This is a genomic window from Ancylobacter dichloromethanicus (assembly GCF_018390645.1).
Classification (GTDB): Bacteria; Pseudomonadota; Alphaproteobacteria; order Rhizobiales; family Xanthobacteraceae; genus Ancylobacter; species Ancylobacter dichloromethanicus.
The window spans coordinates 935,599-988,957 of sequence record NZ_JAHBGC010000020.1; the positions used below are offsets into that span (position 1 = coordinate 935,599).

59 protein-coding genes, 1 tRNA gene and 1 pseudogene (2 of these 61 running past the window's edge) are annotated in these 53,359 nt (G+C 67.8%); 32 read left to right on the top strand and 29 right to left on the bottom strand.

Going from position 1 to position 53,359, the window contains the following annotated elements; genetic code table 11:
- Together KHC23_RS13280 and gatB are read right to left on the bottom strand one after the other, a co-directional pair.
- On the bottom strand, nt 1-126 hold the 5' end (the start) of the coding sequence (locus KHC23_RS13280; RefSeq protein WP_213373087.1) for a GNAT family N-acetyltransferase. It extends 372 nt beyond the left edge of the window; the window shows 126 of its 498 coding nt (coding positions 1-126); it begins with the start codon at nt 124-126; the stop codon falls past the left edge of the window.
- Entirely contained in the window at nt 123-1,616 is a 1,494-nt protein-coding gene (gene gatB / locus KHC23_RS13285; RefSeq protein ID WP_213373088.1) for an Asp-tRNA(Asn)/Glu-tRNA(Gln) amidotransferase subunit GatB, read from the bottom strand. Before gatB ends, KHC23_RS13280 begins: the two co-directional genes overlap by 4 nt.
- A gap of 353 nt (nt 1,617-1,969) precedes the next feature.
- Between gatB and KHC23_RS13290 the strand changes: the two genes are divergently transcribed.
- From KHC23_RS13290 to KHC23_RS13300, 3 genes are all read left to right on the top strand, one after another.
- Nucleotides 1,970-3,664 (top strand): L-lactate permease, encoded by a 1,695-nt coding sequence (locus KHC23_RS13290; protein WP_213373089.1) that lies wholly within the window; start codon nt 1,970-1,972, stop codon nt 3,662-3,664.
- Nucleotides 3,665-3,771: 107 nt separating this feature from the next.
- Entirely contained in the window at nt 3,772-4,032 is a 261-nt protein-coding gene (locus tag KHC23_RS13295; protein WP_213373090.1) for a DUF6455 family protein, read from the top strand.
- 97 nt (nt 4,033-4,129) lie between these two features.
- The gene (locus tag KHC23_RS13300) at nt 4,130-5,302 is read left to right on the top strand and encodes a glycosyltransferase family 2 protein (RefSeq protein WP_213373091.1); all 1,173 of its coding nucleotides are present in this window, start codon (nt 4,130-4,132) and stop codon (nt 5,300-5,302) included.
- Nucleotides 5,303-5,347: 45 nt separating this feature from the next.
- Here the strand turns inward: KHC23_RS13300 and KHC23_RS13305 are convergent, their stop codons facing one another.
- The 5 genes from KHC23_RS13305 to KHC23_RS13325 form a co-directional block, all read right to left on the bottom strand.
- On the bottom strand, nt 5,348-5,641 hold the full coding sequence (locus KHC23_RS13305) for a chorismate mutase (RefSeq protein ID WP_213373092.1): 294 nt from the start codon (nt 5,639-5,641) through the stop codon (nt 5,348-5,350).
- 4 nt (nt 5,642-5,645) lie between these two features.
- Nucleotides 5,646-7,139, bottom strand: a complete 1,494-nt coding sequence (gene gatA / locus KHC23_RS13310; RefSeq protein ID WP_213373093.1) for an Asp-tRNA(Asn)/Glu-tRNA(Gln) amidotransferase subunit GatA — start codon at nt 7,137-7,139, stop codon at nt 5,646-5,648.
- 5 nt (nt 7,140-7,144) lie between these two features.
- Complete coding sequence (gene gatC, locus KHC23_RS13315; protein ID WP_213373094.1) at nt 7,145-7,432, bottom strand: Asp-tRNA(Asn)/Glu-tRNA(Gln) amidotransferase subunit GatC; 288 nt, start codon at nt 7,430-7,432, stop codon at nt 7,145-7,147.
- A 118-nt stretch (nt 7,433-7,550) separates the two neighbouring features.
- The gene (locus KHC23_RS13320; protein WP_213373095.1) at nt 7,551-7,850 is read right to left on the bottom strand and encodes a hypothetical protein; all 300 of its coding nucleotides are present in this window, start codon (nt 7,848-7,850) and stop codon (nt 7,551-7,553) included.
- Between the two features lie 26 nt (nt 7,851-7,876).
- Nucleotides 7,877-8,203 carry a hypothetical protein gene (locus tag KHC23_RS13325; protein WP_213373096.1) on the bottom strand — a complete coding sequence of 109 codons (327 nt, stop codon included), beginning with the start codon at nt 8,201-8,203 and terminating at the stop codon, nt 7,877-7,879.
- A 225-nt stretch (nt 8,204-8,428) separates the two neighbouring features.
- Here KHC23_RS13325 and KHC23_RS13330 point away from each other — a divergent pair, with 225 nt between their 5' ends.
- Complete coding sequence (locus KHC23_RS13330) at nt 8,429-9,343, top strand: helix-turn-helix domain-containing protein (RefSeq protein WP_246544536.1); 915 nt, start codon at nt 8,429-8,431, stop codon at nt 9,341-9,343.
- A gap of 7 nt (nt 9,344-9,350) precedes the next feature.
- Here the strand turns inward: KHC23_RS13330 and KHC23_RS13335 are convergent, their stop codons facing one another.
- Complete coding sequence (locus KHC23_RS13335; protein ID WP_213373251.1) at nt 9,351-10,055, bottom strand: metal-dependent hydrolase; 705 nt, start codon at nt 10,053-10,055, stop codon at nt 9,351-9,353.
- A 133-nt stretch (nt 10,056-10,188) separates the two neighbouring features.
- On the opposite strand from KHC23_RS13335, the gene ruvX reads away from it, so the two are divergent.
- The 6 genes from ruvX to dprA all read left to right on the top strand — a co-directional run bounded on the left by ruvX (nt 10,189) and on the right by dprA (nt 15,764).
- On the top strand, nt 10,189-10,671 hold the full coding sequence (ruvX, locus tag KHC23_RS13340; RefSeq protein WP_213373097.1) for a Holliday junction resolvase RuvX: 483 nt from the start codon (nt 10,189-10,191) through the stop codon (nt 10,669-10,671).
- A 40-nt stretch (nt 10,672-10,711) separates the two neighbouring features.
- Complete coding sequence (locus KHC23_RS13345; RefSeq protein WP_213373098.1) at nt 10,712-11,641, top strand: AEC family transporter; 930 nt, start codon at nt 10,712-10,714, stop codon at nt 11,639-11,641.
- Nucleotides 11,642-11,711: 70 nt separating this feature from the next.
- A complete protein-coding gene (locus KHC23_RS13350) occupies nt 11,712-12,677 on the top strand; it encodes an aspartate carbamoyltransferase catalytic subunit (protein ID WP_213373099.1) in 966 nt (321 codons plus the stop codon).
- On the top strand, nt 12,670-13,965 hold the full coding sequence (locus tag KHC23_RS13355; protein ID WP_213373100.1) for a dihydroorotase: 1,296 nt from the start codon (nt 12,670-12,672) through the stop codon (nt 13,963-13,965). Before KHC23_RS13350 ends, KHC23_RS13355 begins: the two co-directional genes overlap by 8 nt.
- A gap of 77 nt (nt 13,966-14,042) precedes the next feature.
- Nucleotides 14,043-14,648, top strand: coding sequence for a glycerol-3-phosphate 1-O-acyltransferase PlsY (plsY, locus tag KHC23_RS13360; RefSeq protein WP_213373101.1), 606 nt, complete (start codon nt 14,043-14,045; stop codon nt 14,646-14,648).
- A 3-nt stretch (nt 14,649-14,651) separates the two neighbouring features.
- Complete coding sequence (gene dprA / locus KHC23_RS13365; RefSeq protein WP_213373102.1) at nt 14,652-15,764, top strand: DNA-processing protein DprA; 1,113 nt, start codon at nt 14,652-14,654, stop codon at nt 15,762-15,764.
- 5 nt (nt 15,765-15,769) lie between these two features.
- On the opposite strand, the gene KHC23_RS13370 is transcribed toward dprA, so the two are convergent.
- Complete coding sequence (locus KHC23_RS13370; RefSeq protein ID WP_213373103.1) at nt 15,770-15,958, bottom strand: hypothetical protein; 189 nt, start codon at nt 15,956-15,958, stop codon at nt 15,770-15,772.
- A 291-nt stretch (nt 15,959-16,249) separates the two neighbouring features.
- On the opposite strand from KHC23_RS13370, the gene topA reads away from it, so the two are divergent.
- Nucleotides 16,250-18,958, top strand: coding sequence for a type I DNA topoisomerase (gene topA / locus KHC23_RS13375; RefSeq protein ID WP_213373104.1), 2,709 nt, complete (start codon nt 16,250-16,252; stop codon nt 18,956-18,958).
- A 15-nt stretch (nt 18,959-18,973) separates the two neighbouring features.
- On the opposite strand, the gene KHC23_RS13380 is transcribed toward topA, so the two are convergent.
- A complete protein-coding gene (locus tag KHC23_RS13380; protein ID WP_213373105.1) occupies nt 18,974-20,452 on the bottom strand; it encodes an MDR family MFS transporter in 1,479 nt (492 codons plus the stop codon).
- 223 nt (nt 20,453-20,675) lie between these two features.
- On the opposite strand from KHC23_RS13380, the gene rnr reads away from it, so the two are divergent.
- From rnr to rpmG, 5 genes are all read left to right on the top strand, one after another.
- On the top strand, nt 20,676-22,961 hold the full coding sequence (rnr, locus tag KHC23_RS13385) for a ribonuclease R (RefSeq protein ID WP_271188633.1): 2,286 nt from the start codon (nt 20,676-20,678) through the stop codon (nt 22,959-22,961).
- A 16-nt stretch (nt 22,962-22,977) separates the two neighbouring features.
- Entirely contained in the window at nt 22,978-23,442 is a 465-nt protein-coding gene (locus tag KHC23_RS13390; protein WP_213373107.1) for a DUF983 domain-containing protein, read from the top strand.
- A gap of 11 nt (nt 23,443-23,453) precedes the next feature.
- Nucleotides 23,454-24,206 carry an NUDIX hydrolase gene (locus tag KHC23_RS13395; RefSeq protein ID WP_213373108.1) on the top strand — a complete coding sequence of 251 codons (753 nt, stop codon included), beginning with the start codon at nt 23,454-23,456 and terminating at the stop codon, nt 24,204-24,206.
- Between the two features lie 113 nt (nt 24,207-24,319).
- On the top strand, nt 24,320-25,480 hold the full coding sequence (locus KHC23_RS13400) for an MFS transporter (RefSeq protein ID WP_213373109.1): 1,161 nt from the start codon (nt 24,320-24,322) through the stop codon (nt 25,478-25,480).
- Between the two features lie 132 nt (nt 25,481-25,612).
- Nucleotides 25,613-25,780: a 50S ribosomal protein L33 gene (rpmG, locus tag KHC23_RS13405; protein ID WP_013166321.1), complete on the top strand. Its 168-nt coding sequence runs from the start codon at nt 25,613-25,615 to the stop codon at nt 25,778-25,780.
- A 330-nt stretch (nt 25,781-26,110) separates the two neighbouring features.
- Here the strand turns inward: rpmG and KHC23_RS13410 are convergent, their stop codons facing one another.
- The gene (locus KHC23_RS13410; RefSeq protein WP_213373110.1) at nt 26,111-26,482 is read right to left on the bottom strand and encodes a response regulator; all 372 of its coding nucleotides are present in this window, start codon (nt 26,480-26,482) and stop codon (nt 26,111-26,113) included.
- 107 nt (nt 26,483-26,589) lie between these two features.
- Between KHC23_RS13410 and KHC23_RS13415 the strand changes: the two genes are divergently transcribed.
- Nucleotides 26,590-26,892, top strand: a complete 303-nt coding sequence (locus KHC23_RS13415) for a DUF3572 domain-containing protein (protein ID WP_213373111.1) — start codon at nt 26,590-26,592, stop codon at nt 26,890-26,892.
- Between the two features lie 38 nt (nt 26,893-26,930).
- Nucleotides 26,931-28,307: a DNA polymerase IV gene (locus KHC23_RS13420; RefSeq protein ID WP_213373112.1), complete on the top strand. Its 1,377-nt coding sequence runs from the start codon at nt 26,931-26,933 to the stop codon at nt 28,305-28,307.
- On the opposite strand, the gene KHC23_RS13425 is transcribed toward KHC23_RS13420, so the two are convergent.
- Nucleotides 28,264-29,073, bottom strand: a complete 810-nt coding sequence (locus tag KHC23_RS13425; protein WP_213373113.1) for a cell envelope integrity EipB family protein — start codon at nt 29,071-29,073, stop codon at nt 28,264-28,266. The two genes, KHC23_RS13420 and KHC23_RS13425, sit on opposite strands and share 44 nt — an antisense overlap.
- A gap of 148 nt (nt 29,074-29,221) precedes the next feature.
- Between KHC23_RS13425 and KHC23_RS13430 the strand changes: the two genes are divergently transcribed.
- The 4 genes from KHC23_RS13430 (at nt 29,222) to KHC23_RS13445 (ending at nt 32,360) form a co-directional block, all read left to right on the top strand.
- A complete protein-coding gene (locus KHC23_RS13430; RefSeq protein ID WP_213373114.1) occupies nt 29,222-29,683 on the top strand; it encodes a RidA family protein in 462 nt (153 codons plus the stop codon).
- Between the two features lie 9 nt (nt 29,684-29,692).
- Nucleotides 29,693-30,460, top strand: a complete 768-nt coding sequence (locus KHC23_RS13435; RefSeq protein WP_213373115.1) for a glycerophosphodiester phosphodiesterase family protein — start codon at nt 29,693-29,695, stop codon at nt 30,458-30,460.
- Between the two features lie 127 nt (nt 30,461-30,587).
- Nucleotides 30,588-31,886 carry a GNAT family N-acetyltransferase gene (locus KHC23_RS13440; RefSeq protein WP_213373116.1) on the top strand — a complete coding sequence of 433 codons (1,299 nt, stop codon included), beginning with the start codon at nt 30,588-30,590 and terminating at the stop codon, nt 31,884-31,886.
- 48 nt (nt 31,887-31,934) lie between these two features.
- A complete protein-coding gene (locus KHC23_RS13445; RefSeq protein ID WP_213373117.1) occupies nt 31,935-32,360 on the top strand; it encodes an HIT family protein in 426 nt (141 codons plus the stop codon).
- Between the two features lie 20 nt (nt 32,361-32,380).
- Here KHC23_RS13445 and KHC23_RS13450 read toward each other — a convergent pair whose 3' ends face one another.
- From KHC23_RS13450 to KHC23_RS13470, 5 genes are all read right to left on the bottom strand, one after another.
- Complete coding sequence (locus KHC23_RS13450) at nt 32,381-32,734, bottom strand: AzlD domain-containing protein (protein WP_213373118.1); 354 nt, start codon at nt 32,732-32,734, stop codon at nt 32,381-32,383.
- Nucleotides 32,731-33,408: an AzlC family ABC transporter permease gene (locus tag KHC23_RS13455; protein WP_213373119.1), complete on the bottom strand. Its 678-nt coding sequence runs from the start codon at nt 33,406-33,408 to the stop codon at nt 32,731-32,733. The genes KHC23_RS13450 and KHC23_RS13455 overlap by 4 nt, the downstream gene beginning before the upstream one ends.
- 251 nt (nt 33,409-33,659) lie before the next feature.
- Nucleotides 33,660-36,098, bottom strand: coding sequence for an ATP-dependent Clp protease ATP-binding subunit ClpA (gene clpA / locus KHC23_RS13460; protein WP_213373120.1), 2,439 nt, complete (start codon nt 36,096-36,098; stop codon nt 33,660-33,662).
- A 31-nt stretch (nt 36,099-36,129) separates the two neighbouring features.
- Nucleotides 36,130-36,465 carry an ATP-dependent Clp protease adapter ClpS gene (clpS, locus tag KHC23_RS13465; RefSeq protein WP_246544598.1) on the bottom strand — a complete coding sequence of 112 codons (336 nt, stop codon included), beginning with the start codon at nt 36,463-36,465 and terminating at the stop codon, nt 36,130-36,132.
- Between the two features lie 366 nt (nt 36,466-36,831).
- The gene (locus tag KHC23_RS13470; RefSeq protein WP_213373122.1) at nt 36,832-37,170 is read right to left on the bottom strand and encodes a phasin family protein; all 339 of its coding nucleotides are present in this window, start codon (nt 37,168-37,170) and stop codon (nt 36,832-36,834) included.
- Between the two features lie 416 nt (nt 37,171-37,586).
- Here KHC23_RS13470 and KHC23_RS13475 point away from each other — a divergent pair, with 416 nt between their 5' ends.
- Nucleotides 37,587-39,257 carry a D-alanyl-D-alanine carboxypeptidase gene (locus tag KHC23_RS13475; RefSeq protein WP_246544537.1) on the top strand — a complete coding sequence of 557 codons (1,671 nt, stop codon included), beginning with the start codon at nt 37,587-37,589 and terminating at the stop codon, nt 39,255-39,257.
- Nucleotides 39,258-39,272: 15 nt separating this feature from the next.
- Here KHC23_RS13475 and KHC23_RS13480 read toward each other — a convergent pair whose 3' ends face one another.
- Together KHC23_RS13480 and KHC23_RS13485 are read right to left on the bottom strand one after the other, a co-directional pair.
- Entirely contained in the window at nt 39,273-39,971 is a 699-nt protein-coding gene (locus tag KHC23_RS13480; protein ID WP_213373123.1) for a DnaJ domain-containing protein, read from the bottom strand.
- Complete coding sequence (locus tag KHC23_RS13485) at nt 39,968-40,696, bottom strand: vWA domain-containing protein (protein WP_213373124.1); 729 nt, start codon at nt 40,694-40,696, stop codon at nt 39,968-39,970. Before KHC23_RS13485 ends, KHC23_RS13480 begins: the two co-directional genes overlap by 4 nt.
- A 152-nt stretch (nt 40,697-40,848) precedes the next feature.
- Between KHC23_RS13485 and panC the strand changes: the two genes are divergently transcribed.
- A complete protein-coding gene (gene panC, locus KHC23_RS13490; protein ID WP_213373125.1) occupies nt 40,849-41,709 on the top strand; it encodes a pantoate--beta-alanine ligase in 861 nt (286 codons plus the stop codon).
- Between the two features lie 12 nt (nt 41,710-41,721).
- On the opposite strand, the gene KHC23_RS13495 is transcribed toward panC, so the two are convergent.
- The 4 genes from KHC23_RS13495 to KHC23_RS24670 all read right to left on the bottom strand — a co-directional run bounded on the left by KHC23_RS13495 (nt 41,722) and on the right by KHC23_RS24670 (nt 43,430).
- Nucleotides 41,722-41,895, bottom strand: a complete 174-nt coding sequence (locus tag KHC23_RS13495) for a hypothetical protein (protein WP_213373126.1) — start codon at nt 41,893-41,895, stop codon at nt 41,722-41,724.
- Between the two features lie 66 nt (nt 41,896-41,961).
- The gene (locus KHC23_RS13500) at nt 41,962-42,396 is read right to left on the bottom strand and encodes a DUF1489 family protein (RefSeq protein ID WP_213373127.1); all 435 of its coding nucleotides are present in this window, start codon (nt 42,394-42,396) and stop codon (nt 41,962-41,964) included.
- A gap of 25 nt (nt 42,397-42,421) precedes the next feature.
- A complete protein-coding gene (locus tag KHC23_RS13505) occupies nt 42,422-43,093 on the bottom strand; it encodes a glutathione S-transferase family protein (protein ID WP_213373128.1) in 672 nt (223 codons plus the stop codon).
- Between the two features lie 211 nt (nt 43,094-43,304).
- Entirely contained in the window at nt 43,305-43,430 is a 126-nt protein-coding gene (locus KHC23_RS24670; protein ID WP_271188627.1) for a hypothetical protein, read from the bottom strand.
- A gap of 279 nt (nt 43,431-43,709) precedes the next feature.
- Between KHC23_RS24670 and KHC23_RS13510 the strand changes: the two genes are divergently transcribed.
- Together KHC23_RS13510 and KHC23_RS13515 are read left to right on the top strand one after the other, a co-directional pair.
- A complete protein-coding gene (locus KHC23_RS13510; protein WP_213373129.1) occupies nt 43,710-44,393 on the top strand; it encodes a DUF599 domain-containing protein in 684 nt (227 codons plus the stop codon).
- Entirely contained in the window at nt 44,383-44,661 is a 279-nt protein-coding gene (locus KHC23_RS13515; protein ID WP_213373130.1) for a DUF3253 domain-containing protein, read from the top strand. The genes KHC23_RS13510 and KHC23_RS13515 overlap by 11 nt, the downstream gene beginning before the upstream one ends.
- On the opposite strand, the gene KHC23_RS13520 is transcribed toward KHC23_RS13515, so the two are convergent.
- Complete coding sequence (locus KHC23_RS13520; protein WP_213373131.1) at nt 44,631-45,458, bottom strand: YdcF family protein; 828 nt, start codon at nt 45,456-45,458, stop codon at nt 44,631-44,633. The genes KHC23_RS13515 and KHC23_RS13520 overlap by 31 nt on opposite strands.
- A gap of 62 nt (nt 45,459-45,520) precedes the next feature.
- The gene (gene mgtE, locus KHC23_RS13525) at nt 45,521-46,915 is read right to left on the bottom strand and encodes a magnesium transporter (protein WP_213373132.1); all 1,395 of its coding nucleotides are present in this window, start codon (nt 46,913-46,915) and stop codon (nt 45,521-45,523) included.
- Between the two features lie 165 nt (nt 46,916-47,080).
- Here mgtE and KHC23_RS13530 point away from each other — a divergent pair, with 165 nt between their 5' ends.
- On the top strand, nt 47,081-47,374 hold the full coding sequence (locus tag KHC23_RS13530) for an acylphosphatase (RefSeq protein ID WP_213373133.1): 294 nt from the start codon (nt 47,081-47,083) through the stop codon (nt 47,372-47,374).
- Here the strand turns inward: KHC23_RS13530 and lipB are convergent.
- Complete coding sequence (lipB, locus tag KHC23_RS13535; RefSeq protein WP_213373134.1) at nt 47,371-48,126, bottom strand: lipoyl(octanoyl) transferase LipB; 756 nt, start codon at nt 48,124-48,126, stop codon at nt 47,371-47,373. The two genes, KHC23_RS13530 and lipB, sit on opposite strands and share 4 nt — an antisense overlap.
- Nucleotides 48,127-48,299: 173 nt before the next feature.
- On the opposite strand from lipB, the gene KHC23_RS13540 reads away from it, so the two are divergent.
- The 3 genes and pseudogenes from KHC23_RS13540 to KHC23_RS24885 all read left to right on the top strand — a co-directional run.
- Nucleotides 48,300-48,384 (top strand) — tRNA-Leu (locus tag KHC23_RS13540).
- A gap of 335 nt (nt 48,385-48,719) precedes the next feature.
- Nucleotides 48,720-48,869 carry a hypothetical protein gene (locus KHC23_RS24880; RefSeq protein ID WP_213373135.1) on the top strand — a complete coding sequence of 50 codons (150 nt, stop codon included), beginning with the start codon at nt 48,720-48,722 and terminating at the stop codon, nt 48,867-48,869.
- Between the two features lie 152 nt (nt 48,870-49,021).
- A pseudogene (locus KHC23_RS24885) lies at nt 49,022-49,747 on the top strand (hypothetical protein); the annotation flags it as partial.
- A gap of 5 nt (nt 49,748-49,752) precedes the next feature.
- On the opposite strand, the gene KHC23_RS13555 reads toward KHC23_RS24885, so the two are convergent.
- The 3 genes from KHC23_RS13555 to KHC23_RS13565 are packed head-to-tail and all read right to left on the bottom strand — an operon-like array spanning nt 49,753 to nt 52,313.
- Nucleotides 49,753-50,319 (bottom strand): sigma-70 family RNA polymerase sigma factor, encoded by a 567-nt coding sequence (locus KHC23_RS13555; RefSeq protein ID WP_246544539.1) that lies wholly within the window; start codon nt 50,317-50,319, stop codon nt 49,753-49,755.
- Between the two features lie 31 nt (nt 50,320-50,350).
- Nucleotides 50,351-51,808: a YncE family protein gene (locus KHC23_RS13560; protein ID WP_213373137.1), complete on the bottom strand. Its 1,458-nt coding sequence runs from the start codon at nt 51,806-51,808 to the stop codon at nt 50,351-50,353.
- 10 nt (nt 51,809-51,818) lie between these two features.
- Nucleotides 51,819-52,313 carry a DUF305 domain-containing protein gene (locus tag KHC23_RS13565; protein ID WP_213373138.1) on the bottom strand — a complete coding sequence of 165 codons (495 nt, stop codon included), beginning with the start codon at nt 52,311-52,313 and terminating at the stop codon, nt 51,819-51,821.
- Between the two features lie 226 nt (nt 52,314-52,539).
- On the opposite strand from KHC23_RS13565, the gene KHC23_RS13570 reads away from it, so the two are divergent.
- Both KHC23_RS13570 and KHC23_RS13575 read left to right on the top strand, forming a co-directional pair.
- A complete protein-coding gene (locus tag KHC23_RS13570; protein ID WP_213373139.1) occupies nt 52,540-52,965 on the top strand; it encodes a nuclear transport factor 2 family protein in 426 nt (141 codons plus the stop codon).
- A gap of 349 nt (nt 52,966-53,314) precedes the next feature.
- A protein-coding gene (locus KHC23_RS13575; RefSeq protein WP_213373254.1) for an alpha/beta fold hydrolase crosses the window boundary here: on the top strand, nt 53,315-53,359 show its 5' end (the start). The gene runs 720 nt beyond the window's last position; the window shows 45 of its 765 coding nt (coding positions 1-45); its start codon is at nt 53,315-53,317; its stop codon lies beyond the right edge, outside the window.

Here is a 53,359-nt window from a genome sequence, read left to right on the forward strand (position 1 = left end):
GCTGTCGCGCACGCCGAGCAGGGTCTCGCGGGCGAGGATGGAGACGATGGCCGGCAGGTCCGCGCGGGTCGCCGGCGCCACCACGATAGCCTCCGCCTCTGGCACCGCAGCGTGGGCGTCGCTCATAGGCCGAGCTTGCCCTTCAGCACGTCGTTCACCGCCTGCGGGTTGGCCTTGCCGCCGGTCTGCTTCATCACCTGGCCGACGAACCAGCCGAGCATGGTCGGCTTGGCCTGGACCTGCGCCACCTTGTCCGGGTTGGCGGCGATGATGGCGTCCACCGCCGCCTCGATGGCGCCGGTGTCGGTCACCTGCTTCATGCCGCGCGCCTCGACGATCGCGCGCGGGTCGCCGTCCTTCTCCTCGGCGATGATGATCGCCAGCACGTCCTTGGCGATCTTGCCGGAAATGGTGCCGTCGGCGATGAGGTCGACCAGCCCGGCGATCTGCACCGGGGTGATGTGGGTCTCAAAGACCGACAGGCCGGAGGCGTTGGCGAAGGCGGCGACGTCTCCCATCACCCAGTTGGCCACCGCCTTGGCGTCGCGCGCGCCGCCGCCATGGGCCACGGCCGCCTCGTAATAGTCCGCCGTCTCCTTCTCCGCGACCAGCACGTCGGCGTCATAGGCGGAGAGGCCATAGGCGGAAACGAACCGGGCCTTCTTCTCGTCCGGCAGTTCGGGCAGGTGCGCCTTCAGTTCCGTGACGAAAGCGTCGTCGAATTCCAGCGGCAGCAGGTCGGGGTCGGGGAAATAGCGGTAGTCATGCGCCTCTTCCTTGGAACGCATGGAGCGCGTCTCGCCGCGGCCGGGGTCGAACAGCCGGGTTTCCTGGTCGATCGTCCCGCCATCCTCGATGATGCCGATCTGGCGGCGCGCCTCGACCTCGATGGCCTGGCCGATGAAGCGGATCGAGTTGACGTTCTTGATCTCGCAGCGCGTGCCGAAATCCTCGCCCGGCTTGCGCACGGAAACGTTGACGTCGGCGCGCAGGCTGCCCTTCTCCATGTCGCCGTCGCAGGTGCCGAGATAGCGCAGGATGGTGCGCAGCTTGGTCACATACGCCTTCGCCTCCTCGGAGGAGCGCAGGTCCGGCTTGGAGACGATCTCCATCAGCGCCACGCCCGAGCGGTTGAGGTCGACCAGCGACAGCGCCGGGTGCTGGTCGTGGATCGACTTGCCGGCGTCCTGCTCCAGGTGCAGGCGCTCGATGCCGACCTCGATCGGCCCGTCCGCCGTGTCGACCAGCACGATGCCCTCGCCGACGATCGGGGTCTTGTACTGGCTGATCTGGTAGCCCTGCGGCAGGTCCGGGTAGAAGTAGTTCTTGCGGTCGAACACCGAGCGCTTGTTGATCTGCGCCTTCAGCCCGAGCCCGGTGCGGACCGCCTGCTTCACGCATTCCCCGTTGATCACCGGCAGCATGCCCGGCATCGCCGCGTCGACCAGCGAGACATGATCGTTGGGCTCGCCGCCGAATTCGGTCGAGGCGCCGGAGAACAGCTTGGAGTTGGAGGTCACCTGCGCGTGGATCTCCATGCCGATCACCACCTCCCAGTCGCCGGTGGCACCCTTGATCAGCTTCTTCGGGTCGGCGGGACGGGAGTGCATGTTCATCGATCGGACCTGTTCTGGCGCACGGCGGCACGAAAGCGCGGGAATGTCCGTTCCCTACTCCTCTCACGCCCGTTCTGACAACCGTATCCCGGCGACAATGCCCGCGCGAAACGGGCGTGGAGGCCGCGAGGCTGCGGTCGGGACGCCACACCCGGCGCCTTCCGGACCCCTCGACGTTTGGAGAGGAAGACAGGACAACCGTCCTAAGGTACTTCTGACCTCATCGTCATCATGGTTAGAATATATTACCAGACGACGCGCTCTCGGGAGGAGCGTCCACAACGGTCAATGTCGTCGGCTCCGCTCCAGGCTCCTGGCGGACAAGGCCGGCGGCGTAAGGAGGGAAGAGACGAATGTCGACGGGTCTGCTCGCATTGCTTGCCTTTCTGCCAATTCTGGCAGCCGGCGTATTGCTCATAGGTTTTCGTATTCCGGCGCGCATCGTGATGCCCATCACCTATGTGATGGCGGTCGTCATCGCGCTGGCCTTCTGGGGCGTCAGTGTCAATCGCGTCATGGCCTCGTCGCTCCAGGGCCTGTTGCAGACGGCCGGGCTGCTCTGGATCATCTTCGGTGCCATCCTGCTGCTGAATACGCTGAAGCATTCGGGCGCCATTTCCACCATCCGTGCCGGCTTCACCTCGATCAGCCCGGACCGGCGCGTCCAGGTCATCCTGATCGCCTGGCTGTTCGGCTCCTTCATCGAGGGCGCCTCCGGATTCGGCACCCCGGCCGCCGTCGCCGCCCCGCTGATGGTGGCCGTCGGGTTCCCGGCCATGGCCGCCGTCGTGTTCGGCATGATGATCCAGTCGACGCCGGTCTCCTTCGGCGCCGTCGGCACCCCGCTGATCGTCGGCGTGCAGACCGGCCTCGACCAGGCCGCGATCACCACGCAGCTCACCGAAGCCGGCTCGAGCTGGGCCACCTTCTTTCACCTCATCACCACCGAAGTCGCGGTCATCCACGCGATCTGCGGCACGCTGATGCCGCTCTTCCTCATCATGGTGATGACCCGGTTCTTCGGCCGCAACAAATCGTGGACCGAGGGCCTGTCGGCCGCCCCCTTCGCCATTCTCGGCGCCTTCGCCATGACGGTGCCCTATGTGCTGGCGGCGACCTTCCTCGGCGCGGAATTCCCCTCGCTGCTCGGCGGCCTCATCGGTCTCGCGGTGATGACGCTGGCGGCGCGCTTCCGCTTCCTGGTGCCGAAGCATGCCTGGGATTTCGCTCCCCCGTCCGAATGGCCGAAGGAGTGGTTCGGCAAGCTCGACATCACGCTCGACAGCCTCGCCAAGCGCACCATTCCGCTGGCGCTGGCCTGGACGCCCTATGTCCTGCTGGCGGTGCTTCTGGTCGTCACGCGCATGGTGCCGTCGATCGGCGGCGCGCTGAAGTCGGCCACGCTGGCGTTCAGCGGCATCCTCGGTGAACGGGGCATCAACGGCGACTTCCCGCTGCTGTTCTCGCCGGGCGGCCTGCTCGTCATCATCTGCCTGATCACGGTGGTGCTGCACCGCATGTCGTTCGCGGGCTTCGGCGCCGCCGTGCGCGAGAGCAGCGGCACGCTGATCGGCGCCGGCTTCGTGCTGATCTTCACCGTGCCGATGGTCCGGGTGATGATCAATTCCGGCGTCAATGCCAACGGCCTCGACAGCATGCCGGTGCTGGTCGCCGAATGGGTCTCCACCCAGGTCGGCGCGGTCTACCCGGTCTTCGCTCCGGCGATCGGCGCGCTGGGCGCGTTCCTCGCCGGCTCGAACACGGTCAGCAATCTCATGCTGAGCCAGTTCCAGTTCTCGGTGGCGCAGGGGCTGGGCATTTCCTCGGTGCTGATGGTGGCAGGCCAGTCGGTCGGCGCTGCCGCCGGCAACATGATCGCCATCCACAACGTCGTCGCGGCCTCGGCCACGGTCGGCCTGCTGGGGCGCGAGGGAGCGACACTGCGCATCACCATCCTGCCGACGATCTACTATCTGATCGTCGCCGGGACGCTGCTGCTGATCGGCTTCTACGTCATCGGCCTCAGCGACCCGCTGATGGGTCGCTAGACGGAACGCCGGGGCGGCCTCGCGCCGCTCCGGCCTGCCTTGCGCCAGATCAAGGCCGGCGCGGCAACGCGCCGGCAAGCTCTCCCCGACAGAAGGGGAGAACCGCCATGCAAGTCGACACGATTGACCAGCGTCTCGGGCTGTTTCGCGAGATGGCGGAACATGCCGGCGTCGACCTCGCCACGCTCGCCGCCGACCATCCGCAGGAGGTGCGGGCCGCCGCCCAGCGCTGCTTGGGCTGCCGCGAGGCGCCGCAGTGCCACCACCGGTTCGAAGCCCGCGACGCGACCTCGCCGGTACCGGATTTCTGTCGCAATGCCGGGCAGTTCGCCTTGTGGGCCGGTCTCCGCCGCGAACACAACCGGTGAGACCCGCCGGCTCCATTTATCTGTCGACCCTCAGTGTTAACGCCGCTACTTTCCGCCAGCCTCGTGGCGAGGCAGCCTGTTGCGACAAAGGGTCGAAATGCGAATCGCTGGCGTATCACTCGTTAAGGACGAGGCGGATATTATCGAGGCCTTCGTCCGCCATAATCTGCATTTCCTCGACAAGCTCTATGTCGTCGACGACGGTTCCAGCGACAACACGGCTGAAATCCTCGCACGCCTTGCCGCCGAATTTCCCACTGACGGCACGCCGGCCGTCGAAATCGTTCGCAGCGGGTGGACCGGCAGTTTCCATCAGGGCCAGCGCACCACTCAACTGATGCGCCACGCGCGTGAGCAAGAGCGCTGGGACATGATCGTCCCGCTGGATGCGGACGAGTTGATATGCACCTCCGATCGCGCCTCGCTGGAGCGGAGCCTCGCAGCCGCTCCGGCTGGCTTCGCCCTCGGGGTCGGCTGTCTCAACTACTACGCCATGCCACACGACGATGCCTCGATCGAGGACCCGGTGTCGCGCATCACCACGGCGGTCGAGTCGGCGCAGGGCCACATCTTCAAGTGCATCGCCAGTGCGGCCCTGACCGACGAGGCCGAATTCGCCTTTGACGAAGGCAACCACGCCTTGCTGATCGGCAAGACCCGCGTGCCCAGCGTCGCAATCAAGGACGTGCGCCTGGCGCATTTCGCCGTCCGCTCGCCGGATCAGATCGCGTCCAAGTGCCTGAAGCACTATGTGGGCTGGCGCAGCCGCCACGATTATCGTGACTATCTCGCGCAGCAGCCGATCGCCGGCGTGATGGCGCTGAAGTCCGAACCGCATTTTGCGCTGCTGCCGGGCTCCGAGGTGGTTCGTGTATATGTTCCCGACGAGGCCGTCCGGAACGGCGTCCACCGCCCGTTCACAGAGCGGCGCGGCACGCTGAAATGGCCGGAACTCGCCACGCAGAGGCCCTATAGCCAGCTCGTCGCCCTGCTCGATCGGCTGATCGAGCGCGCGGCCCTCAGTGACCAGCTTGCTCAGGCGGGAGCGAGCGATGATTCACCGGCGGCAAGTCTGCGGACGTTGATCGACGAGCGCAACGCGCTGGCAGCGGAGCTTTCCCGACTCCGCAACTCCACCGCGGAACTGACCGGGGCCTACCGGCGGCTCGTGGGCCTGCGTCTGCGTCTGTCCCTGCGAAAGCGGCGTATCGGCCTGCAAAAACTGCTGGGCCGGCTCACCCGCGGCGGCACGCGCCAGGGACTGGGCTGACCAGGGCCGGCGCCGATCAGACGGTTTCAATCCGATCGGATCGTATTAGCCCAGCCGCTCGTTCTCATAGGCGATCACCCAGCCGATCAGCTCGCGCCACAGCTTCTCCACCAGCTCCGGCGGCACGCCGTGGGTCTCGGCATGCGCGCTCACCTTGTCGATCACGTCCTCGACCCGCTCGGGCAGGAAGGCGGCGAGCCCCTCCACCTTCTTCACGGCGATGACGTGCTTGACCACTTCCAGACGGCGGGCGAGCAGTTCGACGATCTGGCTGTCGATGGCGTCGATCTCGGCCCGGAAGGGCGCGAGGGAGCGCTCATTCGCGGGCAGGCCCGGCATCGCCTCACTCCCACCAGCGGTCGGTGACCTCGAAGCGGCCGGCGGCCTCCTCGATCACCTGGCCGAGCGCGAACAGGCTTTCCTCGCCAAACGGACGGCCGATCAGCTGAAGGCCGAGCGGCAGCCCGTCCGAGGACAGTCCTGCCGGCACCGCGATGCCCGGCAGGCCAGCCATGTTCAGCGTCACCGTGAACACGTCCTGCAGATACATCTCCACCGGGTCGGCGCCCGACTTCTCGCCGATGCCGAACGCCGGCGAAGGCGTCGCGGGCGCCAGCACCGCGTCGATGCCCTCGGCGAAGACGGTCTCGAAGTCGCGCTTGATCAGCGTGCGCACTTGCTGCGCCTTGAGGTAGTAGGCGTCGTAATAGCCGGCCGAAAGCACATAGGTGCCGATCATGATGCGGCGGCGAACCTCGTCGCCGAAGCCGCTGGCCCGGGTCTTCTCATACATGTCGACGATGTCGCGGCCGGAAACCCGCTCGCCATAGCGCACGCCGTCATAGCGGGCGAGGTTGGAGGAGGCCTCCGCCAGCGCCACGATATAATAGGCCGGCAGCGCGTAGCGCGTATGCGGCAGGCTGATCTCGACGATCTCCGCCCCGGCCTCGCGCAGCATGTCGGCGCCCTTGTCCCACAGCGCGGTGATCTCCGCCGACATGCCGTCGACACGGTACTCCTTCGGGATGCCGATGCGCTTGCCCCGCACGGAGGCGCCGCAATGCTCCTCATAGTCGGGCACCGGCAGGTCGACGCTGGTGGAATCCTTCGGGTCGTGGCCGGCCATGGAGCGCAGCAGCAGCGCCGCGTCGTTCACCGAGCGGGCGATCGGCCCCGCCTGATCGAGAGAGGAGGCATAGGCGACGACGCCCCAGCGCGAGCAGCGGCCATAGGTCGGCTTGATGCCGACCGTCCCGGTGAAGGCCGCCGGCTGGCGGATCGAGCCGCCCGTATCGGTGCCGGCCGCCCCGGCGCAGATCTGCGCCGCCACCGCCGCCGCCGAGCCGCCGGACGAACCGCCGGGCACCAGAGGCTGGGACGAGCCGGCCCGGCGCCAGGGGTTCACCGCGGCGCCGAAGGCGCTCGATTCGGTGGATGAGCCCATGGCGAACTCATCCTGGTTCAGCTTGCCGAGCAGCACCGCGCCGTCCTTCCACAACCGGGAGGTGACGGTCGATTCGTAAGGCGGCACGAAGTTCTTGAGAATGTTCGAACAGGCGGTGGTGCGCACGCCCTCGGTGGCGAACATGTCCTTGATGCCGAGCGGGATGCCCTCCAGCGGGCCGGCCTCGCCGCTAGCGAAGCGCGCGTCGCTGGCCTTGGCCATCTCCAGCGCCTTTTCCGGCGTGGCCAGCACATAGGCGTTGAGATCGCCCGCGGCCTCGATCGCGGCGAGATAGGCCTGCGCCAGCTCGGTGGCGGTGAAATGGCCCTGGCTCAGCCCTTCACGGGCGGCCGTGATCGTCAGGCGGGTGAGGTCGCGGTGGGAGGGGCTCATGGCGCTCACTCCACCACTTTCGGGACAGCGAAGAAACCGTCCTCGGCCGCCGGCGCATTGGCGAGCACCCGCTCGGCATAGCCGCCGTCATTCACCACGTCCTCGCGCAGCGGCAGCTTCATCGGAATGACGCTGGTCATCGGCTCGACGCCGGTGGTGTCCACCTCGCCGAGTTGCTCCACGAAGGCGAGGATGGCGTTGAGCTCGCCCTGGAGGTGCGCCACCTCGTCCTCCGTCACGGCGATGCGCGCGAGATGCGCGACTCGCCGGACCGTCGCCTGATCGACCGACATCCGAATTCCCAATCCACTATAACCGATGCGCGCCGTATAGCAGGCACGCACCGCGCCCCGCAACGCGCGGCGCTACGCTCAACATGTCAGATGGGAGGCGAATGCCGGTCGAAGCTCATCAGGAGCGCGCCTGCTCCAGGCACTGGCCCGCCGCCTGCGCGTTGGAGCGCGCATTGCCGCGGTCGATCTGGCCGGACATCGCCAGCGACTTGGTGGTGTCGGTGACGATGGTGCGCAGGTCGCCACTGTCGCCCGCCGCCATCACGGCGGAATAGATCGCCTTGCCGTCGGCGGTGAGCGAAGCGGCGCAGGCGTCGCCCGCCGCCTGGTCGGCGCGGGCGGCGCCACCCGCCAGCAGAACGAGCGCGGCGCAGGTCGTGGACAGGGCGGCGGCGCGGACGATGGAACCAAGCATCATGATACTCTCCGTGATAGTGATGGTGATCAGCGCAGGCCGGCCCGGTTGACGCCGCCATTCACATTGACGCCAGGACCGGGCCGGGCCACCGCGCGTGCATTGGCATTGGCGCCGGCCGTGCAGCCCACGGGATAGCCGGGGCGGGTGCAGTGGACAGCCGCCCGCGCGGCGGGCGCGGCATAGGGGGTGGCACGAACGACACATCCCACCGGAAAGCCCGGTGAGGTGCAATAGATCACGGCCGCGTCCGCAGGGACGGCGGCGCCCATCGTGAGAGCGACCAGCAGCCCACCGCCGAAGGCGGCCGGCGCGAGGCGGCGCACTTGCGGAAACATGCGAGAACGAATGGTCATCATCTCTTCTCCCATTTGTCTTCCCCTGGAACCCTCGATTGATCGGGCGCAATCGCCCCATCAACAAGGAAGCACTCTGGATTCAATGATTTCGGGTATCTTCTCGACGCGAAGGTCGATCAAGCTTCGCGAAAACGCCCCCAAGGGATTCGGCGACACAATCGGGCGATTTGTAGCCGCCGGCAATGTCGATTATTGGTCGCAACGTTGGGTAAGAGGACAGTCATGTTTGCGCGGGATTCAGCCATCGACCCATCCGGTGGCGACGACAAGGCCCGTTTCGACGCATTGATGCCGGGCGAGGTACAGGAGCGCGCCCGGCTGCGGGCCCGGCCGGATTTTCACTGGGTGGCGCGGCAGGCGGCAATCAATCTCAGCGACGCCTATCGCGGCAATCTGCTGCTGACACGCTTGCTCAACGACCGTGGCCGCTTCGTTCTTGCCCTGCTGATCCTGGACCTGCATTTCGACCAGCCCGACGCCCCCGGCCTGACCACCGGCCGGCTGAAGGCCGAGGCGGTCGCACTGGACGTGTGCAGCCCGGGCCGGGTCGGGGCCATCCTTGCGGCGTTCCGGGTATTCGGCCTGATCGCGCCGGCACCGGATGCCGACGGGCGTCGCCGGCGGCTGGTCGTGACCGAGCGGCTGATGTCGATCCACCGCGAACGCTGGCGGACCATGCTCAACACCCTCGCCCTTGTCGTGCCGGAGGACGGCGAGCGCGGGCTGCGCCATCTCGACAATCCGGACTTCCTCGCCGCCTTCGTCCGCGCCCTGCTGAAGCCGCTGCGCGCCGGCTGGCGTCCCGCCTTCGACATTCCGGCCATCGGTCAATTCGCCGATCGGGACGGCGGCCTGCTGATCGCGCTCGCCTTGTTCGGTACCGGGCTGAACGGGCAGCCGCTGTCGATCTCGCAGCTGGCGCGCTCGTTCCGTATCTCCCGCTCGCATGTCGTCGGCATCGTGCAGGATGCCGCCGAGGCGGGTCTGGTGCGGCGGGTGGGGGAGCAGGGCACGCGCGGGCCGGGCGTGCTGCCGCAGCCCGCCCTGACGGAGGCGATGGAGCACTTCGTCGCCATGGCGCTGGTACGCCAGATGACGGCGGTGCGCGCCGGCCTCGCCGCCATCGACGCGCCCTGAGCCGCGCTCACCCCCGCGAGAACGTCACCGGCACGCCCTTCTCCGGCACCACCACCGTCGCCTCCTCGCCGACCAGGGCGACGAATCGATCGGCGCCCGGCTCCAGCAGGCCGAAGGTCGCGTAATGGGCGGGAATGATGGTGAGGCCGCCCAGATAGCGCGACACCGCCACCGCCGCGAGTTCCGGGCCCATGGTAAAGCGGTCGCCGATCGGCACGATCACCACGTCCGGCTTGTGCAGCTCGGCGATCAGGCCCATGTCGGAGAAGATGTCGGTGTCGCCCATGTGCCAGACCGTGGGCTCGCCCGGCGCCTTGACGATCAGGCCGTTGGCATTGCCGAGATAGACCGACCTGCCCTCGTCCATCATGCCGGAAGAATGGTCCGCCCGCACCATGCTGACGGCGAAGTCGTCGAGGTGGATGGTGCCGCCGGTGTTCATCATCTCGATCTTCGCCACCCCCTGCTGGGCCAGCCAGCCGGCGAGGTCGGCATTGGCCACCACGGTCGCCTCGTTGGTGCGCGCGATCGCCACCGTGTCGCCGACATGGTCGCCATGGCCATGGGTGAGCAGTACATGCGAGACCCCAGCGGTCGCCGCGCCGAAATCGCCGGCAAAGGCCGGGTTTCCGGTCAGGAAAGGATCGATCAGCACGGAAGTGTCCGCGAAATCGAGCCGAAACGCCGCATGGCCGAACCAGGTGATCTTCATCGCCATTCCTCTCTTGCGTTGCTGGAGCGCCTGGGAACATAGGGCGTCGCTCCGGCCACACAAGCAGGCCGCCGCGCGAGCACCCGTGCCGGCCATGGCGTCCGCCCGGCGGCCATGCTAGGCGAGCGCGGTCATGGTCGCTGCCATCCTCACCGTCACCGACGCCGCTCCGCTCCTGCCGCCCCGCGGCGGGCTGATCGGGCTCGACCTCGGTACAAAAACCATTGGCGTCGCCAGTTCCGACCCCGACCGGCGGCTCGCCGCCCCGGTGGAGACCATCGCCCGCAAGCAGTTCACCCCGGATGCGGGGCGTATCCTGGCGCTCGGCGCGGCGCGCGGCGCGGTCGGAATCGTGGTCGGCCTGCCGGTGAACATGGACGGCAGCGAGGGGCCGCGCGCCCAGTCCTCGCGCGCCTTCGCCCGCAACCTTGCCCGGCTGACCGAACTGCCGATCATTCTGTGGGACGAGCGCCTCTCCACCGCCGCCGTCGAGCGCGACATGATCGCCATGGACATGAGCCGCGCCCGCCGCGCCGAGGTGGTGGACCAGCAGGCCGCCGCCTTCATCCTGCAAGGCGCGCTCGACCGGCTGCGCTTCATCGCCGGCAGCGGTTGAGGCCGGGCGATGGAGCGGGTTTCGATGGAGCGGGTCTGAGATGTCCGCCGTGCTCGGCGCGCTGGTGCCGGTGTTCCTCATCATCGCCCTCGGCGCGGTGCTCAAGCGCGGGCTGCTGCCCGAGGCCTCGCACTGGGTCGCGCTGGAGCGGCTGACCTATTACATCCTGTTTCCCGCCTTGCTGGTGGTGAGCATCGCAGGGGCGGATCTCGGCGAGGTGGCGGTGGTCGAGGTGGCGACGGCGCTTCTTGGCGCCATCGGCCTCACGGGCGCTTTCCTCACCCTCGCGCGGGCCCCGATCTGCCGGGCCTTCGGCCTTGCCGGCCCGAGCTACACATCGGTGTTCCAGGGTGCGCTGCGCTGGAACACCTATATCGCTCTCGCCGTCTCCGGCTCGCTCGCCGGCCCGCGCGGTCTGGCGGTGGCCGCCGTCGGGCTGGCGGTGATGATTCCGGTGTTGAACACGCTCAGCGTCATCGTACTGGCGCGCCACGGCGAAAATGGCGGCAAAGGCAACCGCCTGCTGCTGCAGATACTGCGCAACCCGTTCATCTGGTCCTGCGCCGCCGGCGCGCTGATCAACGCCCTGCATCTACCGATCCCGCCGGTGCTGATGACCTTCGGCGACATTCTCGGCCGCTCGTCGCTGGCGCTCGGCCTGCTGGTGGTCGGCGCCGGGCTGCGGCTCGGTGACCTGCGCCGACCGCGCGCCGCCACATGGTTCGCCTGTATGGTCAAACTGGCCCTTCTGCCCGGCATCGCGGTGGCGATCGCCGTCGCGCTCGGCCTGCGCGACATCGACCTGCTCGTGGTCGCCGTCGGCGCTTCCGTCCCCTCCGCTCCGAACGGCTATGTGCTGGCGCGGCAGATGGGCGGCGACGCCCCGTTGCTGGCGGAAATTCTGACGATTCAAACACTTCTGGCCGCCGTCAGCATGCCGCTTATCATCGCCGCGGTGACGCTGCTGTGAGCGAAAAGCGGGACGGCACGCTAATCTGCTTGCGGCGCGGCCCCGCTGCCTCTATCCAGCCGACTTCGATATGACATCGAACCCGAACGCCACTTTCACCCTTCGACGCCGGCACCTGCTCGGCATTGAGGGCCTGTCGCCCGACGAAATCGTCGGCCTGCTCGACCTTGCCGAGGAGTTCGTGCTTCTCAATCGTCAGGTGGAGAAGAAGCGGGCGACGCTGCGCGGACGCACCCAGATCAATCTGTTCTTCGAAGCCTCGACGCGGACCCAGTCCTCGTTCGAAATCGCCGGCAAGCGATTGGGCGCCGATGTGATGAACATGTCGGTCAGCACCTCCTCGGTGAAGAAGGGCGAGACGCTCGTCGATACCGCGGCGACGCTGAACGCCATGCATCCGGATGTGCTGATCGTGCGCCACAGCGCCTCCGGGGCGGTGGAACTGCTGGCCCGCAAGGTCGATTGCGCGGTGGTCAATGCCGGCGACGGCGCCCATGAACACCCGACCCAGGCGCTGCTCGACGCGCTGACCATCCGCCGCAACAAGGGCCGCATCCAGGGACTGACCGTCGCCATCTGCGGCGACATCACTCATTCGCGGGTCGCCCGCTCCAATATCCTGCTGCTCCAGGCCCTTGGTGCCCAGGTGCGCGTCGTCGCCCCGCCCACCCTTTTGCCGAAGGGCATCGAGCGCTTCGGCGTGGCGGTCCATGGCGACATGCGCTCGGGCCTCGCCGATGTCGACATCGTGATGATGCTGCGGCTCCAGCGCGAGCGCATGAACGGCTCCTATGTGCCTTCGGTGAAAGAGTATTTCCACTTCTGGGGGCTGGACGAGGCCAAGCTGCGCTACGCCAGGCCGGACGCGCTGGTGATGCATCCCGGCCCGATGAATCGCGGCGTCGAGATCGATTCGGCAGTGGCCGACGGTGCCCAGTCACTGATCCGCGAACAGGTCGAGATGGGGGTCGCCGTCCGCATGGCGGTGCTCGACGCGCTCTCGCGAACCCTGCCGGGAAATCTGCCCAATGCATGAGCCCCGCCCCATCCTGCTCTCCAAGGCGCGCATCCTCGACCCCTCCCGCGACCTCGACACAAAAGGCGACATCCTGATCGCCGACGGGGTCATCAAGGACATCGCGCCGAATCTCACTGCCGGCCTGCCGCCGGAGACGGAGATCGTCGACTGCCGCCGTCTCGTCGCGATACCCGGTCTGGTCGACATGCGCGCCTTCATCGGCGAGCCCGGCGCCGAGCATCGCGAGACGCTGGCCTCAGCCAGCCAGGCGGCGGCGGCGGGCGGGGTCACCACCATCATCTGTCAGCCCGACACCGACCCGGTGATCGACGATCCCGCCATCGTCGATTTCATCCTGCGCCGAGCGCGCGACACCGCCATTGTCCATGTCCATCCCATGGCCGCCCTCACCAAGGGGCTGGAAGGCCGGGAGATGACCGAGATCGGCCTGCTCGGCGCGGCTGGCGCGGTCGCCTTCACCGACGGCACGCGCTCCATCGGCTCGGCGCAGGTGCTGCGTCGCGCGCTGACCTATGGCCGCGATTTCGGCGCGCTCATCGTCCACCATACTCAGGATGCGAGCCTCGCCGGCGAAGGCGTTATGAATGAAGGCGAACTCGCCTCCCGCCTCGGCCTCGCCGGCCTGTCCAAGGCGGCGGAAACCATCATTTTCGAGCGCGACGTGCGCCTCGCCGCCATCACCGGCGGGCGCTATCACGCGGCGTCGCTCACCTGCGCCGATTCTCTGGAGGTCCTGCGCCGGGCCAAGGATGCGGGAATCGACGTCACCGCCTCGGCTTCGATAAACCACCTGACGCTCAACGAGCGCGACGTGGTCGGCTACCGCACCTTCTTCAAGCTGACCCCGCCGCTGCGGGCCGAGGAAGACCGCATCGCGCTGGTGGAGGCGGTGGCCGAAGGGCTGATCGAGATCATCGTCTCCGACCACAACCCGCAAGACGTGGAAGTGAAGCGCCTGCCCTTCTCGGAGGCGGCGTTCGGCGCCGTCGGGCTGGAGACCATGCTCGCCGCCGGATTGCGCCTGGTCAGCGATGGCGCACTGGACCTGATGACGCTAGTCCGCGCCATGTCGACCCGCCCGGCCGAGCGGCTAGGGCTGCCAGGCGGCACGCTGCGGCCCGGCGCGCGGGCCGACATCGCCCTGATCGCGCTGGACGAGGCATGGATACTCGATCCGCTGACGCTGAAATCGCGCTGCCGCAACACACCCTTCGACGAGGCCCGCTTCGAGGGGCGCGTGGTGCGCACGCTGGTTGCCGGCCGCACGGTATATGAATACGTGTGAGCGGGGCGCCGCCTCGTCTCGCGCCTCCAATCCTCGCGCCTCTGTGCATTCCCCGGGAAGTCTGTAAGGTCGCAGGCATGATCTGGTCGCTACCCCCCTTGTTGAACCTTCTCGCACTGCTGCTGGGCTATGCCCTCGGCTCCATTCCCTTCGGCCTGATCATCACCCGCCTTGCAGGCACCCAGGACATTCGTAGCATCGGCTCCGGCAATATCGGCGCCACCAACGTGCTGCGCACCGGCCGCAAGGGCCTCGCCGCCGCGACCCTGCTCGGCGACGCGCTGAAGGGCACGTTCGCCGTGCTGCTGGCCGGCTGGCTGATCGCCCCGGAAGCGGCACTGGCGGCCGCGCTGGGCGCCTTTCTCGGCCATCTGTTCCCGGTCTGGCTCGGCTTCAAGGGCGGCAAGGGCGTGGCAACGTTCCTCGGCGTGACGCTGGCGCTGGCCTGGCCGGCCGCACTGGCCTTCGCCGTCGCCTGGCTCGCCGTCGCCTTCGTGTCCCGCTATTCCTCCCTCGCCGCGCTGGTGGCCAGCGTCGTCACCGTGCTGGCGGCCTTTTTCTGCGGCACCCCGCATACCGGAGCGCTGCTGGCCCTGCTCGCCGCCCTGCTCTGGTTCATGCACCGCGCCAATATCCGCCGCCTGCTCGCGGGCACGGAAGGCCGGATCGGCAAGAAGGGATAGCGCTTGAGCCGGCGCGGCGTTCATCTCGATCCGGGACAGCGCCGCGACTGGCTCCGCCTGATCCGCGCCGAGAATGTCGGCCCGCGCGCTTTCCGCAGCCTGATCAACCGGTTCGGCGGCGCGGCGGCGGCGCTGGAGGCACTGCCCGACCTCGCCCGACGGGGCGGCGGCCTGCTGGCCCCGCGCGTTCCCTCCATTGCCGAGGCCGAAGCCGAGATCGAGGCGCTGGCCCGCATGGGCGGGCGCTTCATCGCCCTCGGCGAGCCGGACTATCCCGCCCTGCTGAGGCAGATCGACGACGCTCCGCCGCTCCTCGCCCTGCGTGGAAACGCCGAGCTTCTGGCCCGTCCGACGGTCGCCATCGTCGGTGCCCGAAACGCCTCCGGCGCTGGCCTCACCATCACCGCTCGGCTCGGCCGCGGCCTCGGCGCCGCCGGCTGGGTGGTGGCCTCGGGGCTGGCGCGCGGCATCGACGCCGCCGCCCACGAGGCAAGCCTGCCCACCGGCACCGTCGCAGTGATCGCCGGCGGCCATGACCGGCCCTATCCACGCGAGAACGAGGCGCTGATGCAGCGCATCGCCCGCGAGGGGGCCATCCTCACCGAAATGTCGATGGGGTGGGAGCCGCGCGCCCGCGACTTCCCCCGTCGCAACCGGCTGGTCTCCGGCCTGTCGCTCGGCGTGGTCGTGGTCGAGGCGGCCGAACGTTCCGGCTCGCTGATCACCGCCCGCCTCGCCGGCGAACAGGGACGCGAGGTGCTGGCCGTCCCCGGCTCGCCGCTCGACCCGCGCGCGGGCGGTACCAACGCGCTGATCCGGCAAGGCGCGACGCTGGTGACCGGCACCGAAGATGTGCTCGAAGCCCTTGCCGCGCTGCGCGACCGGCCGCCGATCATCATCGAGGAGAACCCCGCCGAGGCGATGGAAGCGCCCGAGCCGAGCGACGACAGCCGCGCACGGCTGATTACGCTGCTCGGCCCCTCGCCGCTGCCGGTCGACGAACTGGTCGTGCTGTCGCGGGCAAGCGCCAGCGAGGTACAGATACTCCTGCTGGAACTCGAACTGGCCGGGCGGCTGGAGCGCCACCGCGACGGCAGCGTTTCGCTGCTCGTTTGAGCGCCTCAGCCGTGCTCGTGGGTCTCCGGCTGGGCCCGCGCCACCGAGTGCGCCTCGTCGCGGGCCATTTCCAGCAGGTAGCGCAGCACGTCGAGCCCGTTGTTCGCCGCCATGCCTGCCAGTTCGTCGGCAAGTGTGGCAATATAGTCGGCTGCGTCCTGCACAGGCGCACGCTCGCGGTCGGTCTCAGTCACGTCGGACGTCCGTTGCTGGAGGGTTCGCGCCAAAAGGGTAGCATAGGCGCATTGCCTGTCACGATCATCGCGTGCACATATTAAGGTTATGCGACCTTAGGATGTATTTCGATATCGACCGGCCCACCAAGGGTGCCCTTACCCGGCGGAGCATGGCGCAATAACGTGCCCCTGCCTGCACAATGGAGGCGATCCGCGGCACGCGTCCTGCTTGGCATTTGACACGCCGGGGCCGCTACCCCATTTTCCCGGCCTCTTCGGGCTGGACCCATCAACGGACGTAGCGAACTCATGCAGGTCGTCATCGTCGAATCGCCTGCGAAGGCGAAGACGATCAACAAATATCTCGGATCGGGCTATGAGGTTTACGCCTCGTACGGACATGTGCGCGACCTTCCGGCCAAGGACGGTTCGGTCGATCCCGAAGATGATTTCCGCATGCTGTGGGACGTCGATCCCAAGGCGCAGAAACGGCTGTCCGACATTGCCCGCGCGGTGAAGGGGGCGGACGGCCTGATCCTCGCCACCGACCCGGATCGCGAAGGCGAGGCGATTTCCTGGCACGTGCTCGAGGTGCTGAAGGAGAAACGCGCGCTCAAGGACCAGCCGGTCTCGCGCGTGGTGTTCAACGCCATCACCAAGCAGTCGGTGCTGGATGCGATGAAGCATCCGCGCATCATCGACGCGGCGCTGGTCGATGCCTATCTCGCCCGCCGGGCGCTGGACTACCTTGTCGGTTTCACGCTTTCGCCGGTGCTCTGGCGCAAGCTGCCGGGCGCCCGTTCGGCCGGGCGCGTGCAATCGGTCGCCCTGCGGCTGGTCTGCGACCGCGAGCGCGAGATCGAGACCTTCGTCCGGCGTGAGTACTGGTCGATCGCCGCCCAGCTGGCAACGCCCCGGCAGGAGACCTTCGAGGCCCGTCTGGTCGGCGCCGACGGCAAGAAGATCACGCGGCTGGACGTTGGCACCGAAGCCGAGGCGGCGGATTTCCGCGCCGCGCTGGAAAGGGCCGACTACACGGTACGCTCGGTCGAGGCCAAGCCGGCCCGCCGGCATCCCTACCCGCCCTTCACCACCTCCACACTGCAGCAGGAAGCGAGCCGCAAGCTCGGCTTCGCGCCGGCCATCACCATGCGCATCGCGCAGCGGCTCTATGAAGGCATCGACGTCGGCGGCGAGACGGTCGGCCTCATCACCTATATGCGTACCGACGGCGTCGACATGGCTCCGGAAGCCGTGGCCGGCGCGCGTTCGGTGATCGCCCACGAATATGGCGACCGCTACGTCCCCGCCGCGCCGCGCAAATACACCGCCAAGGCAAAGAACGCCCAGGAAGCCCATGAGGCGATCCGGCCCACGGAACTCTCGCGCCTGCCCAAGGACGTCATACGCCAGTTGGAACCCGACCAGGCCAAGCTCTACGAACTGATCTGGCTGCGCACCATCGCCAGCCAGATGGAATCGGCCGAGCTGGAGCGCACCACGGTCGACATCGACGCCACCGCCGCCGGGCGGGCGCTGGAACTGCGCGCCACCGGCACCGTCATCAAGTTCGACGGCTTCCTCACCCTCTATCGAGAGGGGAGCGACGACGACGAGGAGGACGAGGAGAGCCGTCGCCTGCCCGCCATGTCGTCGGGCGAGGCGCTCGCCAATAAGGGCATCAAGGCCGACCAGCATTTCACCGAGCCGCCGCCGCGCTATTCGGAGGCGTCGCTGGTGAAGCGCATGGAAGAGCTCGGCATCGGCCGTCCTTCGACCTATGCCTCGGTGCTCGCCGTGCTGCGCGACCGCGAATATGTGAAGCTCGACAAGCGCCGGCTGGTGCCGGAGGACAAGGGCCGGCTCGTCACCGCCTTCCTCGAGAGCTTCTTCGACCGCTACGTCGAATACGATTTCACGGCCGACCTCGAGGAGAAGCTCGACCGCATCTCCAATGGCGAGCTGCGGTGGAAGGACGTGCTGCGGGACTTCTGGCGCGACTTCATGGCCGCCGTGGGCGAGACCAAGGAGTTGCGAGTCTCCGACGTCATCTCCGCGCTCGACGGCATGCTGACCGCGCACATCTTCCCGCCCCGGGACGACGGCTCGGATCCACGCATCTGCCCGACCTGCGGCACCGGCCGGCTGTCGCTGAAGGTGGGCAAGTTCGGGGCGTTCATCGGCTGCTCGAACTATCCCGAATGCAAGTACACCCGCCCGCTGGCGGCGCAGGGTGGCGGCGACGAGAACGGCGCCGAGGCCAACGGCACCCGCGTTCTCGGCACCGATCCCGTCTCCGGGCTTGAGGTGACGATCCGGGCCGGCCGCTTCGGCACGTACCTGCAGCTCGGCGAGGCCAAGGACGGCGAGAAACCCAAGCGCTCCAGCCTGCCCAAGGGGCTCGCCCCCGCCGATGTCGATCTCGACACCGCGCTGGCGCTGCTCTCGCTGCCGCGCGAGATAGGAAAGCATCCCGACAGCGGCGACCCGATCCTCGCCGGCATCGGCCGCTTCGGCCCCTATGTCCAGCACGGCAAGACCTACGCCAATATCGAGCCCGGCGACGACATCCTGGCGATCGGCCTCAACCGCGCGGTGGCGCTGATCGCCGACAAGCAGAGCAAGGGGCCGGGACGGCGCGGTGCCGTCGGCGGGCGCGAACTCGGCGAGCACCCGACGCTGGGGGGACCCATCACGGTGCGTCCGGGCCGCTTCGGCGCTTATGTAAACCACGGCAAGGTCAACGCGACACTGCCCAAGAGCATCGAGCAGGACGCGGTGACGCTGGAACAGGCGGTCGAGCTGATCACCGCCAAGGCCGGCTCCATGCCGGCCAAGCCCGCGCGCCGGGCACCAGCCAAGGCGACGACCGAGAAGTCCACCGCCAGCAAGTCGGCGGCAAAGAAACCCGGCAAGACGGCGACGAAAACGGCGGCAGCCAAGCCAACCGCCGAGAAGCCAACCGCCAAAAAGCCCGCCGCTAAGAAGCCAGCGGCCAAGAAGGCGGCCGGCGCCTGAGCGCCGGTCCTGCCTCTATTCCGGCAGCGGCGCCGGCGCGTGGCCCGAGCGCAGCGGCCGCTCCTCCATGGCCAGCATCGCGATGAGCGAGGCGAACAGCGACGCCGCCGCCGCCACGAACACCCAGCGGAACGCGCCGGCGAGCGGCGCCACCTGCGCGCGGCCTTCCAGCAGCCGCTCCAGCAGTGCGCTGCCCTCGATGCCGGACAGTCCGATCACGATGGCGCCGAAGCCGGCTGTGAGCACGGCGGCGCCGAGCGAGCGGAACAGGTTCACCACGCCGGTCGCGGTGCCCATCTGCGGCAGCGGGACGGCGTTCTGGATCGCCACGGTGGAAACCGGCAGCACGGTGCCGAGTCCCATGCCAGCCACTCCCATCCCGGCGGCGACGGCATAGACCGGCAGCCCTAGAGGCCAGACCGCCAGGAGGCCCAGCGCGGCGATGCTGGCCAGCAGTCCGGCGATCGGCAGGCGCTTGTAATGGGTGAAATGACCCATCACCCGCCCTGCCCCCGTCGCCCCGACCACCACACCGGCCATCAGCGGGATCAGCGCCACCCCGGATTCCGAGGCCGTCAGCCCCATGACGCCTTCGAGATAAAGCGGCATCTGGATCGACAGGCCGACCAGCGTGCCCATGGCGAAGGCGGCGGAAGGAACGCCGGTGCGCACCACCTGGTTGGACAGCACCGCCAGCGGCACCAGCGGCTCGCTCGCCGTGGCGACACGGAAGGCGAACCCGATCCAGAGCAGCACGGCAAGGGCCAGCAGGCCGAAGATCGGCGCCGACAGCCAGGGAAAATAGGTGCCGCCCCAGCTCAGCGCCATCAACAGCGCCACCGTGCCCGCGCACATCAGCAGCGCGCCAAGAATGTCGAGCCGGTGCGGATGGTGATGCGCCGGCAGGCGCCTGAGCGCCCGCTCGCTCATCACCGCCGCGACGAGGCCGAGCGGCACGTTGATCCAGAAGATCAGCGACCAGTGCAGATGCTCGGCGAAGAAGCCGCCAAGGATCGGCCCGGCGATGCTGGAGGTAATGAAGACGATGGCGAAATAGCCCTGGTAGCGGCCACGCTCGCGTGGCGCTATCAGCAGGCCGATAATGGTCTGCGCCAGCGCGATAAGCCCGCCGCCGCCCAGCCCCTGCACCGCTCGCGCCACGATCAGCCACGGCATGCTCTGCGCCGTGGCGCACAGGACCGAGCCGGCGAGGAAGGTGCCGATCGCCACCAGCAGAACCGGCCGGGGTCCGTGAATATCCGCCAGCTTGCCGACCAGCGGGGTGATCGCTGTACCGGTGAGCAGATAGGCGGTCACCACCCAGGAGAGGTTTTCGAGGTCGCCGAAGCTGCCACCGATGGTCGGCAGCGCGGTGGCGATGATGGTCTGGTCGAGGGCGCTGAGAAACATCGCCACCATGACGCCGGTGACGATAACGCGAATCTCGACATGGGACAGAGGCGCGGTCGTCGCCTCCGAAGTGCGGGCATCCATGGGATAAAATCCAGATCGGCGTCTTCGAACCGCCGCGAAATGCCGGCAAATTCGACCTATTGGTCGGCAATTGCAAGAGATTGTGCGCTCCTTCCGCTTTGGAGGCGGCGCCGGCCGGTCGACGCGGGGCGCCGATGCGGATAGCGTCGAACAGCCCTCTCGGAAGCGGTGAATCGTGCGTAAACCAATAAAAGCGAAGGGGCGAAAGCCCGCCCACCCGGCCCTGCCCGCTGGCCTGACCAAGGGACTGCCGGGGCGTGAGGAATTGATGGCGTTCATCGCCGCTCATGGCGGTGATGTCGGCAAGCGGGAGATATCCCGCGCCTTCGGGCTCGATGGCGGCGACCGCATCGCCCTCAAGGCGCTGCTGCGCGAACTTGCCGACGAAGGGCTTCTGGGAACCAAGCGCCGCAAGCTGCACCTGCCGGGCGCCCTGCCCGCTGTCGTCCTGTCGGAAATCGTCGAACGCGACGAGGACGGCGAACTGATCGCCACGCCGGTTGACTGGGACACCGAGGAGAATGGCGAGCCACCGCGCATATTGGTCCGCCTCGCCCGCCGCGGCCGGCTTGCCGGACCGGCCCCCACGGTCGGCGACCGTGTGCTGCTGAAGACCGAAGAAATACCTGAGGCCGACGGCCATATCCGCCACAACGGCACGGTGCTGAAGCTGATCGAGAAGGCACGCGGCCTCACCCTCGGCATCTTCCGCCGCGACGCGCAGGGCGGCGGCCGCCTGATCCCCATCGACAAGCGCAATATGGGCCGCGAACTCGCCATCCCCGCCGATTTCGCCGGCGACGCGCAGGAGGGCGACCTCGTCTCGGTCGAAGTGGTGCGCCACCACGCCTATGGCCTGCCCACCGCCAAGGTGAGGGAGCGGCTCGGTTCGGTGTCGACCGAGAAGGCGATCAGCCTGATCGCCATCCATGCCCATGGCATTCCGAGCGTGTTCCGCCGCGAGGCGCTCGCCGAGGCGGAGGCGGCGAAGGCGGCGACGCTGGCCGGGCGCGAGGACTGGCGCGAGCTGCCGCTGGTCACCATCGACCCGCCCGATGCCAAGGACCATGACGATGCGGTGCACGCGGCACCGGACCTCGACCCCGACAATGAGGGTGGGTTCATCCTCACCGTCGCCATCGCCGATGTCGCCGCCTATATCCGGCCCGGCAGCGCTCTCGACCGCGAGGCATTGGCGCGCGGCAATTCGGTGTATTTCCCCGACCGCGTCGTGCCGATGCTGCCCGAGCGCATTTCCAACGACCTCTGCTCGCTGCGCCCTCTGGAGGACCGGCCGGCCCTCGCCGTGCGCATGGCGATCGGCGCCAACGGCCGCAAGAAGCGCCACAGCTTCCACCGCGTCATGATGCGCTCCGCCGCCAAGCTCGCCTATGCGCAGGCTCAGGCCGCCATTGACGGGCGTGTGGATGACCTGACCGATCCGCTGCTGGAAGGCGTGCTGCGCCCGCTCTGGGCCGCCTATGGTGCACTGAAGAAGGCGCGCGAGGCCCGCGCCCCGCTCGACCTCGACCTGCCCGAGCGCAAGATCCTGCTGAAGCCCGACGGCACGGTCGACAAGGTGGTCGTGCCCGAGCGGCTCGACGCCCATCGGCTGATCGAGGAGTTCATGATCCTCGCCAATGTCGCCGCCGCTGAGACCCTGGAGGAGAAGCACGTCCCCCTCGTCTACCGCGTCCACGACCAGCCCTCGCTGGAGAAGATGTCCGGCCTGCGCGAATTCCTGCAGACGCTCGACATCAAGCTGCCGAAGAGCGAGAGCGTCCGTCCGGCCCAGTTCAACGACATTCTCGCCCGCGTCGCTGGCTCCGAACTGGCGCCACTGGTCAATCAGGTAATCCTGCGCAGCCAGGCACAGGCGGAATACGCGAACGAGAATTACGGCCATTTCGGCCTGCATCTGCGCCGCTACGCCCATTTCACCTCGCCGATCCGCCGCTATGCCGACCTCATCGTGCACCGGGCGCTGGTGCGCGCGCTCGGCCTCGGCCGCGACGGACTGCCCGAGACCGTGACGCCCGAACAGCTCGCCGAAATCGCCGCCCGCATTTCCGCCAGCGAGCGGCGCGCCATGGCGGCCGAGCGCGAGACCATCGACCGGCTGATCGCCCACCACATGGCGGTGCAGATCGGCGCCACTTTCCGCGGCCGCATTTCCGGCGTTACCAAGGCCGGGCTTTTCGTCGCCCTCGACGACACCGGCGCGGACGGGTTCATTCCCGCCGTCACGCTCGGCCAAGACTATTACCGCTATGACGAGGGGCGCCATGCGCTGATCGGCGAGCGCACCGGCGAGATGCACCGGCTCGGCGACCGCGTCGAAGTGAAGCTCGTGGAAGCGGCGCCGGTGGCTGGCGCTCTTCGGTTCGAACTTATATCTGAGGGCAAGCACGTCACCGTCGACAAGCGCCGCCCCGGCGGCGGGCGCGGTCGCTACGGACGGCCGGTCGAGCGCCCCCACGGCCCGAGGCGCATCGGCAAGCGCAAATAGCGCCGGAGGCGCCTTCATGCAGACGCAGTCCCCCAGTCCTGTTTCCCACCGGCCCATCGGGCCGGCCATTGTCAATGGCTTCCGCATGCGCTGCCCCGCCTGCGGCAAGGGTGCGCTGTTCGGCGCCTATCTGAAGGTCAATGAACACTGCCCCGCATGCGGCGAGGAGTTGTGGCACCACCGCGCCGACGACGCGCCGCCCTACATGGTCATCACCATTGTCGGCCATATCATCGTGCCGCTGCTGCTGGCGGTGGAGATGGCGCTGCACCCGGCGGTGTGGATCCACCTCATCGTCTGGCTGCCGCTTACCCTCCTGCTCTCATTGGTTCTGCTGCCGCCGGTGAAGGGGGCGCTCATCGGCTTTCAGTGGGCGGTCCGCATGCATGGGTTCGATCCGACCGACTCCGAGCGTGATCCGCTGCCGCCGAGCCACCGTGCCGAGGCGACGCTCGCCGGCCCGCTCGCCAAGCGCTCCTGACCCGCAATCCCATGAGCCTTACCGACAGTCGCGCCGACGTCTCCCCGAAGTTCCCGCGCGAACGGCCAGACGCGGTGCACCCGGTCATCCGGCCGGCCGACGCCGCGGCGCTGGTGCTGGTGGACCGCTCCAAGCGCACGCCGCGCGTGCTGCTGGGCCGCCGCAATCCGTCGCTGCGCTTCATGCCCGGCAAGTTCGTGTTTCCCGGCGGCCGGGTCGATGCCGGCGACCGCCGCGTCCCGGTCTATGGCATGCTGGACACGGAGAGCGAGCGCCGCCTGCTGGCGCGCGTCGCCCGGCCCAGCACCTCGCGAGCCCGCGCCCTGGCGCTGGCCGCCATCCGCGAGACCTGCGAGGAAACCGGGCTGTTAATCGGCACCGGCGAGGCCGGCACGCCGGGCCGGCTGCCGGAAGCGTGGGGCGCCTTCGGCGCGGCCGGACTGTTTCCCAATCTGGAGGCGCTCACCTTCGTCGCCCGCGCGGTCACCCCGCCCCGCCTCGCCCGGCGCTTCGACACCCGCTTTTTCCTGGCCGATGTGACCCATGTCGGCCACCGGCTGGACGGTGTCGTCGGTGCGGAAGCGGAATTGGTCGAGGCCGGCTGGTTCACTTTCGCGGAGGCGAAGCGGGCCGAGGTGCCGGAGATCACCCGCGCCATCCTCGACGAGGTCGAGGCGCGGCTCAAGGGCGGCAACCGGCCCTGGCAGCCGGTGCCGTTCTATTTTTCCCGCGGCGGGCGGGTCTATCGCGAGGCAATCGCCTGAGCGGGGCGGTCACAAATTCCCGGCATGAAGCCATTGCCAAAAGTCATTCGACTTTTGCCGCCCATGGGCTAGAGCCAGCGGTCCGGGAGACGTCTCCCGACCTCAGGTGAAACATGCACGCCCCGGCCCTCCCCCGTCCCGTCAACATCGCCTCCATCGCCGCCGCCATCGCCGCCATTTCGGTGGTCGGGCTTGGCCTCGCCCTGTCCATCCCGCTGCTGGCCTTCGAACTGCACGACCGGGGCATCTCCTCGACCTGGATCGGCATCAACACGGCGGTGGGCGGGCTCGCCACCATCGCGCTGGCGCCCTTTCTGCCGGACCTGGTGCGACGTCTCGGGGCCGGGCCGCTGCTGCTCGCGGCCATTCTCAGCGCGGCGCTGAGCCTGCTCGCCTTCAAGTTCACGGCGTCCTTCGTGCTGTGGTTTCCGCTGCGCTTCATCTTCGGCGCGGCGCTGTGCGTCCTGTTCGTGGTCAGCGAGTTCTGGATCAACGCCGCCGCGCCGAACCACCGGCGCGGCCTGGTCATCGGCATTTACGGTACGGTGCTGTCGGTCGGATTCGCCGGCGGGCCGGCGATCCTCAGCCTGGTCGGGACGCAGGGCTGGGCGCCCTATCTGTGCGGCGCCGTCTTCTTCGCCCTCGCCGGCATCCCGGTGCTGATCGGCGCCGCCAGCGCCCCCGCGATCGAGAAGGAGAGCACGTCGGGGAGCGTATGGACGCTGATGCGGATCGCCCCGGCCGCCACCCTCGCCGCCTTCATCTTCGGCGCGGTCGAAACCGGGCTGATCAACTTTCTGCCGCTCTACGGGCTGCGGCGCGGGCTTGATGAGGGCGAGGCGGCACTGCTGCTCACCGTCGCCGAGCTTGGCAATGTCGCCCTGCAACTGCCGCTCGGCCTGTTGAGCGACAAGCTCGACCGTCGCCGCATGCTGCTTGCCTGCGGCATCATCGGCGTTGTCGGCTCGTTCCTGATTCCGCATCTCGCCATCGACAGCTGGGCGCTGTGGATCGCGGCGTTCTTCACCACGGGAATCGTCGCCGGGCTGTACACGGTCGGCCTCGCTCTGCTCGGCGCGCGTTTCGACGGGGCGGCGCTCGCCACCGCCAACGCGGCTTTCGTGATGCTGTATTCGATCGGCCTCACGGTGGGGCCCACGGCAGTCGGCGGCGGCATGCAGATCCTCGATCCGCACGGCTTTGCCTGGACCATCGGGGCGTTCCTGCTGCTCTATGTACTGGTGGTGGCGGGGCAGATTTGGCGCGATCGCTGACCCGCCTTCCTTGACATTCGCGCGACGATCACGGATACGGACGCGCAACGAGCGGCAGTGATGCCGCGCGAAACCGTTTTGTTCGGCGTGGCGCCCCCACGATCGAAAGCCACGCTCCCAGGAGACCCGGTCATGGCCAAGGCAACGACCATCAAGATCAAGCTCGTGTCGAGCGCCGACACCGGCTTCTTTTACGTGACGAAGAAGAACTCGCGCACCATGACCGACAAGCTGGTCGTCAAGAAGTACGACCCGGTCGCGAAGAAGCATGTCGAGTTCCGCGAAGGCAAGATCAAGTGAGCTGATGCGTCACGCGGGCCCTGCTCGCGGCGCGGAAGGCCACTGACGCAAAAGGCGCCGCAAGGCGCCTTTTCTTTTTGGGTCTGTCGATCCGTGACGGTCGTTCTCTAGGTTGCCCGTCTGCGGCAGCCATCTGCGGGAGTGGAATCGGCGAGCGGTGAACGGAGAGGCCATCCGTAGACACCGCCCGCCGACCAGACCCCACGGACCCGGGAGATGCGGCGGACCCGAGCACTCCGCAGGGCAAACGGATACCGCGCAGAGGCTACCCGAACCTTCGCCAAAAGCAACGATATTTGTGGGCAATCGATTCGCCCCAACCTCCAGCGATCACGTCGCCGGCACGAACTGGCGCACCGTTTCGAGGAATTTGGCGACCGAGATCGGTTTGGAGAGATAGGCCTCGCAGCCGCCCTCGCGAATCCGTTCCTCATCGCCCTTCATCGCGAAGGCGGTGACGGCGATGACGGGTATCGCCTTGAGTTCCGGATCGGCCTTGAGCGCGCGGGTCACGTCGAGGCCGGACACCTCGGGAAGCTGGATATCCATCAGGATCAGGTCCGGCCGGTGCTGCCGCGCCAGATCCAGCGCTTCGACGCCCTTGCGGGTGCCGACCGTGATATAGCCGTGGGCTTCGAGCAGATCGTTGAAGAGCTTCATATTAAGCTCATTGTCCTCGACGATCAGAACGGTCTTGGGCATCGGTCGACGGTCCCTGCAACAGCGGCACATTCTGGCGAGCCGGAATCGCTCACCCATCCGCCGGTCGATGCGCTAGCTTTACCCACCCATTCCTTACGGAACCGGAAATGAAAAGCCGCAACTCCCGTACCCCAACGCAGATCGAGGTCGCCCGGCAGGTCGCCCTCGGCGCCCTCTCCTTTCTCGCCGGCGATCCCGAGCGCATCGGCCCGTTTCTGGCGGAAAGCGGCCTGTCGCCCGCCGACCTGCGCGGCGTCGCCGGCTCGACCGCCTTCCACGTGGCGCTGCTGGACTACATGATCAATCGGCAGGAACTGCTCATCGCCTATGCCGGCGAGGCGGAGATCGACCCCGGCCATGTGGTGGCGGCGCGCGAAATCCTGTTCCATGCGGACATGGGCGAGGACTGAAGCGGGCCAAGCCCGGCTCGGGCCAAACGGAGCAGTGCATGGCGCGCTTGTCGGCCTTTTGCCGCGACTGCCTGAGCGAGGCTGGCGAGGAGCGCCGCTGCACCCGCTGCGGCAGCCCGCGCCTGGTGCGCCATGCCGAACTCGACGCGCTCCACATCGCCCATATCGACTGCGACGCCTTCTATGCCTCGGTGGAGAAGCGCGACGACCCAGGGCTGCGCGACCTGCCGGTGATCATCGGTGGCGGCAAGCGCGGCGTGGTGTCCACGGCGTGCTACCTCGCCCGGGTGAAGGGCGTGCGCTCGGCCATGCCGATGTTCAAGGCGCTCGCGCTCTGCCCGGAGGCAGTGGTGATCAAGCCGAACATGGCGAAATACGTCACTGTGGGCCGACAGATCCGCGAGCGTTTCCTGCGCCTCACGCCCTTGGTCGAACCGCTGTCGATCGACGAGGCGTTCCTTGACCTTGCCGGCACGGCGCTGCTGCATGGCGAGAGCCCGGCGCGGGCGCTGGCTCGGCTCGCGCGGTCGGTGGAGACCGAGATCGGCGTCACCCTCTCGGTCGGCCTCGCGCCCAACAAGTTCCTCGCCAAGATGGCTTCCGAGCTGGACAAGCCGCGCGGCTTCGCGGTGATCGGCGCGCGGGAGGCGATGGCTTTCCTTGCCCCGCGCAGCGTCGGCGCCATCTGGGGCGTCGGCAAGGCGACGCAGGAGCGTCTCGCCCGCGAGGGCTACCGTATCATCGCCGATCTCCAGGCGGTCGACGAAAGCGTTCTCGCCCGCCGCTTCGGCAATGAGGGTCTGCGGCTGGCGCGGCTGGCGCGCGGCATGGACACCCGCCCGGTCAATCCCGAGCGCGAGACCAAGAGCGTCTCGACGGAAACGACCTTCGACACCGACATCGCCGATTTCCGCACGCTGGAACAGGAGCTTTACCGGCTCACCCGCAAGCTCTCCGACCGGCTGAAGACCGCCGATCTTGCCGGCCGCACCGTCACGCTGAAGCTCAAGACCTCCGACTTCCGCCTTGTCACCCGCGCCCGTTCGCTGGAAGACCCGACCCGGCTTGCCCACCGCATCTTCGATCATGCCCGCGAGTTGCTCGCCCGCGAGACCGACGGGCGGCGCTTCCGGCTGATCGGGGTCGGCGTGTCCGAACTCACCGATCCGGCGCTGGCCGACCCCGCGGACCTGGTCGACGCGCACGCCACCAAGCGCGGACTGGCGGAACTCGCCTCCGACACGCTGCGGGCCCGCTTCGGCAAGGAGATCATCGAACGCGGCATCGCCCTCGACGCGCCGCGCCGCCGCGGACCCGAGCAGCCGCACCGCAACCGGCCGGACGATCTCGATCCGCTGGCCCCGGACCCGGCTATTTCGAGCACGCCTCCATCGGCAGCGCCTCGTAGGAAATGAGCGTGCCGTTCAAGGCGAACTCGCCATAATCGAGCTTCAGGTCGCGGCTGACGCCATTGTCGAACATGTCGAAGCGGATCGTGTAGTCCGGCGTCTCGCTTGAGCCGCCGCGCTCGTAATAGCTGATGGTCACCGGATAGCGTGCGCGGCCGGCAAGGTCGCCGGCGGTGGCGGCCGCCTCAAGCCCCGTCGCGTCGCGGGTCCCGCGCCCGATCACCGCCAGCGTGTCATAGACCTTGCGGGCGTCGGGGGAGCCGTCGAAGACCGAGGCCTCCAGCACCGCCTCACCCTTTTCGGCGCTGTCGATCAGCCGCATCACGTGCTGGGTCGGCAGCAGCACCTTCCTGCCCAGCCCGACGGTCTGCCGCTCCGGCTTGGTCGCGGTCACGACCAGCCCGTCCTCCTTGCGCTCGGCCACGCCATCGGCTTCCTCGGCGCTGTCGCCGTTCAGCGTGTTGGTGACGTGGAAGCGATAGGACTGGCCTTCGCCCTCCTCCCAGGTCGCCGTCGACACGGCGCTGTTCACCCGGCCGCCCTCGGTGGCGAGAATGGTGTCCTGGCGCAACTGCACCGAATAGCCGGCGCACGGATTGCCGCGCATCTCATAGACGATGCGCCCCTCGGCGGCATTGATGCGGGTCGCCGGCTTGGAGGTATCCAGAGATACCGCATAGGTGGCTCGGTGGGGCGAAAGCTGGATAGCCAGGGCCGGCAGCGATGAGGCGGCGAGCAGGATGGCGGCGGCGGCGATACGGACGGACGGCATAGACAAGAGGCTCCCTCGCAGACTCCACACGCGGCTTGCGAATGGCGGACCGATCCGCCAAACATGACCCATCGAAGATGGCAATTGCGGGTCGTTCGCCCGCGCCGCACGCCACACCCCATGCCCCGCACGATAGCAGGAGATCCCCATGACCGGAACGGTTGAAGCCAAGCTCGCGACCCTCGGCATCACCCTCCCTGCCGCCTCGGCGCCGGCGGCGAACTATGTGCCGTTCGTGATCAGCGGCAACCTCCTGTGGATTTCCGGCCAGATCGCCATGGCCGACGGCAAGCTGATGACCGGCAAGCTCGCAGGCGAGGCGGATATCGAGGCTGGGCGCGCCGCCGCCCGCCAGTGCGGCATTAATCTCATCGCCCAGATCAAGGCCGCACTTGGCGATCTCGACCGGGTGCAGCGGGTGGTGAAGTTGGTCGGATTCGTCAACTCCGCACCGGACTTCACCGACCAGCCGAAGGTGATCAACGGCGCCTCGGACCTGTTCGTCGAGGTGTTCGGCGATGCCGGCCGGCATGCGCGCTCGGCGGTGGGCGCCGCCGCCCTGCCCTTCGATGTCCGCGTCGAAGTCGAGGCGGTGATCGCGTTCGCCTGAGGCTCCCTCATGGCTCCCGACCCGTCCGCCCCCAACGCGCCGGCCTGGCTGACCGCCCGGCCGATCGCCCACCGCGCGCTGCACGACGCCGCGCGCGGGGTGATCGAGAACACGCCCTCGGCGGTCGATGCCGCGCTGGCACGCGATTACGCCATCGAGGTCGACATCCAGCTCTCCGCCGATGGCGAGGCGGTGGTGTTCCATGACGACACGCTGGAGCGGCTGACCCTGGCGGAAGGGCCGGCCAAGGCGCTCACCGCCGCCCAACTCAAGGCGATCGAACTGCGCGGCACGGCCGACCGGATGATGACGCTGGCCGAACTGCTCGCCCGCGTCGGCGGGCGGGTGCCGCTCATTATCGAGTTGAAGAGCCATTTCGACGGCGAGACCGCCATCGCCGCCCGCGCGGCGACGGTGCTGTCCGGCTATGGCGGGCCGGCGGCGCTGATGTCGTTCGATCCCGCCCTCGTCGCCGCCCTGCGCTCGCTGGCGCCGCACATCCCGCGCGGCATCACCATGGAGCACCGCTATGACGACCCGGAATGGGACATTCTCAGCGCCGGGACCAAGCACGACTGGGGCAACCTGCTGCATCTCCCGCAGACACGGCCCGACTTCATCGCCCATTATGTGAAGGAACTGCCCTCCGCCGCCGTCGATCTCGCCCGCCGCCGCGCGCCCATGCCGCTGCTCGCCTGGACCGTGCGCACACCGCAGGACCGCGCCGTCGCGGACTGCCATGCCGACCAGATGATCTTCGAGGGCTTCCTGCCCTGAGCCCGGACGGAGCCCGCTTCGCGTTCGCGTGAGCGCCCTTGCCGCCCGCCTCGCGTGCGGCGCACAATGGCAGCGCCCCTTGCCGGCGTGACGACACCTGCCGAGCCTACCCGCGAGCCATTCCCGCATGTCCGACGAAACGTTCCGCCTGCGCGTCGAGAACGACATCGCCACCATCGCCGCCGACGACTGGGATGGCTGCGCCAGCCCCCGATATTCGTACAACGATTCAGCAGACCCGGCCAACCCGTTGATGGGTGGGGACGAGGCCGCGTGTGGCGGGTGGGGCCCGCTCTCCGGGCGCACGGCATCCTCACGTCGGAGGACGGCCTATAATCCCTTCGTCAGCCACGCCTTCCTTTCCTCGCTGGAGGAATCGGGTTCCGTGGCCGCGGCCACCGGCTGGCTGCCGCAGCACCTCGTTCTCGAAGGACCCGAGGGTGAGGTGCTGGGTGTCTGCCCGGCCTATCTGAAGTCACACTCGCAGGGTGAATATGTCTTCGACCATGGCTGGGCGGAGGCGTTCGAGCGTGCCGGCGGGCGCTACTACCCGAAGCTCCAGGTCAGCGTGCCCTTCACCCCGGCCACCGGCCCGCGCCTGCTCGCCGGCGCCGGTCCGCAGGCGGAGAGCGTGCGCGCGGCGCTGGCGGCCGGGCTCGTCGCCCTGGCGAAACTGCGCAAGGTGTCGTCGGTGCACGCCACCTTCCTCACCGAGGCGGATGCCGGGGCGCTGGAGGCGGAAGGCTTCCTGCCGCGCACCGACCAGCAGTTTCACTGGCACAACGAGGGCTATGCCGATTTCGAGGCCTTTCTCGACGCCCTCGCCTCGCGCAAGCGCAAGCAGATCCGCCGTGAACGCCGCGAGGCCCTGGAAAACGGCATCAGCGTCCATTGGCTGACAGGCAGCGATCTCACCGAGGAAGTGTGGGACGCCTTCTTCGGTTTCTACATGGAGACAGGCTCGCGCAAATGGGGCCGGCCCTATCTCACCCGCGCCTTCTACTCGCTGATCGGCGAGCGCATGGCCGACCGCGTCCTGCTGGTGATGGCGAAGCGCGCCGGGCGCTGGATCGCCGGGGCGATCAACTTCATCGGCGACGACGCGCTCTATGGCCGCCATTGGGGCGCGGTGGAGCATCATCCCTTCCTGCATTTCGAGGTCTGCTACCATCAGGCCATCGACTATGCGATCACGCATGGGCTGACGACGGTGGAGGCCGGCGCGCAGGGCGAGCACAAGCTGGCGCGCGGCTACATGCCCGTCATCACCCGCTCGGCACATTACATCGCCGATCCGCAGTTCCGCGCCGCCGTCGCGCATTATCTGGAGCGCGAGCGCCGCTATGTCGCGGAGGCCGGCGCCGAGCTGAGCGAACTCGGCCCGTTCCGCCAGCAGGTGGCGGATCAGCGGGCCGACGAGCCTTGACCACGGCGAGGCGGCTTGCGATCAGGTGAGGCCGACAGGGAGGAACCGATGGCATACGATCCCGGCAACATCTTCGCGAAGATCCTGCGCAGCGAACTCCCCGCCTACAAGGTCTATGAAGACGACCGCGTGCTCGCCTTCCTCGACATCATGCCGCGCGCGGCGGGCCATGTGCTGGTGATCCCCAAGGCGCCCGCCCGCAACCTGCTCGATGTCGCGGCCGGGGACCTGGCCGCCGTCATGGCGGTCGCCCAGCACATCGCGCAGGCGCAGATGCAGGTGTTCGAGGCGGAAGGCATCACCCTCACCCAGCACAATGAGAAGGCCGGCGGACAGGAGGTGTTCCACCTTCATGTCCATGTCATCCCGCGCCATGCCGGGGTCGAGCTGCGGCCGCCGCTCTCTTACAGGGAGGCGCCCGAAGTGCTGGCCGAGCAGTCCGCCCGCCTCGCCGCCGCGCTTAAGAAGGGCTGACAACCCGGGGGCTGGCGCGCTCAGGGGCTGGCGCCGAGCCACCAGGCGCCGACCACCAGCACCGCCTCGGCGGTGAGCACGCCGGCGAGGACCGAGCGGCGCACGGCGAGAAAACCGCCAATGCCGCTCGCCACCGCGCCGACGCGCAACCAGAGCGGCAAGGCGACCAGCGCCCCGCTCGGCACCAGCAGCAGGCGCGCCACCACCGCCGCCAGCAGCGCCGTCGCGACCGCCTGCACCCATTGCATCCAGACGCTGTCCTCATCGATGCGCCGGCCGAACAGCACGCCGAGCACGCGCCAGACCTCGTTCGGCAGGAAGCCGACGAAGATCACCACCAGCATGGCGCCGAGTTCGGTGGTGAAGAAGTTCATGCCTGCCGCCCCGGCAGGATGCGCGCGAGGAAGAAGGCCAGCGTGCCGCCGCCGACACCGGCCCAGAACAGGTCGAGCCCGCCCGGCGAATTGGCGACCAGCGGCGAGATCGCCGCGCCGAGCACGATGGCGAGCCAGTCGACCGGGCGGCGCGCGTTGCGCACCAGCAGGATGGCGAAGGAGATCGGTGTCAGCAGCAGCAGGGCGACGGCGAGCGGGCCCGGCAGCGCGCCGGTGAGATAGAAGCCGATCGCGGTGCCGGTCATGCTCAAGACGGTCAGCCCGAAGCCGAGCCCGGTCGCATAGGCCGGGCGCCCTTCGGGCGCGACCCCGGGCAGCAACCGCAAGCCCTCCACCCACATGGTGACGGCCACGAAATGGGCGCAGACGAGTTCGCTCAGCAGACGCGGGCGCGGACCGCGCATCAGCGGCATCAGCGACACCACCATCGGCAGCAGTCGCACGCCGGACAGGCAGACCGCCACCGCCAGCGCCGGCAGCGAGGCGCCGGCGGCCAGCCCGCCGACAAGGATCACCTGCGCCGGCAGCGCCCAGACCAGCAGGGTCGAGAGGAGCCCCGCGAAAATGGGAAAGCCGAGATCGTGCAGCAACCCGCCGAAGCCGACAAAGGTCGCCACCAGCACCAACCCCGGCGTCGACACGGCGCCCACCATGCCGCGCGCGAACCAGTGCGCCGGTCGGGAGGGAGCACATGCGCCAAGGGCTTGGAGGGACGGATCGGGGGAGACATTCATGTGAGAACTCGCGTCCGCGTTCTGCGGCCCCGGCCCCACGCCGTCAAGCGAAACGGCGCCCCGCCGGCGCATGGCAGCCATGAGGCGGCGGGGCACCGACACGAAACCGCCCGCGACGATGGCGCGGGCGGCGTCTCAGTCGTCCGAATGGCCTGAACGCATACGCGCGTTCACGCCTTGACCAACGGCACCTTCGGCACCCGGGACGAGCCCGGCTTGGCGCGGCTTGACGTGCCGCCGGCCTTCTTTGCCTTGGTCGCCGGCGCCTTGCGGCGCGGGGCGCGCTTGGCCTTGGGTGGCTCGATCTTCTCCGGCTTGGGCGTGATCGGCCCTTCCGGGAACTCGAAGCCGAGCGTGGTCTCGCCATCCTCGCCGGTCAGCAGGACAACCCGCACATGACCGCCCGAACGCAGCCTGCCGAACAGCACCTCGTCGGCCAGAGCTTTCTTGATGTGCTCCTGGATCACCCGGCCCATGGGCCGCGCGCCCATCTGCTGGTCGTAGCCGCGCTCCACCAGCCAGGCGGTCGCCTCGTCCGACAGCTCAATGGTGACGTTGCGGTCGGCCAGCTGCGCCTCGAGCTGCAGCACGAACTTCTCCACCACCAGCGCAATGACCTCGTTGGTGAGGTGGGCGAAGGTGATGATGGCGTCGAGGCGGTTGCGGAACTCCGGCGCGAACAGCCGGTTGATCGCCTCCACATCGTCACCCTCGCGCTTGGTGCGGGTGAAGCCGAAGGCCGATTTCGACAGGTCGGCGGCACCCGCATTGGTCGTCATGATAAGGATGACGTTGCGGAAATCCACCTGCTTGCCGTTGTGGTCGGTCAGCTTCCCATGGTCCATCACCTGCAGCAGGATGTTGAACAGGTCGGGATGCGCCTTCTCGATCTCGTCCAGCAACAGCACGCAGTGCGGATGCTGGTCGATGCCATCGGTCAACAGGCCGCCCTGGTCGAAGCCGACATAGCCGGGAGGCGCGCCGATCAGCCGCGAGATGGTGTGCCGCTCCATGTACTCGGACATGTCGAAGCGCAGCAGTTCGACGCCCAGGCTGGAGGCAAGCTGCTTGGCCACCTCCGTCTTGCCGACGCCGGTCGGACCGGAGAACAGGTAGGAGCCGATCGGCTTCTCCGGCTCGCGCAGACCCGCCCGCGCCAGCTTGATCGCCGAGGCCAGCGCCTCGATCGCCTTGTCCTGGCCGTAGACCACACGCTTCAGCGTCGTCTCCAGCGCGGAGAGGATCTCGGTGTCGGACTTGGACACCGACTTCGGCGGAATGCGCGCGATGGTCGCGACCGTCGCCTCGATTTCCTTGACGCCGATGATCTTCTTGCGCCGGCTCTCGGGCAGCAGCATCTGCGCCGCGCCCGACTCGTCGATGATGTCGATCGCCTTGTCGGGCAGCTTGCGGTCATGGATGTAGCGCGCGGAGAGCTCCACCGCCGCCTTGATGGCGTCGTTGGTGTAGCGCAGCCGATGGTAGTCCTCGAAATAGGGCTTCAGCCCCTTCAGTATCTCGATCGCGTCCGGCACGGTCGGCTCCGGCACGTCGATCTTCTGGAAGCGGCGGACCAGTGCGCGGTCCTTCTCGAAGTACTGGCGGTACTCCTTGTAGGTGGTCGAGCCGATGCAGCGCAGGGTGCCCGCCGCGAGGGCAGGCTTGAGCAGATTGGAGGCATCCATGGCCCCGCCGGAGGTCGCGCCGGCGCCGATCACCGTGTGGATCTCGTCGATGAACATGATGGCGTCGGGATAAGCCTCGATCTCCTTCACCACCTGCTTGAGGCGCTCCTCGAAATCGCCACGGTAGCGGGTGCCCGCAAGCAGCGCGCCCATGTCGAGCGAGAAGACGGTGGCCTTGCGCAGAACGTCGGGCACCTCGCCGGCAACGATGCGGCGCGCCAGTCCCTCGGCTATGGCGGTCTTGCCCACGCCGGGATCGCCCACGAAGAGCGGATTGTTCTTGGAGCGGCGGCACAGCACCTGGATGGTGCGCTGGATCTCGCCGTCGCGGCCGATCAGCGGGTCGATCTTGCCCTCGCGCGCCTTCTTGTTGAGGTTCACGCAATAGGCTTCGAGCGCATCGGCCTTCTTCTTGGTGTCCTCCCCGGTCTTCGTCTCCGTCTCCTCTTCGGCGCCCCGCACGGGTCGGCTCTCCGACATGCCGGCGCGTTTGGCGATGCCGTGGCTGATGTAGTTGACCGCATCGTAGCGGGTCATGTCCTGCTCTTGCAGGAAATAGGCCGCATGGCTCTCGCGCTCGGCGAAGATGGCGACCAGCACGTTGGCGCCGGTCACTTCCTCGCGGCCGGAGGACTGCACATGGATGACGGCGCGCTGGATGACACGCTGGAAGCCGGCCGTCGGCTTGGAATCCTCGCCGCCATCCTGCACGAGATTGTCGAGCTCGGTGTCGATGTACTCGACCAGATTCCGCCGCAGCTTGTCGGTGTCGACGTTGCAGGCGCGCATCACCGCCGCCGAGTCCTGGTCGTCGACCAGTGACAGCAGCAGGTGCTCCAGCGTCGCATATTCGTGGTGGCGTTCATTGGCGAGCGCGAGCGCCCTGTGCAGCGACTGCTCGAGGCTTCGGGAGAAGGTGGGCATCGGGACCTCTTCATTTAGCCGTCGCGGGGCGTCACTTCTTCTCCATGACGCACTGCAAAGGATGCTGGTGCTTGCGCGCGAAGTCCATCACCTGCGTGACCTTGGTCTCGGCCACTTCATAGGTGAAGATACCGCACTCCCCCACGCCATGCTGATGCACATGCAGCATGATCTGGGTGGCTTCCTCCCGATTTTTGCTGAAAAAGTGCTCCAGCACATGCACGACGAACTCCATTGGCGTGTAGTCGTCGTTGACCAGGAGCACCCGGTAGAGATTGGGCCGCTTCACCTGCGGCTTGGTACGCGTGATCACGGCCGTGCCGGGCACGTCGTCGCCACGGCGGCGACGGTCGTCGTCGGCCATCATATTTTCACGCGGCTGAAACTTGGCGCGATCGGACATTCATACGTTCCCCAAACCGGCTCCCCGGTTCTCGGTAGCTATAATATGTACGCCCTCCCGGTCCCGCCAGTGGCGCGAGCCGGACCGACTGTCGCAATTCGGTGACATTTCCACGAGGATGGGGCGACAGCGTGACCGGAGGATCGGCCCGAAATCGCCGCGACGCAAGCGTTTCGCCCGCTGGGGCCCACGGCCGGCGCCGCGTCGCGCCGGGTGAAAAAGGAAAAGGCCCGACACGGAGGCCGGGCCTTTCCAAAAACATGCGGGACGACCCGAACTCCCGTTCCGGGTCAGCCCCTTGTCACCGGACGCACGTCCGGGACCAGTAGCTCACTTGCCGGCAGAGACCTTGCCGATGACGTTCTCATACGGCTTGTAGGTCTCCTTGGCGAGGTCGGCATAGAGCTCGCCCATCTTCGTGGCCTGGGCGACGAAGCTCTCATAGGCGCTCTTGAAATAGTCCGACTGGATCTCGACCGCCTTGTCGAGCGTCTTGGCGCCGAACAGCTTCTCCGCCGTGGCGGTGCCCTCCTCGAAGGACTTCTTCGAATAGTCGGCCACCTCGACGGCGATCGCCTGGACGCCCTTCGAGACGGTGCCGAAGCTCTTCACGGCAAGGTCGAGATTGTCCTTGCCGACCTTCTGGATGTCTTCGAAATTCTGCAGCATGAGCCCAACTCCTGTGGTGTTTCGCCACGCGCGTCGCGCATCAGCCGCACGCGCCCGCCCGGGAATTCTCCCTAAAAAATCTGTACTGCACCGCACTACGCGACGTCAAGTGAATTTGTGCAGCGCAACATAATGCGCCGGGCCGGGCTTTGCCCCCGGCGTTCGCCACCAGCCCGCGCGCGAATCGGCCCGAGGACGGCCTCGCACCATCTTCGTGCCATATGAACAGGGTTGAAGGGCGTTCTTTACGACTCTGTAACCGTGCCCTTTTTAAGGTTTGGGAAGTGATGGTTCGGCAGGGTTCCTTAACCGGTCGAGGCCTTCGCAAGGGCAACAGAGCCCTCGCGCGGCGGTCTTGCCCCTGGCGGAAGTTTTGAGTTCCGGCACCATGCCGGCAGCAGTAGCGGGACGGACAGATGCGGGTTCCGGAGATGGTCGGCACCACTTTCATGCGTGCCGCCGTGGCGGTTTTGGCGGTTTCTCTCCTGGGGGCGGGCGTGGCGGAGGCCGCGTCCAAGAAAAAGAAGTCGGTGCGCAGCAAGGCGGCGGTCACGCGCAGCGTGGCCAGCAGTGGGACCTGGCATCGTGGCTACTCCCACATCGTCGTCGACGCCAATACCGGCCGCGTGCTCGATGCCGAGAATGCGGACGAACTCCGCCATCCCGCCTCGGTCACCAAGGTGATGACGCTCTACCTGCTGTTCGAGCAGCTTGAGAGCGGGCGCATGAAGCTCAACACCCCGCTGCGCGTCTCGGCCTACGCCGCCAAGCAGCAGCCCTCCAAGCTCGGCGTGAAGGCCGGCACGACGATCAACGTCGAGGACTCGATCAAGGCGCTGGTCACCCGCTCGGCCAACGACGTCGCCGTCGTCATCGCGGAGAACATTTCCGGCAGCGCCAGCAGCTTCGCCAACCTGATGACCCGCCGCGCCCGCCAACTCGGCATGTCGCGCACGGTGTTCAAGAATCCGAATGGCCTTCCCAGCCCGGATCAGGTGACCACCGCCCGCGACCTCGCCACGCTCGGCCGTGCTGTCCAGGAGCGCTTCCCGAAATACTACGCCTATTTCGAGACCCGCAGCTTCCAGTATCGCGGCGTCGCCATTCGCAACCACAACCGTCTGCTCGGACGTTTCGAGGGCGTCGACGGCATCAAGACCGGCTACACCAATGCCTCCGGCTTCAACCTGCTGACCAGCGTGAAGAAGAATGGCCGCTACGTGATCGCCGTGGTCATGGGCGGCAAGAGCGCCGCCTCGCGCGACAACCAGATGGTCGCGCTGCTGAAGGAGAATGTCGGCAAGGCCCAGGCCGGCCGGCAGGTGGTCGCCCGCATGAGCACCGCGCCGAAGGGCGCCTCCGCGGACGAGGCCGGCGTGCCGATCGCGCTGGTCGCCGAAGCCCCGGCGGCACCCAAGACCATCCCGGTGCCGACCGCCAGCCCGCGCGTCTCCATGGCCTCGGCCGTCGCCGACACGGACAGCGTCACCGCCTCCGTTCCCACCCCGGCCCCTTCCCCGGCACGCTCGGCGCAGGTGGCGGCCGCTGTCGCCCCGGCCAATGCGCCGCCGGTCGGCTCCGCCGCGCCGATTGTTCCGGTCGCGGTCAGGACCGTGGCGGTGGCGCGACCGACCGCGCCGGTCGCCACTTTCAGCAACCAGCCGGGCATTCTGGGCACCCTGTCCTTCACCAATGGCTTCGTCACCGATGACGGCGAGAGCCAGGCCGCCGCACCTGCCCAGCGCGCCATCAAGCAGCAGGAGGTGCAGGTCGCCAGTGCGGGCCCGATCGCCATTCCGCGCCAAGAGGCCGAAACCGCCGAGAGGGCCGCGACGCCGCGCGCCGGCTGGGCGATCCAGATCGGAGCCTTCGGCAGCGAGGCCGACGCCCGCGCCCAGATCGCCAAGGCGCAGAAGAAGGCCGCCAGCGCGCTGGCGAAGACCGACGCCTATACCGAGGAAGCGCTCAAGGGATCGACCAGGATCGTGCGGGCCCGCTTCGCCGGCTTCGACGCCGAATCCGCTGCGCGCAAAGCCTGCAAGACCCTGAAGCGCAGCGACTTCGGTTGTATGGTCTTCCGCAACTGACGGGGGGAGAAGGGATCAATGGCGGTCGAGCAGGACATCCTTGGCTTCGTTCACCCGGGCAGCGAGATAGTTCGACCCGCCCTGGTCGGGATGGAGTTTCTTCATAAGGGATCGGTGGGCCTTGCGGATCTCATCCGCCCCCGTCCCCGGCTGAAGCCCCAGGATCTGGTAGGCCTCCTCTTCCGTCATCGCGCCGCGGCGCGGCGTGTCAGCGCTCCGCCGGCCCGCCTGTCCGTCCGCGTGTTCACGCCAACCGGGCGATCGGCGGTCAAGATAAGCTTCGAGTAGCTGCCGGCTTTCCTGGTCGACGTCGAGTGCCAGACGGGCGAGCGTGGGAACGTCGAGCGTGTCGAGCCCCGCCCCGGCCAGTGGCCCGTTGGTCACCTTGCCACCGAGCCGGCCACTGTCATGGTCCAGTTCCATGTCAAGGAAGGGCGTCCGCACCTTGGAGGCGCGACCGGCACTCGGCTCGCTCCGCGACGACGAGAACGCCTGGCGGATATCCCAGCCGAGCAATGACAGCCCGAAAATGCCGAGCGGCAGCGCCGTCTCGATATGGCCGCGCATGCCGACAAAACCCGCGACAAGGATAAGCGCCCCGCCCCCGACGCGGCGGCCGAGCCGGGCGAGGATGGCCGGGTTGGCCCGGCCGAACGCCTTCAGCCCGTAGTAAAGCAGGGCGACGATCGCCGCCCCGATGACGAGATTGATCATCGCGTGTCCTGCATCGCGGAAATCAGCCGGCGCGCGCCGGGTGAGGCGCCCGCCAGGGCGGCCAGGGCCTTGGCCCCGCCAGCGGCATAGGAGGCGGCGGCCCGCAGCAGCGCCCGCAATTCGGCCGAGGCGCCGGCATCGAACCGGCAATAGGCGCCCTTGGTCAGGCGGGCAATCTCGCGGAAGGCCCGCTCCGTGGTCGGGTCCGCGCCTTCCTGGAACATGAAGGCCGGCACGCCACGCAGCGCCAGCGGCCCCGCCTCGGCGCACAGCGCGTCGACATTCTCCTCCATTGCATCGCCGACAAACACCAGCGCGCCAACGGGACCCTTGGCGGCCTGAGACGCCGTGTGGCGCAGCACCCGACCGATCTGGGTCCGCCCGCCCTGGCACTGGATACGCGCCATCAGCGCCCCCAGCTTGGCGCCGTCGGTTATCCAGGGAGAGGCGCGGCACTCTCCCAGGCCGCGATAATAGATCAGTTGCACATCCAGCCCGCCGATCCGCGCCGCCTCCTCGAACATCTCCATCTGCAGGGAGCAGGCGAGATCCCAGGCGGGCTGCCGGCTCATGGTGGCGTCGAGACCGAAGATGAGGCGGCCCCGTCGCTCGGCAGACAGCGGCGCGCGGCGCTCCAGCTCCGCGAGGAAGGCGGAAGTGTCGGCCGAGAGCGCGGCCGGTGTCCCGGGCGCGCTTTTCGTCGGTGTGGTCTTGTCGGCGGCCATCGAGATTCCCGATCGGATTCGGCGCGAGTGTAGCGGGGGATGTGGCCCCGCGAACAGGTCTCGCCAAGGGCTCAGCGATGGTTGACCCGCCGACCGGCTCTGCTAGCTTCCGCGCCCGGCCCGCGAGGGACCGCCGCGAGGGAAGTTCCGCCATGACCAGCGCACGCGCGATCCGCACCGTCCACACCGTCGCCGCGCTGCGCGATCAGGTGCGGCAATGGCGGGCCGCCGGCGAACGCGTCGCCCTGGTGCCGACCATGGGCGCGCTGCATGCCGGGCATGTCGCGCTGATGGATGCGGGACGGGCGCTGGCGCAGCGCGTCATCGTGTCGATCTTCGTGAACCCGACCCAGTTCGCCCCGACCGAGGATCTGAGCCGCTATCCCCGCACGCTGGAGGCCGACCTCGCAACGGCCGATGCCGCCGGGGTCGACCTCGCCTTCGTGCCGGATGCCGGGCAGATGTACCCTGAGGGGTTCGCCACCACCATTGCCCTCACCGGCCCGGCTTTGGGGCTGGAGAGTGACTTCCGCCCGACCCATTTCGCCGGCGTCGCCACCGTGGTCGCCAAGCTGCTGATCCAGTCCCAGCCCGATGTCGCCCTGTTCGGCGAGAAGGACTACCAGCAGCTTCAGGTCGTCAGTCGGCTGGTCCGCGATCTCGACCTGCCGGTCGACATCGTTGGTGTCCCGACGGTGCGCGAGGCGGACGGCCTCGCCCTGTCCTCGCGCAATGTCTTTCTTCGCCCGGAGGAACGGGCGGCCGCGCCGGCGCTGCATCGGGCCCTTCGTGCCGCCGCCGCGGCGATCGCCGAGGGTGGCGACATCACCACCGCTGTCGACGAGGCGCGGGCGTGCGTCGCAACTGCCGGCTTTCAGCTCGATTACCTCGACGCCCGCCACGCCATGACGCTGGCGCGGGTCACGTCGCATACTGACGGCCCGATCCGCCTGCTGGTGGCCGCCCGTATCGGCGCGACGCGGCTGATCGACAATCTGGCGGTGCCGAACTAGCCGGACGCCGCGTCAGGTGAAGCTCACATAGCTGACCGCCATGCCGATGATGACCAGCAACAGGCCAATGCCGAGAACGTAGCGCATCGGGCGCACCTCGACGGCCTGACGCTCCTCGGTATCCGCCTTCACCACCACTTCGCCGTCCTCGACCACGCGGTGATCGTCGGAATTTGTCTGGGTCATCCAGGCCTCCTTCTCTCGGGTTCCGTACAGGAACAACGCCTAAGGAGCAGTTCGGGTCCCCAATTGTTAGAGAAGGCCCAGCGAGCGCAATTCGCGTCGCAGGGTGTCCGGCAGGGCCGGCGCGTCGCCGGTGGCGGCAAGGTCAGGCGGCGCGTCCTTGGCGGCGAGATAGCGCCAGCCCTGGAACGGCCGATTGGGCCGCGGCTCGACGCGGTGGACGACGGGGTCCAGCACCAGATGGCAGCGGCGGATGCCGTCACCGTCGACGAACGGCCGGATGCCGGTCAGCCGCTGCCGGCAGGCGACCTCACCCTTGACCACCCAATAGAGCGAGCCGCCATCAACCAGTTCGGCCGCCCGTGTCGGCACCATGCGCGTGGTATGGACCTGCTCGGCCACCTGCCCCCGCGACGCCTTGCCAGCGAGATTCTCGGCGATCCATTCCTCGAGATCCTCGATGGATTCGGCACCGACGCAGAGCTTGAGCAGATGAAGCGGCATGGCAAAGCCCGTGAACGACGCGCCTCTATACGCGCTTGACGATGGGCCAGTCGACCTCGTCCTCGGCAAGCGCGCCCGTCTCCTTCAACGCCGCCTCCTTCCACGCCATAAAGGCCGGGTGAGCGTGGATCGCCTCGACATAGGCAGCGGCGACCTCGTCGACCTCGATCGCGTAGGTGCGGATTCGGCTTGCCACCGGCGCATACATCGCATCGGCGCCGGAGAAGGCACCGAACAGGTAATCGCCTCCCGCGCCGAAGCGTCGGCGCGCCTCGCCCCAGCGGCGGGCAATGCGGCGCACATCCTTCAGCGCTTCGTCGGGAAAGGCGCGCGGCTCGATGGGGCGCCACAGATTCATCGGTGCCACGCTGCGTAGCGCTCCGAAGCCATTATGCATCTCGGTGGCCAGCGAACGGGCATGGGCACGGGCGACCGGCTCCGCCGGCCAGATGCCCCTGTCCGGGAGGCGTTCGGCCAGATGCTCCAGAATCGCGCTCGATTCCCACACCACCGCCTCGCCGTCGATCAGCACCGGCACCTTGCCCGCCGGCGAGCGTTCACGCATGCGCGCCTTGAAGTCCGGCGCGTCGAGCGGCACCAGTTCCTCCTCGAACGGGATGCCGAGCGCCGTCATCGCCAGCCAGGGCCGCAGTGACCAGGAGGAATAATTCTTGTTGCCAATGATGAGCCTGAGCACCGTGTCGTCCCTCCCCGCCTCGTTCCGGCGCGGAGAGTCTCCCATACGGCGACAGAGCGCAAACGCAAGCCTGTGGGGACCGAGATCAATCCACGTGATCTTTGGTCTCGCCGCGCGGGCGGACCGGCAGACATGACAGCGGCCCGGCCCTGCGGCCGAGCCGTATCATTCGAACAGGGGAAGATCGACGTTTGCCCATTGGGCATTTAGGTCATCCGGCGACGACCTGCGCCGCCTGGAAGCCCCCGAAGAGATAGATCAGCGCGATACCGACCAGGAAGGCGGCGACGGCCCAACGGGCGACTCCCCAACAGGAGCGCTCGGGAATGGAATTCATGATAATCCTCGGAACGACACGTTCACTTCGACGCTCGCACCGCCGACTCGACAGCGGGCCTCCGTCCGAAACATTATTTAATAAATCGTTATGACGTTCGCAACCGCGAATTCGCCACATTCAGCCCCCGCCGCCGCAGTGCAGCCCCGCTTCTTCCGCATGGTAAACGCTCTCGACAATCGTCCGGAGGCCTGTTGAAAGCGTCCATCGCCACGCCCACCATGGCCGACGCGGCGGCCAGAAGGCGGGCGCGAACCCCGCGGACATCTGAGTAACACCATGCTCGGCTTCACTTATATCGACGCGCTCGCGCTTTCGGCATTCTGCTTCGCCTGGGTGGCCTATCACATCGTCATGGAGGGGCGCTGGGCCGAATCGCGGACGCTGAACCGCCGCATGGACGGCTACCGGCTGCAGTGGATGCAGCGCATGCTGGAGCGCGAAAACCGGATCGTCGACGCCCAGATCATCGCTGCATTGCAAAATGGAACGGCCTTTTTCGCCTCCACGTCGCTGCTCGCCATCGGCGCCGCACTCGCCATCCTGCAATCGACCGAGGCGGTGATGGCGCTGTTCCGCGACCTGCCCTTCGGCGCCACCAACCGCACCAGTTGGGAGTTGAAGACGCTCGGGCTGACGCTGATCTTCGCCAATGCCTTCTTCAAGTTCGCCTGGGCCTACCGGCTGTTCAACTATTCGACCATCCTGCTCGGCTCGACGCCGCCGCCCTCCGAGGCCGGGACGCCGCAGGCGCAGGCCCATGTGGTCAAGCTCGCCCGCATGGCCACCATCGCCGGGCGGCATTTCAACCGCGGCCAGCGCGCCTTCTTCTTCGCCATCGCCTATCTCGGCTGGTACATCAATGGCTGGGCGCTGATGGCCGCGACGCTTGCCATCTTCCTCGTCATGATCAACCGGCAGCTCGGCCGGGATGCGCACTGGGTGCTCGACAATGCCGGATGATTCCGCTCCCCGCCCTTCCGAAGAAGCCGTCGAAGAGGCGATTCTCACGGTCGCCAGCCTTCCCGGCGCGGCGAAGACGGTAACGCCCGAGGACGTGGCACGCAGCGTCGCCGCCGGGCCGGACTGGCAAAGCCTGCTGCCGTCGGTGCGGCGCGGCGCGCTGCGCCTCGCACAGGCCGGCCGCCTCGTCCTCTACCGCAAGGGCAAGCCGGTCGATCCTTCCGACCTGCGCGGCGTCTACCGGCTCGGGTTGCCGCCGGAGGGGTGATCGGCCTGCGGTCCGGGCAGCGGGGTGTCGATGCGGCCGGTCAGGTAATAGACGGCGAGCCCGATCCACTCGTGCACGGCGAGATCGAAGAACACCAGACCGCTCGCCGCCGACCGGAACGGCCGGAAAAAGTCGCGATCGCCGGCGGTGCGGAAGTCGACGGGATAGGGGGTGACGGGAAATCCGGCCGCCCGAAAGCAACCCATCGCCCGCGGCATGTGAAAGGCCGAAGTGACGAGCAGCCACTTTTCGCCAGGGCGCGGCCGGACCAGCTCCTTCGCCAGTTGCGCGTTCTCGGCAGTGTTGCGCGCGAGGCGTTCAAACGTGACGCGCCCGTCCGGCAGGCCAATCTGCGGCAGGGCCATGCGCACCACGTCGGCCTCCTGCAACGGCCCACTGCGGAGGTTGCCTCCGCCGCCGGTAAAGACGACCCGCGCCTGCGGATAGCGGCGGGCAAGCTCGCCCATCGCCAGAATGCGCTCCGCCGCCTCATGGAAGGAGGGCTGCCCGCGCACTGCGGTTATTCGGGCAAGTTCGGTTCCGCCGAGAACGATGATTCCGTCGACCCGGCCTCCGTCCTCCACATAGGCCGGGAAGCGCTGTTCCAGCGGGATGAGCAGCATGCGGCCGAAGGGTCCGAACCCGGCCAGCAGCAGGCCGACCACGCCGAGCGCGGCCAGCCCCATGCCGAACCGGCGCCACCGAAGCCCCAGCAGCAGGCCGGCCGCCGCCAGAAGGATGAGAAAGGTCGACGGCGCGGCGATCAGCCAGACGAGTTTGGAAAGAGAGAAGAACACGCGGCGCTCCCGTCAGATCGCCCGGCTCGGCGAATTGCGGCGGAGCGTTTCGGCCGCCGCGATCAGAACCATAGCGACGCGATGCCGAGAAAGGCGAAAAAGCCCACCACGTCGGTAATCGTTGTAACAAATGGGCCCGAGGCGACTGCCGGATCGACCTTCAGACGGTCCAGCGCCAGCGGAATCAGGATACCGCCGAGCGCCGCGGCGGCCAGGTTGATGATCATGGCCAGCGCGATGACATAGCCGAGATCGGCCACACCGAAACGGGCGAACACCACGGCCGCCATGATCACCGCGAAGACGACGCCGTTGAACAGCCCGACCAGCAGTTCGCGGGCGATGACCCGCCGGGCATTGCTCGGCCGCAATTCGCGGGTCGCCAGTGCGCGCACCGCCACGGTCATGGTCTGTGTGCCGGCATTGCCGCCCTGGCTGGCGACGATCGGCATCAGCACGGCAAGCGCCACCATGCGCTGCAACTCGTCCTCGAACATCGAGATGACGAAGGAGGCGATGTTGGCGGCGATGAGGTTGAGCAGCAGCCAGGAGAAGCGGCTGCGGGCGATATACCAGAAGCTGTCCGAGAGCTCCTCGTCGCCGGCCACGCCGCCCAGCGCCTTCAGGTCCTCGTCGGCCTCCTCCTGGATCACATCGACGATGTCGTCGACGGTTAGCACGCCGACGAGGCGGCCGGCCGTGTCCACCACCGGGGCGGAAATGAGGTTGTAGCGCTCGAAGACGCGGGCCACGTCCTCCTGGTCGTCGGTGGCGTTGACGACATGGCGGTCCGGCGTGACCACGTCGCCGAGCTTGGTGCCCCGCTTGGTGCGCAGCAGCCGGTCGAGCGGCACCGATCCGTTCAGCCGATAGGTGGCATCGACGACGAATACCTCGAAGAAGGTTTCGGGGAGCCCTTCGGTCTCGCCGATATAGTCGAGCACCTGGCCCACCGTCCAGAAGGGCGGCAGGGCAATGAACTCGGTCTGCATGCGCCGGCCGGCGCTCTCCTCGGGATAGTCGAGGCTGCGCTGCAGCGCCGCCCGCTCCGGGATCGACAGGTTGGAGAGAATCTCCTGCTTGTCGGCGTCGTCGAGGTCTTCGAGAATATAGACCGCGTCGTCCGAATCGAGTTCGCGCATGCCGTCGACGACAGTCTGCGTCGGCAGCGCCTCAAGAATCTGCACGCGCACCGTCTCGTCGAGCTCGGTGAGTGCGGTGAAGTCGAAATCGCCGCCCAGCAGTTCGATGAGCTGCGGCCGGTCAGGCGCCGGCAGGGCCTCCAGCAGCCGCGCGACATCGGTCTCGTGCAGGTCGCTGACGATGGCGCGCAGGGCCGCGACGTCGCGGGTCTCTATCGCCCCGACGACCGCCTCGACGAAGCCGGGGGTCTCGCTCGGGTCGTTGTCATGCTCCGGCCCGCGCGGCGGGGCGGCGAGATCGGTCTCTTCGCGCATGCCCTACTCCGGCACGGGGTCACGGGGGAAAACGGGGAGCCGCCGTTCGCGGCAACGACACCCCGTTCATAAACGAGCTGGTGTTAATGAAGAGTCGGTCATGGGACAATTCCCCAAGCCGCCTGTGGTTTCACGCTACCGAGGATTTGTTGCAGGAGATTCGACATGAGCCATGTCACGGCAACCCGTCTCTTCATTCGCGGGCGGGTGCAGGGCGTCGGCTACCGCGCCTGGCTGGCCCGCGAGGCCGAGCGGCGCGGCCTGCGGGGCTGGGTGCGCAACCGGCGCGAGGGCAGCGTGGAAGCGCTTGTCTTCGCCCCGGCGCCGGCGCTGGAGGATTTCGTCGCGACCTGTCGAAACGGTCCGCCAGCGGCGAATGTCTCCGAGGTCGCGTTGCACGAAGAAACCGCGCCGGCCGCGGAAGCGCTCGGCGACTTCGCCATCCGACCGAGCGCCTAGCCGGAGGCCGGATCGAGCACCGTCGGCCCGAACACGGACTCGAAGGCGCGGCGCAAGGCGAGGTCGGCGTCCTCCATCATCACCGGCAGGCCGAGATCGACCAGACTGGTGACGCCGTGCTCGCGCACGCCGCAGGGCACGATGCCGTCGAAATGGGAGAGGTCCGGCTCCACATTGAGCGACACGCCGTGCAGCGTCACCCAACGCCGTACCCGGATGCCGATGGCGGCGATCTTGTCCTCGCCCGTCCCCGCCTTTTCCGGACGGCGCACCCAGACGCCGACGCGGTCCTCGCGCCGCTCGCCGCGCACATTGAATGAATCGAGTGCCTGGATCAGCCATTCCTCCAGCGCGGCGACGAAGCGGCGCACATCCGGCTCGCGCCGCTTGAGGTCGAGCATCACATAGGCCACGCGCTGGCCGGGGCCGTGATAGGTAAACTGCCCTCCCCGCCCGGTCTGGAAGATCGGAAAGCGCTCCGGGTCCACGAGGTCGCCCGCATGTGCGCTGGTGCCGGCGGTGTAGAGCGGGGGGTGCTCCAGCAGCCAGACCAGTTCATCCGCCCGCCCGGTGGCGATGTCCTCGGCACGTCGATCCATCTCGGCCAGCGCCTCGGGATAAGGAACGGGCAGTGCTGACGTCCGCCAGCGCACCGGTGCGCTGCCGGTCTTCGGCAGAAGCAACGGACGCAACGCGTCGCGGGCGACGGCTCCGGCGTGTGCTTGTGATGGTGATGGCGCGGTCTCTTCCATCCCCGATACATAGTCGCTGGCCCCGCTCCTGTCGCCTCCTCCGCCATGCCGCGTGAGCGGAGCTGTCCACAGGCCCGCGCCAGCCGACGCGGCTCTTGTGGACCCCTACTCCATCTGCTAGACGATGCCCCGCTCGCGCCGGCCGCTGACAAAGCAGCCCAAGCGCCGGCGATGCGGTCGTGGCGGAATTGGTAGACGCGCTGCCTTGAGGTGGCAGTGGGTAACACCGTGGAGGTTCGAGTCCTCTCGACCGCACCATTTTTCTGAATGCGCGTTGTTGTGTTTGGACTAGTTTTTTAAGCCCGCACCGGGACACGGGCTGCGGGAACGGGTGGTCCGGCATATTTCGCAAATCGGTTCATCGCACCGGTTGCCATTGGCGTCCCGGGTGGTGAGAGATGCCGTAGCCTCCTCCGTCCATCCCAAAATGGCCTTCGATTGTGCCTCGGTCGCGCCGGCATTGGCCGCGCGTGTCGCCGTGATCTTTCGAACGCCATGCGCTGGCTTGCGCCCGCCGGCGGCGCGGGCCCGGGCTCAGGGCCGGTCAATTCACAATTGCGCCGTGATTCACCGTCTCCGGGAAGGAGGCCGTGATGGGTGATTTGTTCTCGCTGAGCGAGCGCCAGACGGCGCGGACGGCGCCCGACTTCCCGCTGCCGCGCGGAGTTCCGCGGGTGGATGACCGGCCCGCGCAGCACGGCCCAGTCCTCAGCTTCACCGGCCGCGCAAGCCGAGGCTGGTGAAGATGCCGAACGGGCCGGCGAGGCTCGGCCGAAGGCGGGTAACTACCAGCGCGGCCATGCCGGCCGGCAGCACTCTTGAGCAGGCAACAAGCGCGATCGCTTCCCGCTCAAGCCTCGCTACGTATCTGGCGGCGCACCTCATCCGCCAGCGGATGCAGCCGGTCCGGGGTCACCGCGCCGACGAGGCTGTAGCCGAGGCCGTGATCGGCCCAGGCGAAACTATTAAGTGCGCCTTCGGCGTGAAGCGACATCGGCAGGGCCGGCTCGGCCTTCATCGGGCGCGCCAGCATCACGAGGCGCGTTCCGCGATCGTCGTCATACATGAACAGAGCGGCGGGACCGTGCTCGGTCGGCACCACCCGCCCGCCCATAAGGCGATAGCCCGCCGCCGTCAGGTCCGGAATACCGACCGGCCGCCCGACGCGCTTGGTGGTCCAGGCAGCGAGCACGTCGCGATCGGTCGCGCGGATCTCGACCGGGCGCACCTGATCGGGCACATAGGTCGCATAGCTCGCCGCCGCCTCGCGGGCGAGCGCCTGGACACCTTCAGACGTCGGGGAATCCATGCCGCGCAGCGACCAGCCGCCGGCGACTCCCACCGACAACAGCAGCACCGCCGCCGCGGCCATCGCCCAGCGCGGCGCCTGCCGGGGCAGACGGCGTTCCGCGATCATGCGCGACAGGTCGAGTTCCGTCGGCACCGGCTCATCGATCACCGGCGCGAAGGCGTCACGCAGCATGTCGCGATGCTCGCCATAGACGGCGATGCGGCGGGCAACGTGCGGATGTGCGTCGAGATAGGCGCTCACCTCGACGTGGCGGTTGGGATCGAGCGTGCCGTCCACGAAACCGTTCAGGTCGTCTTCGGTGATCGGAAGAGGCATCATTTCACGCTCCGGAGATGGGGCGACTGGCGGGCCGTCCGCGGTTCGGCGGCCATCAGCTTCGCAAGTCGTTCGCGGGCACGCGACAGGCGCGACATGACCGTGCCGATCGGCACGCCCAGCACCTGCGCCGCATCGGCATAGGAAAGTTCCTCGACCGTGACCAGCAGAAGCACGGTCCGCTGCTCATCCGGCAACTGCGCCAGCGCGTTGACGAGGTCTCGATGGCGCAGCCCGTCCTCCTGCCGCGCGGCGGAGGCAAAATTCGCGGCATCGGCGTCGTCGAGCGCGATATGGATGGGGCGCTGCGAAGCCCGGCGCAGCCGTGTCATGGCGAGATTGTGCAGGATGGTGAACATCCAGGCCCGTGAGTCGTCACCCTGCCGCCGCTGGTGCCAGCGGCTAATGGCACGCTCCAGACAATCCTGCACCAGATCGTCCGCCGCCGCCCGCTCGCGCATCAGCGCGCGCGCATAACGCCGCAATGCCGGTATCTGCGGCTCGATAAGGCGCACCATCTCGTAATTCACGGTGTCTCCTTTCGAGGAGAGGCGAGCCTCCCCCATGAGCTACTCTCCTGGCGGGGGCGATGGGCCATCAATCCAGCATCTGGCGCTGCACCACGGCGCCATGCTGCGTCGCGGTACCCTCGGCGATGACGAGATAGCGGCGCTGGGCCCTGGCCCCGTTCCGCACGATCTGGCGGATCGGACCCGTGGCGTTGACGATGGCCGATCCGGCCGGATTGGTCATGAAGGCGGAGAGAGGCTCCAGCGTGCCCTTGCCGTCCGGCTCACTGGCCAGCGCCAGCACATAGGGCGTCTTCGGCTGGAGACCCGTCACCGAGGCCTGAAGGATCTGGATCAGACCCTGGTCGAACAGCGAAACGCTGGTCGAGGCCGTGTCCGTGGCCTTCCCATCCCTAGACAGGCTGAGATGGATCGCCTCTCCGGCGAGGCCGAGCGGCTGGAGGTTCTGCGTACCGTCACCCTCCGGCACCGCGCCCGGCACATAGTTGACCGCCTGCGGCGCCTGGCCGACGGGAATGGTGGCAATCACCTTGTTGGTCAGCGTGTCGATCGCCGCCAGCGCATCGGCGTTCTCCAGCCCGACATAGACCCGCGAACCGTCGCCCGAGGGCCAGAGGCCGTGCGGCAGCTTGCCGACCGGGATGGTCGCCACCTGCGAGAAGTCGTCGGTGCGGAACACCTTGACCTCGTTGAGCCCGCCGATCGTCACATAGGCGAAGGTGCCGTTGGCGTTGTGGGCGAAGTTGACGTGGTTGGTGAGGGGGCCGGTGTCGATCATTTTGATCACGTCGAAGGGCGGCCGGGCGTCGAACACCTGCACCTTGCCGATGTCCTTCAGCGTAAGCCAGACCTGCTTGCCGTCCGGCGTCGCGGCGATGTTCGGGCAGAACGGGCTCGCCTGCTTCACATGGCCGACGATCTTGTGGTCGGCAACCGAAATCACCACGGTTTCCGGCATGAAGGACGAACAGACGTAACCGTATTCGCCGTCGGGCGAGAAGATCTGCATGCCCGGGCCGTTCGGCACCTTGATGCGGGTCTTTTCCTCATAGGTCGCCGCGTCCAGCACGGCGACATAGTCCTCGCCGCGCACCGTCACCCAGACCTCCTTGCCATCCGGCGTGAAGAACGCCTCGTGCGGCGAGCGGCCGACATAGGTGGTGTGCTTCACCGCGTTGGTCGCGGTGTCGATGAAAGTCACCGCGTTCGAGCCGATCGACACCACGGCGAGGGTCTTGGCGTCGGGCGAGAAGCCCATGCCGTGCACCAGCACCTGCCCCTTGTAGAGCGGGCTGAAATTGGCCGGCTGCGGCTCGCCCAGCCGGATGACGCCGACCAGCCTGTTGGCGGCGGGATCGGTGACGGAAACAGTGTTGGAAAACTGCTCGGCGGCATAGACCCGATCGCGGCTGCTCAGCGCGATGTCAGGGGCGGAGGCGGCGAACGGCGCCTGCCCGGCAAAGGCGGGCGCCGCGCAGGCGACCAGGCCGCCGGCGAGCAGGCCGGCCAGAAAGGGGCTTTTCATCGGTCGGCTCCTACTTGGTCGGCATCGACATGCCCGGCACCGTGCTGGTGCCGGCGGACATCGTGCCGTGGGACATGGCGGAATGGTCGTGGACAGCGCCGGCGTCGGGCTGGGTCGGCGCCGGCACGGAAGGCGGCAGGGGCTGGCCGAGGGCGAGCCGCATCGCCGCGATCTCCTGCTGCTGCTCGATGACGATCTCCTGTGCGAGGCGGCGCAACTGCGGGTTCTGGCCGTAGCGCAGATAGGCCACCGCCATGTCGATCGCGCCCTGATGGTGCGGGATCATCATCGCCGTGAAGTCGGCGTCGATATCGCCCGTAGGCTTCACCTCCATGTCCGCCATCATCCTGTCCATGGCGGCGGCATTCTCGGTGAGGAACGAAGCGTTGTCGCTGGTCGTGGAAGCGCTACCGGCTCCATGGTCGTGGTCGCCGGCCTCGGCCGCGCTCCCGGCGAGGCAGAGCGCGAGAAGCACGCTGACACAAGACAGATGTCGTTGTCGCATGGGCTCTCTCCTTCGGGCGCATCCGGCGCCTTCGAGAGGTTCGACTCGGAACCGGTGTGATTATTCCGGTGCGGCACGAATTTTATCCGGTGTGCTCCGGCCCATCGCTTGCCCCCCAACGCCAGTGCCGTGTGACGAGCAGTTCGGTAGGTAAGCCCCAGCGGGCGGAATAAATCGGCGCGGCGCGAGTCTCCCGTGTGCAGGCCACATTTGGAGATGTGAACACATGCGCCTTTCAACCCTCGCCGCTACCCTCGTCCTCGTCGCCGCTTCCGGCTCGGCCGCGCTGGCGGGACCTACTGAGGACCTCGCCAAGTCGCGCATCGCCGCCATTGCCGGCGGCAACCTCGCCACTGTCACCGCCGCTTACGGCCCCGCCGCAACCCTGCACTGGGTCGGCGGCCCGCTCGACGGCACCTATAGCCAGCCGGGCAAGATCAAGGAGGTCTGGTCGAAATTCTTCGCCGCCCAGGGTGCCCAGAAGGCGACCATCGCCACGGCGGTGGAGGCGGCCAATCCCAAGGGCGGCACAGTGACGGCCGACGTCACGTTCTCCGGCAAGAACGCGGTCAAGGTGCGCTACGTGCTGCTCTATCGCGACGGCAAGCTGGTCGACGAGATCTGGCAGGTCAATCCGGCCGCCACGTACTGAGCGGGTCGATCGCGCAACGGCAGCAATCGAGCGGCTCGGCGCGGATTTGTATCAATCGATTCCTCTCGGAGACGTCTCGACATCTCTACGCGCGGCGTCGCCGCGACGATTGATAGCTGCAAACCCGAATACGTAGACGGCTGAGGCGACAGCGCTCGCTTCATCCAATCCACCATCCCCGGAACCATGCCGCTGGTCTTGCCCCAGCCCGGCAGAGGGAAGGCTTTGGCCCGAATACCGCGTTGCGTTGGCGCGGCTAGCGAAACGAGAAGCGTCACCCATCGCGGCCAAGACGCCACCCTACGGACCTGCGCTGAAAACCACCCAACCCATACAAAGGAACCATGTCATGGCACTCTCCCAGCTCTCGCTTTCGCTTGCCGGCACCGTGCTG

What these genes read in the sequence shown, in the direction of transcription:
- KHC23_RS13325 (WP_213373096.1), bottom strand. Translation starts at nt 8,203, where the DNA reads ATGACCATTCGTTCTCGCATGTTTCCGCAAGTGCGCCGCCTCGCGCCG.
- gatA (WP_213373093.1), bottom strand. Translation starts at nt 7,139, where the DNA reads ATGAGCCCCTCCCACCGCGACCTCACCCGCCTGACGATCACGGCCGCC.
- KHC23_RS13555 (WP_246544539.1), bottom strand. Translation starts at nt 50,319, where the DNA reads ATGGGGGAGGCTCGCCTCTCCTCGAAAGGAGACACCGTGAATTACGAG.
- KHC23_RS13420 (WP_213373112.1), top strand. Translation starts at nt 26,931, where the DNA reads ATGGCGCGCTTGTCGGCCTTTTGCCGCGACTGCCTGAGCGAGGCTGGC.
- KHC23_RS13400 (WP_213373109.1), top strand. Translation starts at nt 24,320, where the DNA reads ATGCACGCCCCGGCCCTCCCCCGTCCCGTCAACATCGCCTCCATCGCC.
- KHC23_RS13435 (WP_213373115.1), top strand. Translation starts at nt 29,693, where the DNA reads ATGGCTCCCGACCCGTCCGCCCCCAACGCGCCGGCCTGGCTGACCGCC.
- KHC23_RS13445 (WP_213373117.1), top strand. Translation starts at nt 31,935, where the DNA reads ATGGCATACGATCCCGGCAACATCTTCGCGAAGATCCTGCGCAGCGAA.
- ruvX (WP_213373097.1), top strand. Translation starts at nt 10,189, where the DNA reads ATGGTCGCTGCCATCCTCACCGTCACCGACGCCGCTCCGCTCCTGCCG.
- plsY (WP_213373101.1), top strand. Translation starts at nt 14,043, where the DNA reads ATGATCTGGTCGCTACCCCCCTTGTTGAACCTTCTCGCACTGCTGCTG.
- KHC23_RS13390 (WP_213373107.1), top strand. Translation starts at nt 22,978, where the DNA reads ATGCAGACGCAGTCCCCCAGTCCTGTTTCCCACCGGCCCATCGGGCCG.
- KHC23_RS13290 (WP_213373089.1), top strand. Translation starts at nt 1,970, where the DNA reads ATGTCGACGGGTCTGCTCGCATTGCTTGCCTTTCTGCCAATTCTGGCA.
- KHC23_RS13430 (WP_213373114.1), top strand. Translation starts at nt 29,222, where the DNA reads ATGACCGGAACGGTTGAAGCCAAGCTCGCGACCCTCGGCATCACCCTC.
- KHC23_RS13380 (WP_213373105.1), bottom strand. Translation starts at nt 20,452, where the DNA reads ATGGATGCCCGCACTTCGGAGGCGACGACCGCGCCTCTGTCCCATGTC.
- KHC23_RS13425 (WP_213373113.1), bottom strand. Translation starts at nt 29,073, where the DNA reads ATGCCGTCCGTCCGTATCGCCGCCGCCGCCATCCTGCTCGCCGCCTCA.
- KHC23_RS13565 (WP_213373138.1), bottom strand. Translation starts at nt 52,313, where the DNA reads ATGCGACAACGACATCTGTCTTGTGTCAGCGTGCTTCTCGCGCTCTGC.
- KHC23_RS13475 (WP_246544537.1), top strand. Translation starts at nt 37,587, where the DNA reads ATGCGGGTTCCGGAGATGGTCGGCACCACTTTCATGCGTGCCGCCGTG.
- clpA (WP_213373120.1), bottom strand. Translation starts at nt 36,098, where the DNA reads ATGCCCACCTTCTCCCGAAGCCTCGAGCAGTCGCTGCACAGGGCGCTC.
- KHC23_RS13500 (WP_213373127.1), bottom strand. Translation starts at nt 42,396, where the DNA reads ATGCCGCTTCATCTGCTCAAGCTCTGCGTCGGTGCCGAATCCATCGAG.
- KHC23_RS13515 (WP_213373130.1), top strand. Translation starts at nt 44,383, where the DNA reads ATGCCGGATGATTCCGCTCCCCGCCCTTCCGAAGAAGCCGTCGAAGAG.
- gatB (WP_213373088.1), bottom strand. Translation starts at nt 1,616, where the DNA reads ATGAACATGCACTCCCGTCCCGCCGACCCGAAGAAGCTGATCAAGGGT.
- KHC23_RS13470 (WP_213373122.1), bottom strand. Translation starts at nt 37,170, where the DNA reads ATGCTGCAGAATTTCGAAGACATCCAGAAGGTCGGCAAGGACAATCTC.
- KHC23_RS24880 (WP_213373135.1), top strand. Translation starts at nt 48,720, where the DNA reads ATGGGTGATTTGTTCTCGCTGAGCGAGCGCCAGACGGCGCGGACGGCG.
- KHC23_RS13485 (WP_213373124.1), bottom strand. Translation starts at nt 40,696, where the DNA reads ATGGCCGCCGACAAGACCACACCGACGAAAAGCGCGCCCGGGACACCG.
- KHC23_RS13440 (WP_213373116.1), top strand. Translation starts at nt 30,588, where the DNA reads ATGTCCGACGAAACGTTCCGCCTGCGCGTCGAGAACGACATCGCCACC.
- KHC23_RS13480 (WP_213373123.1), bottom strand. Translation starts at nt 39,971, where the DNA reads ATGATCAATCTCGTCATCGGGGCGGCGATCGTCGCCCTGCTTTACTAC.
- clpS (WP_246544598.1), bottom strand. Translation starts at nt 36,465, where the DNA reads ATGATGGCCGACGACGACCGTCGCCGCCGTGGCGACGACGTGCCCGGC.
- topA (WP_213373104.1), top strand. Translation starts at nt 16,250, where the DNA reads ATGCAGGTCGTCATCGTCGAATCGCCTGCGAAGGCGAAGACGATCAAC.
- KHC23_RS13345 (WP_213373098.1), top strand. Translation starts at nt 10,712, where the DNA reads ATGTCCGCCGTGCTCGGCGCGCTGGTGCCGGTGTTCCTCATCATCGCC.
- KHC23_RS13410 (WP_213373110.1), bottom strand. Translation starts at nt 26,482, where the DNA reads ATGCCCAAGACCGTTCTGATCGTCGAGGACAATGAGCTTAATATGAAG.
- mgtE (WP_213373132.1), bottom strand. Translation starts at nt 46,915, where the DNA reads ATGCGCGAAGAGACCGATCTCGCCGCCCCGCCGCGCGGGCCGGAGCAT.
- KHC23_RS13450 (WP_213373118.1), bottom strand. Translation starts at nt 32,734, where the DNA reads ATGAACTTCTTCACCACCGAACTCGGCGCCATGCTGGTGGTGATCTTC.
- panC (WP_213373125.1), top strand. Translation starts at nt 40,849, where the DNA reads ATGACCAGCGCACGCGCGATCCGCACCGTCCACACCGTCGCCGCGCTG.
- KHC23_RS13355 (WP_213373100.1), top strand. Translation starts at nt 12,670, where the DNA reads ATGCATGAGCCCCGCCCCATCCTGCTCTCCAAGGCGCGCATCCTCGAC.
- KHC23_RS13455 (WP_213373119.1), bottom strand. Translation starts at nt 33,408, where the DNA reads ATGGTGGGCGCCGTGTCGACGCCGGGGTTGGTGCTGGTGGCGACCTTT.
- rpmG (WP_013166321.1), top strand. Translation starts at nt 25,613, where the DNA reads ATGGCCAAGGCAACGACCATCAAGATCAAGCTCGTGTCGAGCGCCGAC.
- KHC23_RS13495 (WP_213373126.1), bottom strand. Translation starts at nt 41,895, where the DNA reads ATGACCCAGACAAATTCCGACGATCACCGCGTGGTCGAGGACGGCGAA.
- KHC23_RS13305 (WP_213373092.1), bottom strand. Translation starts at nt 5,641, where the DNA reads ATGCCGGGCCTGCCCGCGAATGAGCGCTCCCTCGCGCCCTTCCGGGCC.
- KHC23_RS13570 (WP_213373139.1), top strand. Translation starts at nt 52,540, where the DNA reads ATGCGCCTTTCAACCCTCGCCGCTACCCTCGTCCTCGTCGCCGCTTCC.
- KHC23_RS13330 (WP_246544536.1), top strand. Translation starts at nt 8,429, where the DNA reads ATGTTTGCGCGGGATTCAGCCATCGACCCATCCGGTGGCGACGACAAG.
- KHC23_RS13415 (WP_213373111.1), top strand. Translation starts at nt 26,590, where the DNA reads ATGAAAAGCCGCAACTCCCGTACCCCAACGCAGATCGAGGTCGCCCGG.
- lipB (WP_213373134.1), bottom strand. Translation starts at nt 48,126, where the DNA reads ATGGAAGAGACCGCGCCATCACCATCACAAGCACACGCCGGAGCCGTC.
- KHC23_RS13320 (WP_213373095.1), bottom strand. Translation starts at nt 7,850, where the DNA reads ATGATGCTTGGTTCCATCGTCCGCGCCGCCGCCCTGTCCACGACCTGC.
- KHC23_RS13560 (WP_213373137.1), bottom strand. Translation starts at nt 51,808, where the DNA reads ATGAAAAGCCCCTTTCTGGCCGGCCTGCTCGCCGGCGGCCTGGTCGCC.
- KHC23_RS13510 (WP_213373129.1), top strand. Translation starts at nt 43,710, where the DNA reads ATGCTCGGCTTCACTTATATCGACGCGCTCGCGCTTTCGGCATTCTGC.
- KHC23_RS13350 (WP_213373099.1), top strand. Translation starts at nt 11,712, where the DNA reads ATGACATCGAACCCGAACGCCACTTTCACCCTTCGACGCCGGCACCTG.
- KHC23_RS13530 (WP_213373133.1), top strand. Translation starts at nt 47,081, where the DNA reads ATGAGCCATGTCACGGCAACCCGTCTCTTCATTCGCGGGCGGGTGCAG.
- KHC23_RS13335 (WP_213373251.1), bottom strand. Translation starts at nt 10,055, where the DNA reads ATGAAGATCACCTGGTTCGGCCATGCGGCGTTTCGGCTCGATTTCGCG.
- KHC23_RS24670 (WP_271188627.1), bottom strand. Translation starts at nt 43,430, where the DNA reads ATGAATTCCATTCCCGAGCGCTCCTGTTGGGGAGTCGCCCGTTGGGCC.
- KHC23_RS13395 (WP_213373108.1), top strand. Translation starts at nt 23,454, where the DNA reads ATGAGCCTTACCGACAGTCGCGCCGACGTCTCCCCGAAGTTCCCGCGC.
- KHC23_RS13300 (WP_213373091.1), top strand. Translation starts at nt 4,130, where the DNA reads ATGCGAATCGCTGGCGTATCACTCGTTAAGGACGAGGCGGATATTATC.
- gatC (WP_213373094.1), bottom strand. Translation starts at nt 7,432, where the DNA reads ATGTCGGTCGATCAGGCGACGGTCCGGCGAGTCGCGCATCTCGCGCGC.
- KHC23_RS13295 (WP_213373090.1), top strand. Translation starts at nt 3,772, where the DNA reads ATGCAAGTCGACACGATTGACCAGCGTCTCGGGCTGTTTCGCGAGATG.